Below are 56,133 nucleotides of genomic sequence, written 5' to 3'. Positions count from 1 at the left end.
CTCGAGCTCATCAACAACATCGCCAAGGCCCACGGCGGTTACTCGGTGTTCGCCGGCGTCGGCGAGCGCTCCCGTGAAGGTAACGACCTTTACCACGAAATGTCCGAGGCCGGCGTCATCAAGCAGGACAACCTCGGCGAGTCCAAGGTCGCCCTCGTTTACGGCCAGATGAACGAGCCCCCGGGTGCCCGTATGCGCGTCGCCCTCTCGGCGCTCGCCATGACCGAGTATTTCCGCGACGAGAAAAACCAGGACGTGTTGCTCTTCATCGACAACATTTTCCGTTTCTCGCAGGCCGGTTCCGAAGTGTCCGCCCTCCTTGGTCGCTCGCCCTCCGCGGTGGGTTACCAGCCCACGCTCTCCTCCGAGATGGGTCTCCTCCAAGAGCGCATCACCTCGACGAAGAAGGGTTCCATCACCTCCGTGCAGGCCGTTTACGTGCCAGCCGACGACTTGACCGACCCGGCCCCCGCCAACACCTTCGCTCACTTGGACTCCACCATCGTGTTGGAGCGTTCCATCGCCGAGCTCGGTATCTATCCGGCCGTCGATCCTCTCGCTTCCGTGTCAAAGGCCCTCGAGCCCTCGATCGTCGGCGAAGAGCACTACAAGGTCACCCGCGAGCTCCAGCGCGTCCTCCAGCGCTACAAGGATCTTCAAGACATCATCGCGATTCTCGGTCTCGACGAATTGTCCCCCGAGGACAAGCAGACCGTTTACCGCGCCCGTAAGATCCAGCGCTTCCTCTCGCAGCCGTTCGCGGTCGCCGAGGTGTTCACCGGCGCTCCCGGCAAATACGTCGCCGTCAAGGACACCGTCCGCGGCTTCAAGATGATCCTCGATGGCGAACTCGACCACGTCCCCGAGGGCGACTTCTACATGAAGGGCGGCATCGATGAAGTCATCGCCGCTTCCGCGAAGAAGTAATCCGTATCTTTCGCTTTCCTCTTAATCTTTCTCTTTCGTCAGTCGAAAGGGGGGAGAAAGAGGAAAGCGAAAGAGGAAAGAGAAAGACCCAGCCCATGTCCCTCACCCTCGAAATCGTCACTCCCGAAGCCCGGGTTTATTCCGATACCATCGAAACCGTGGTCATCCCGACCGTGGACGGTGAAATCGGCATCCTTCCCGGACACATTCCGTTGCTCACGCAAGTAGCCGACGGCGAGCTGTGCGTGACGAAGGACGGCAAGCAGCACTACATCGCGGTCGGCTCGGGCTTCGCCCAGGTCGAAGGCGACAAGGTCTCGATCCTCGCTGAACGCGCCATCAACGAAGAGAAGATCGATGAAGCCGCCGTCGAAGACGCCCTCAAGCGTGCCGAGGCCCAGCTCAAAGAGTCGGCCCACCTCGATCCGGCCGAACAGGAAACGCTTCACAGCCTCGTGCGTTTCGCCGGCGTCCAGCTCGCCCTCAAACGCCGCCAGCGCTGAGTTGCCCAACAACCCTGCTCTTCAAACGCGTCCCTTACCGGACGCGTTTTTTTATGTCCAAAAAAAGACGCTTCACAGCGGAAGCGTCTTTTAAAATGCCGTCATCGGGCACGCTTTTAAAAGCGGTCTTATTTCTTCGTCACCTTCTCCAACGAAGCGATCCACTTGGTCGGGCCACCCTTCTCATAGCCGAGCTCACCCACTTGTTTACCCGTGGCATCAAGCACGACGATGGTAGGGTAGCCTTGGACTTCGTATTTCTTGGCGAGCTTTTCATTCTGCGCCTTCTGCGCCGCAGGCAGCTCTTTCTCACGCGGAAAATCGAGCTTCAAGAGAACCAGGTTCTTGGAGGCATAATCCACAAACTCGGGCTGCGAGAAAACTTCCTTGTCCAGACGGATGCACCAACCGCACCAATCCGAACCGGTGAAATCGATGAGCAGCGGCTTTTTCTGGGCCGCCGCCTGTTTAACCGCGGCATCATAGTTAGTGAGCCATTTAGCATCGGCGGCATTCAAAGAACCAAGGGTGAGCGCTGCGAAGAATAACGATATAAGGATACGTTTCATAGAAACCGGAAGCGAAGGGTTAAGGGAAGCGACGTCGGGATTTTACCCGGCGCCGCAGTAGGCTTTTACCAAAAGCAGTCTCGACGCCCTTTGCAAGAAAGCGGCACCTTAACCCATGCGCCGCCTCGCCCTGTTGTTCGCGTTGATCTGTGTGCTGACGAATGGCTGCGTTCACCGAAGCACGCCATCTTGGGAAACCCGGCTGCTGCCGCGCCACGAATTAGCCACCGGCACCAACGCCTTGGATCGCTGGCGTCCACTGCTGCCGCAGCTCTTCCCCAACGACCTCGCCCTGATCGAGTCACTCCAGATTCTGACATCGCCGATGGAAGATTCCGACGCCGCCAAAGATGCCGCCTTGATCACGTGGCTGGACTCGATCGCACCCGTGCTCAACCAGCTCGTTGTGCAGCCAAGCGAAGCGTTTCAGCTGCCTGCGATTTCCGGCCCCGAAACGCCCTTCCCGGATCACCAGCCTCTGCGTCAACTCGCGGCAGTGCGGCTCGCATCACTGAAAGCGTCGTGGCTCGCCGGAAACCATCCCGCCGCGATCAATGCCGCCGTGGAAAACCTTCGGCTGGCGCGCGCTTTTCTTAAAGCTCAAGAAGGTATCGTTCCCCTGATCCAGGCGGCTGGCGTATGGCAAATTTCCCTGGACGGCGTTTACTGGCTCACACGCCAGGATGATCTTTCGTCCGAAGCCGCGGCCCTTCTTCAGGCCGAATTAGAGGCTGATGCCTTGCTCGCACGCCAGGCGTTGATTCGCGCTTTTCGCGGTGAGTTCACGTTTTTCACCCAAGTCGTCATCGATCGCCTGCCCAAGACGCACGACGTCAATCTGCTCCTGAGCAGCATCGGTTCTCTTGGCATGGCCGCGCCGGAAGCACCGGAGGAAGGTCAACGCGCGCTCACCGTGCCTTCACGCGATCCTCTGGACCGTGGTGCGACCTTGCAGGCATCCGCCGACGATATCGGCGGCTGGATCAATGCGTTCGCCGCAGGCCGCCATCCGCGCGGATTCAGTGCACTGCATACCCACACCCGCTTACGCACGTATGCCAACGAGCTCGGGGCCTTCCTGATTTACGCCACCGAGGATGCACCACCCACCGAAGAACGTATCAAAGCTGCGGATACCATCGTCGCCACCATCGAAAATCCCGTCGGGAAACTTTTTCTGGTCATCACAACGTCCCAATGGGAGCCACTGTCCGCCCATGTGTTTCGCCGCGAAGCCCAACGCAGCGCACTCACCGGTTTGCTCGCGTGGCGCCGTCTGGGCCATCCTGCGACATGGGAGCAACTGATCGAAGCGCGGCTCATCCCCGCGGCACCCGCAGATCCGTTTTCCGACGGAGCACTGCGTTATGAGACCAGCCCGTTGCGCGCGCGCATCTGGAGCTTAGGTGAAAACGGCATCGATGACGGCGGCCAAGGCTCCGGCGAAAACGTCGGCCGCCCGCTCGACCTCACCTGGCCGGCGACATCAGCCAGATAGTCCGACACCACAGCACACGGCTCAATACCGCACGCTGCGGCCGAAGTAGCTGATCATCCAATATTCCTTCCAGACGCGGTAGCGGCCTTCGTGGCTGATTTTGCCGTGCTCTTCGCGTTCAGCCTGCGGGAACAGGAAACCGAGCTCCGTGTTCACCTGCTCCAATTCACGCTGCTGCGCATTTAAATCCGTCAACGGATCCGTGGTCCACGGCACGACGAGCTCGTTGCCCACGGCGAGACGGTTTCGGTGACGTTTCACCAGACCCGCCAACGAACGGCGCCACAGGTTGCGCCTCACCAACCAGTTTTCCGGATAAAACCCGCCAAAGGGCAGATGCAGATTATCCGTCACGTAACGATAGCCGCTCACCGTGTTGGTCGAGAGACTGTAGCACACGGACAACGCGCCATTGGCCTGCGGGATAAACGTGATCTGCAGACGCGTGCTGGCATCGGCATCCTGATAAATCGAGACACGCAGATAAACACTCGGGCCGACCTCGGCCTTGAGCGCCTGCACTTGCTTGAATCCATTGGCGCGAAGCCAGTCGCGGATCTTCAGCAATCGCGGATGCGTCGGCCATTCTTCGCCCGAGGTGTTGGCCGTGAACCGGGGAAACAACGGCAGCGGACTCACGCTGAGCGCGTGGATGGCGAGCCAGTTGTAAAGCGTCTCAATCAGAAACCAGAGCAGGAAAAACGCCGCGACCATCACGGGATAAGGCCGGTCGGCCCAACCCAGATCCAGGCAGATCGCCGCCCCGCCAAAAGCAAAGATGAACCACCGCAACCACCGGTTGAAAATCGCGATCACGGGTGAACCGCGGCTCTGGTTGAGCTGCCACAGCACCAGCGAAAGCACAATCGCTGCGAGGAGCGGATAGTCGGGGTTCATGGATGAGAAAGGCCGAGGTCGTTAAACCTCGGCCTTTAAATCAGGGCGAATCAGCGGATCAGCTCAGGCGCACCGGCATGATGACGCAGATGAAGCTTTCCAGCGTCTTGAACACGCCGGGGCTCACTTCGTCCTTTAGCTCGAAAAACACTTCGTCCTTGGTCAATGCCTTGAGCGGATCGATGACGAACGAGGGGTTGAACGCGACCTGAAGATCGGGGCCGCTGTAGGCGATCGCCATCGACTCGTGCGCCTCGCCGAAATCAGGGCTCTGTGCGGTGATTTCGAGCAGGTTGCTGGTGAGTTTGATCTTCACCGAGTTGGACTTCTCGGAGGTGACCAGCGCGGCGCGGTGCACGCACTGGAGGAACAACTCGCGCTCCAGCTTGATGCGCTGGTGGGTCTCCTTGGGGATGACCTGCTGGTAATTGGGATAGTTGCCTTCGACGACCTTCGAATAGAGGTAGATCGAATCAACGAGACCGCTGGAGTCTTTGTCGGTGTTGATCTGGAAGGACGCGCGGCGGTCATTAAACGCGATTTTAAGCTTCTCCCCCTTGTCCAGCATGCGGGTGAGCTCGGAAACGGTCTTGGCGGGCAGGATGATGCTTCCAGCGCTCTCGGCGGGAACCTCTAGCTCCTTCGAAATGAGCGCGAGGCGGCGGCCGTCCGTGGCGACGAGGTTCAACTTGCCGTCACGGAAGTTGAAATAAACGCCGTTGAGGATGTAGCGCGTCTCATCGGAAGACTGGGCGTAGGACACGCTCTTGAGCATCGAGGTGAGCTCGGCCTGCTCGAGGGTGAAGCTCTTGTCGTCTCCGAATTCGGGGAGCGGGGGGAACTCTTCCTTGCCGATGCCAACGATTTTAAAGGTGGAGCCGCCCGAGGTGAGTTTGACCTGATGATTGGGCGTGGAGTCGAAGGTGACGTCGACGTTGGGCAATTCGCGGACGATGGTCGCGAGACGCTTCACGGGAAGCGTGACCGAGCCGCCTTCCTTCACCTCGGCCTTGATCTTGCAGCGGATGCCGAGGTCGAGGTTCGTCGTGGTGAGAGAGATGTAGTCCTTCTCTGCTTCGATCAGCACATTGCTCAGGATCGGCATCGTAGCCTTGGAGCCAACGACGTTGAGAACCTGGGCGAGGCCGTTGCTGAAGTGATCGCGGTTGATCTTGAATTTCATGTAAAGCGGAAGGGAGAGGAGACGGGAAAGGCGGAAATTAACAAAGGATAAAAGAAACCTAACTCAATATATATGTTATCACTCTTATTATGCTCTGCGAGTAACTGCCACAACTCGGTCTCGCTGCTCGTAAAACCGGTCGATTGGTGACGTGAAAAACCGAGTTCGTGGAAACCAATAAACCAGGGGTTATGCGCAACGGGAAAGTTATTGGTGGGTTATTGGTGGGTTGCTCGCGAAACGGTTCACAACTCCTCAAACGAGGGGCGCGCGCTTGATCGGACCGTGGCGGCGCCAGTGACGCGCGAGGCCGTAGAAAATGTAGCCCAAGCACACGATGATCATGCCGTATTCCTTAAAACGCACGACCGCCGCACCGACTGCGACGTAGAGGACCAGTGTCGTGAGCTTCGTCTTGGTGCGCAGATCGATCTGCTTGCCGCTCGGATAACGCACCGTGCTGACCATCAGCATCGCCACTAAAAGCAACAGCGGAGGAAGGCCCAAGGTAATCCACTGCAATGACTTATCGTTTGATAGTAGGTTGAGCAGGAAAAGCATCAACGCGGCCACCGTGCCGGCGGCCGCGGGGACCGGAAGGCCGATGAAGTCTTTATTGGCGGATTTCGAACCCGGTTTTTGGAGCAACGGGTGGGTGATGACGTTGAAGCGGGCGAGACGGATGGCCGCACACAGCAGGTAGATAAAGCCGATCAAACCACCGACACTCAAAAGCGTCTGGTCGCCACCCGCCGGACGGATGATGAGGAAAAACACCATCAGCGCCGGAGCCAGGCCGAACGAAACGACATCGGCCAAGGAATCGAATTCCGCTCCAAACAGCGATTCCTTGCCGCCCATGCGGGCGAGACGGCCATCAAGTGCGTCAAAGGCCATGGCACCAAAGATATACCAAATCGCATCTTTGTAGTGCGCAATCGCTTCAGGCGGGATTACGCCGACCGCTTCGGCGCCGCGGGCGATGAAACTGGCTTCGATACAGCGCAAGCAGGCCGCTAAACCGCAGAACAGGTTACCCGCGGTCATCAGGTTCGGCAGGAAGTAAATCCGGCTGGCCTGTTCGATCGAGTAGGGGTCCGCTTCGTTATCCGTGGGAGGGGGCGTGTCGTTGGCCATTTCGGGAGAAATTATTTTTTGGTGAGCGACTCCAGGTATTTCCAAAACTTGGAATCCTGTTCAGCCAGCTGGCTCTCGGAGACAGGCAGTTTATTGCGCAACAAAAAGTCTTCCAACGAGTTCTTGTGCAAAATGTAGAGGACGTGAATGGCCTCGGTGCCGCGCGTTTCGAAATAGAACCGATGATCGCCGGCGCGCAGACGGTAGAGGGTGTGGCCGGCGCGCGTGAAGGTGCCGAGCGGCTCGCGCGGGTGTTCGAGATCGGCCGGCTTCAACGAGCTGATCGGCTCAATGGCTTCAAGTTGCTGGAGTTTATCCAGCTTGTTGAGTTCCAGCATGCTCTGCTCGGAAAAAGTGACCTGATACATGATAAGAAGACGGGGATCGCGAAGGGCTTGGGTTGCGGGAGCGGCTGTAACCGGGCATCTGATCAGGCGTCACGCCAGATACAGACACGAGAACAGGCCACCCCGATCAATTCCATGAAAGCAGCATTTCTATTCCCGTCCCTCCTCGCAGCAACGCAATTTCTTGTATCCGCAAACGCTGCCGAACCCGATTCTGCCGCCGCCCGTGATGCCGAGATCATCAAGCGTTACGACACCAACAAAGACGGCAAACTCGATGAAGCCGAGGTCGCCGCCGTGAAGGAAACGATGTTGATGGAAAGCCAGGAAAACAAAGAGGCCCGCCGCGAACGTCTTCAAGAGCGCCAAAAATCCTGGCTCGAGGAGTTCGACACCAACAAGGACGGCAAACTCGACGAAGCCGAAAAAGCCGCGATGGACACCACGATGCGCGCCCGCACCGAAAAACGTCCGCAGCTGCTCAAGCGCCTCGATACCGATGGCGATGGCAAGCTGAGCGATGCCGAGTGGATCGCCGGCCGCGAAAAAATCCGGACCCGGATTGAGGAAGCCAAGGGCAAAGACAAGAAATAGTTGGCGCCCCTTCGTCGCACCGCGCACATCTGTCGCGATGCGTCGGAGTGCGGCCGCCCTGTTCGTCGTTTGTTTTTTCGTGTGCCTGGTGGCGCGCGTGTCCTTGCGCGCTGAAACCACGCCGCGGGAACTCGACATTCCCGTGCTGGTGGCGGGCTACGGCGCCGCGTTTTTTGAGGAAACCGCCCGCGAGTTCGAATCCCTGCGGCCGGATCTGAAGGTCCGTATCCACGGCAATCCGCGCATCAACGATCAGGTCCGCATTCGCGTCATGGCGGGCGATGATCCGGACGCCACTGATGCCGTCCTGCTTTATCCAAACCTCATCAAGGCCGGGCGCATTCTCGATCTCGCGCCCTACCTCGACGGCCCCAATTGGGAAGGCGATGCGCGCTGGCGCGACACCTTTCTGCCCGGCGTGCTGGAGCGGTGGACCAGTCCAGCCGCCGTGACGAATTCCGGCGAAACGACTGCCGCGCCCCCTGTGGCCGCGCCGGTTTACGGGCTGCCCTTTGCCCACGCGGTATGGACGATTTTCTACGACAAAAAACGCTTCCGTGAAAACGGTTGGGAAGTCCCGCGCACATGGGACGAATTTTTTATCCTGTGCGAAAAAATGGAGCGCGCGGATGTCTCCCCTCTTTCGCTGCCGGGCGTGTTCATGCGTTACGGTGACGCCTTTCTCCGCGCCGCGCATTACAACCTCGTCGGCCCCGATGGCTGGCGCAGCTACAACCAGCTCGAAGCGGGTGCTCGCACCGATCCGCGCTTCATCCGCGCCGCCGGCATTCTGCAACGCCTCGCCACGCGCCATCTCGTCAAGGGCTGGGAAGGCATGACGCATACCGCGGCCCAACTCGCCTTCATCGACGGTCGCGCAGCGATGACCATTTCGGCTTCGTGGTTTGCGAGTGAGATGCGCGGAAAACTTCCCGCTGGCTTCGAACTGGGCGCGATGAACCTGCCGGTGTTTGCGGAAGGTATTGCTCCAGTGGATACCATCCAGACGCAGAGCGCCTATTATTTTTTGTTCACCTGCGGGGACAAAGAACAGGAACGCGCGACGGTGGATTTCTTCCGTTTCCTGACATCGCGTGAACGCGCGAAACGGTTTGCACAGCTGGTGGATTCACCCGTCGCGCTCCGCGCCGTGGGACCGGATGATTATTCGCCGCTCATGCGTGACACCGCGGCGTTAATCGCCAAGGCAACCGGCTCCTTTGATGCGGCGCCGCCGACTTCGGCGACGAATCTCGCGGTCATCAATCAAGCGCTGACGGATGCCCGCTACCGATTGATGACGGGACGTATCACGCCGGAGGAATTCGGTGCCCGTCTCGAGTCGGCCGCGACCGCGGCGCGCGCCCGCGAAATCAATCCGGATAACGTGGAAACGCGCCACGGTTTCGCCGCCGCTGCTCTGTTGCTTGTTCTCGCTGCGCTCGTTGCCTGGCTGGTATGGATAAAGTGCGCCAAGGGCCGCCGGTCTGCTCCCGCGCAGGCCTCGTCGTCGGAGCATCTTGGCCGGTTGCGCGGATCGCTGGCGATGGGCTTTGTCGGACCGTCACTGCTGCTGTTTGGAGCGTTCGTCGTCCTGCCGGGACTGGCGTCGTTCATCTGGGCGTTCACGCGCTGGGATGGTCTGGGTGAACGCACCTGGGCGGGGCTGTTCAACTTCCGGTGGCTGCTGCTGGAGAGCGATGTATTCTGGTTCGCACTACGGAATAATCTTTTCCTGATGATCGCGCCCGCGCTCGTGGTGGTGCCGGCCGCGTTGTTTTTCGCCGCGTTGATCCATCGCGGCGTGTGGGGCGGGGCAGTGTTTCGCGTCGTGTTTTTGTTTCCCAACATGCTCGGCGGTATTGCGGCGACGTTGTTGTGGATGAGTGCCTACGATCCGCACGGCGGCTTGGTGAATACCGCGCTGGTGAAACTGGGCTTTGAGAGCTTCGAAGGATTTGCGTGGCTCTCGCAGGCGCACCTCTACGCCGCGTTGCTGCCGATCTATCTGTGGATGGCGTGCGGGTTTAACCTGGTTCTGTATCTCGCGGCGATGCAGGGAATCTCGCCCGATCTCTATGAGGCGGCGGACCTTGAAGGCGCATCGCCGGCGCGGCAATTTTTCACGATCACGCTGCCTCTTATATGGGAAGTGCTGGTGATCTCCGCGGTGTTTTTGGTGATCGGCGGACTCAACGCGTTTGAGATGATCTGGCTGCTCACTTCGCAGGATCCGGCGAGCGGTTCGCACACGCTGAGCACGCTGATGGTATCGACGATGTTTCAAGAATTCCAAGTGGGCCGCGCCACGGCTATCGCCGTGATGATGTTTGTCCTCGTGCTGGTCGGTAGCGCCGCCGTCATGCGCGCGCTCAGGCGCGACACCGTGGAAATGTGAACGCATGAAAATTTCACGCTTCATCATTTTCGCTCTGCTGGCGGGCTACCTCGTGTGGGTGGTTTATCCGATGGCTTGGGTGGCGTATTCATCGCTCAAGACCGATGAGGCAATTTTCCGCGAGGCGTTCGCGCTGCCGCCGCTCGATGCGTTGCAGACGGACAACTACACGCGGGCCTGGAACGAGGCGCGATTTGGAGATTATTTTATCAACTCGGTGTTGGTCACGCTCACCTCGGTTGCGCTGATCGTGATGTTGGGAGCGATGGCGGCGTATGCACTGGCGCGGTTTTATCACCCGCTGGGCAAGGGCGTCTTCTGGCTGTTTCTCGCAGGCCTGATGGTTCCGGTGCAGCTCTCCATCGTGCCGTTGTTTTTCGAGCTGCGTGCGCTCGGACTGCTCAACTCGCGCACGGGATTGATCCTGGTTTACACGGCCAACGGCCTGCCGTTCGCGATCTTCATTCTCGCGGGATTTTTCAAGTCGCTCCCGCGCTCGCTCTACGAAGCGGCGGTGGTGGATGGTTGCTCGGAGGCATCGGCCTTTTGGCGCGTGATGTTGCCGCTGGCGAAGCCGGGGCTGGTGACGGTCGCGATCTTCCAGTTCATCGGTATCTGGAAGGAGTATTTTTTCGCCTTCATGTTCACGAGCGGAGACGCGGGTGCCTCGGTGCGCACGCTGCCGCTGGGACTGGCCAATCTCTCCATCACCTCCCAATACCGCAGCGATTACGGGATGTTGTTTGCCGGTTTGGTGATCGTGACGGTGCCGATATTGATCGTATTCATAGCGCTGCAAAAACACCTCGTGAAAGGGGTGACCGCAGGCGCGTTGAAAGGTTGAACGTTACTCCGCCCACCGGACTTTGACGCACTCAGGCAATCGTGGGCGGGAACGTATCTCCGTCGGGCGCGGCCGCCTCGAATGCCCGGATCAGTTCGCGGGCGGCGTTCTCGTGTTCCGCGGGCACTTGAATGGGAATTCCGCCCATCGCCAGAATCAGGTGCGGCATGGTCTGCGCGCTGTATTCATTGGGAATGAGGGAAGGGATTCCGCTGTCCTCGAGCACCGACTTCAATAACTGGGCGTGCATGGGGTTGTTGCAGGTGGCCACGGTGATCATGTGTGTAGTTTGCGATGCATTCGCGCGTATGGCCAGCACCGACCCGTTTAATTGCGTGTGTGTTCGTGCTGGATTGCGCGCGGGGTCATGGTTAGGCACATACTTCCAAGCCGCCCATGTCGTCGCACGAAACGCCTAGCACGCCCGTAGATGATCCGACCAGCCCGGGGGAAGTCACGCTTCCCAACTGGTTGAGCCACGGGCCCGACGCCGCAAGCCAGCTGAAGCTTTTCTTCGAGCACGCGCCGATCGGATTGAGCTGGCGCGAGGTCGACGAAAACGGCCGCCCGGGGAAAAACATCGTTAACAAGCGCTTTTGCGAACTCATCGGCCTCACACCCGAACAGGCGAGCAACATCGATAACGTCCACAAGATCACGCATCCCGATGACTGGGCGCGCCAGAAGGCGCTGACCGCCGAAATCTACGCGGGCAAGCGCAACGGTTTTGTATTGGAAAAACGCTACGAGCGTCCCGATGGCCGCGAGGTGATGTGCGAACTCACCGTGGTGGTCTTGCGCAACGCCGAGGGCCGGGTCACGCACCACTTCGCCATGCTGGAGGATGTTTCGGCGCGTCACGCTGCCGAACAGGACCTCCGCCGCAGCGAATCCCGCTGGCGCACCTACCTGAAGATCGCCAGCGAGATCCTCTTCGCGATCACGCCTGAGGGGACCTATAAATTTGTATCCGATGCCTGGACACCGAAGCTCGGCCATGAGGTCGCTGAAATCATCGGACATGACTACACGGAGTTCATTCATCCGGAAGAGCTCTCGTTGTTCCGGGACTTTATCGCCGAAACCCTCGAACTCGGGGTCAGCCCGCGCGGCATCGAGTATCGCGTGCGACACAAGGACGGCCATTGGGTCTGGCACGCGACTACCGGTTCGGCCTACACGGATCGCGACGGCCGTCGCGCCTTCTTCGGCGTGGGCCGCGACGTCAGCATCCGCCGCAAAGCGCAGGAGGAGCTCAAGCTCGCGCTCGCCCGTCGCGAAGAGCTGGAGCAGATCGTCAACCGTTCGCCGTCGATCGTCGTGCTCTGGCTCGCCGAGGAAAACTGGCCGGTGGAATACGTTTCGCAGAGCATCCGCCAGTTCGGCTACCAGCCGGAGGATTTCACCAGCCGCCGCCTGAGCTTCCGCGGCATCACGCATCCCGATGATCGCGAACGCGTGGGCGCGGAAGTCGAGGCGCATGCCGCCACCAACCATCACGAATACAGCCAGGAATACCGCATCGTGTGCGCCGATGGATCCGTGCGTTGGGTCGATGACCACACGGTCGTCCGCTTCGATCCGGAGGGCAACGTGACGCACCACGAAGGCCTCATCACCGATATCACGCCGCGCAAAGATGCCGAGGATCGCGAGCGCGCTCTCCGCGAACGCGACCTGCGTCTCGCTGGCGAAGTGCAGCACCAGCTTCGACCGCACGTTTTTCCCGACATCGGTGAAGTGGAGATCGAGGCCCTGTCGCAGGCGTCGCTGCACATCGGCGGAGATTATTACGACGTGCTGCCGGTCGACGGGCGCCGGTGGGGCTTTGTCATCGCGGACGTGGCGGGCAAGGGCCCGGCCGCCGCGCTGATGATGGCCGCCTGTCGTGCGACGCTGCGGCTGTGCGCCGCCGGCGAGCCCAGTGCCGCCACCGTGGTGCGCCGCGTCAATCGTGCGCTGCACGGCGACATGCCTCCCGGCATGTTCATTTCACTTTTTTACGGTATCTTGGATTTGGATACAAACCGGCTCACTTACGTGCGGGCGGGACATGAGCCGGCGTTGCTCCTGAAGGCCGGTGGCGAGCTCGAGCTTTTGTCTGCCGGCGGCCTGGCGCTCGGTTTTGACGAAGGTCCGGTGTTTGACTCCCTGCTCGAGGAAGCCGTGCTGGATCTGGGACCGGGCGATTTGCTCGCGCTCTATACGGACGGCATCACGGAGGCCGCGAATGCGTCGGGCGACGAGTTTGGTCGCGACCGCCTCGTGACCACGTTGGTCGGCCAGGAAGAGACCCCGTTGCCGCGCGTGGTGGAGAAACTGAACCGTTATCTCCGCCAGTTCTCGGCCCTCGCTTCGCGTAACGACGACCGCACGTTGCTGCTGGTTCGCCCGCGTTAAGTTTGCCCGCGAAGATTTCGCCGTCGCACTCGGCGCACAATCCCTGTCGTCTGGTGCCATGCATTATGACGTTGTGATTGCCGGTGGCGGCTTCGCCGGTGCCTATTGCGCAAAGACGCTTGGGAAGCTGCTGGGCAAGGGCGGGGAAAAACGCGTGGCGCTCATCGCCGAGCGCAATGTCCTGGTGTTCCAGCCGATGCTGGCCGAAGTCGCCGGCTCATCGCTCAGTCCGTCCGCGGTGGTGAATCCGCTTCGTCTGCTCTGCCGGCATGTCGATGTGCTGCAAGGCGGCATCCACCGCATCGATTGGGCGACGAAGACCCTCACGCTCGATGGCGGCCGATTCACGCGCAATCACGCGGTCACGTTCGATCATCTCGTGCTGACGCTCGGCAGCGTGACGGATCTTTCACGCGTGCCCGGCATGGCCGATCACGGCCGGCCGATGAAATCGGTGGCGGATGCGCTGCGACTGCGATCCACGCTCATCAACCGCCTTGAAGAGGCCAACCTCGTCGAGGATGCCGCCATGCGCGCGCGCTTGCTCACGTTTGTTGTAGTGGGTGGCGGATACACCGGCGTTGAAACGGCGGGACAAGTGCAGGATTTTTTGCGCGGCTCGCAGAAGTATTACGCCAACCTGCGGGACTCAAAGATTCGCGTCGTGCTCGTGCACGGGCATCCCAGCCTGTTGATCGAGATCGGGCAGAAACTCGGTGAGCATGCGCTGGTCGTGCTCAAGAAACGCGGTATCGAAGTGTTGCTTTCCACACGTGTGGCCGAGGCGACGGCGAGCAAAGTGATTTTCGCCGACGGTAGTTTTATCGAAGGACACACGATCATCTCGACGATCGGCAACGCTCCGAATCCGGTCGTGCTCGACCTGTGCCGTCAGCTTGGGATCGAAACGGAAAAAGGCCGTGTGCCGACAGAGCCCAGCATGCGCGTGGCCGGACATCCGAATTTATGGACGGCGGGCGATTGCGCCGCGGTGCCCTGGAATGACCGCGGTGAACTCAAGATCTCTCCGCCAACCGCGCAGCTGGCGTTGCGGCAGGGCGTGCAACTCGGGCGCAATGTCGCGCGCGCTCTGGCGGGGCAGGAGTTGAAGCCATTTACGTATCGTTACATGGGCCAGCTTGCCACGATCGGTGAACGCGAGGCGGTGGCCGAGGTGTTTGGTTTTCACTTCAGCGGATTTTTTGCGTGGTGGATGTGGCGCACGATTTACTTGGGAAAGCTGCCGGGCGTGCTGCGCAAATTGCGTGTGATGATCGACTGGACCTTCGAGCTGATTTTTCCGCGCGATCTCAGTCTGTTGCTGCCGCCACCGGATGAAATTTTGCGCCCCATTCATCTTGAAAAAGGCGAAGGGCTTTTTTCACGAGGCGATCCCTGCCGCGCGTTTTATTATGTGCGGCGCGGCACGGTGGAGTTGCACGAAGAAGGGGCCGCCCCGCGCACGTTGCACGCGGGCGCGATCATCGATCAGGCGGAACTCGACGGTAATAATCACTGGCGCGTGGGCGCTGTTGCCACGGAAAGTAGCGATGTGGTGGTGATCCGCGGGAGGGCCCACGAGTTATTGCAAACGGAGCTTCGCCTCACGGCGCGAGGCACGGCTTGATCTGCGCGCAGGTTGGCAAAATCTGCGCTGTCTGCCGCGGGTTATCCGTATAGACTCTCCGGCATATGGATTGGATCACCCAGCTCTTCGCCACCGAATCCGTTGCGCGCACCGTCATTCTGTTGGGCGTGGCGGGCGCCTTGGGCGCGGCCCTCGGAAAAATTAAACTCTACGGCATCAGCCTCGGTGTGGCTGGCGTGCTCTTTGCCGGTCTGCTGCTCGGGCATTTTAAACTCACGTTTAATCACGAGGTCTTGGATTTCGTGCGCGAGTTCGGACTGATCCTGTTCGTTTACACGCTGGGCCTGCAGATCGGTCCGGGTTTTTTTGCGTCACTGCGCGCACGCGGGATGATTCTCAACCTCTTCGCGGCGGGCATTGTTTTTCTCGGGGTCATCGTGGCTTCCACGTGGATCATTCTTGGACGCACGGATGCGGCGGTCGGCGTGGGTTTGCTGTCGGGCGCGACCACCAACACGCCGAGTCTGGCGGCGGCTTCGCAGGCGCTCAAACAGCTGGGAGCCGGTGATGATGCCGCGGTTGTGCAGGGGCTTGGCTATGCGATCGCTTATCCGTTCGGCATCATTGGCATCATCATCACGATGATCGCGGTGCGGACGGTTTTCCGCATTGATGTGCAGAAAGAAGTCGCCGCCGCCGAGGCCGCGAATCGTCCGTCAACTCCGCCGCCGACCACGCGCAATTTCGAAGTGCGCAATCCCAATCTCGTGGGTCGCACGCTGGGCTCGGTGCCCGGCCTCGCGGATTCGGGTGTGGTGGTGTCGCGAATCTCGCGGGATGGCGTGGTAAGGATCGCGAAGCCGGAGACGCCCTTACAGCTGGGCTATATCCTTCACGCGGTGGGCCCGGCGGAAGGATTGGATACGCTGCGCGTGGTGATCGGCACCGAGGCGGGCGTGGACTTGAAGGCGCTGCCGGGCTCGGTGACCAACCGCCGGTTGATTGTGACCAAGCCGGCGATGTTCGGGAGGCCCCTGGCCGAGTTGACGACGTTTGCGCAGCATCAGGTCGTGGTGACACGCGTGACGCGCCAGGGATTGGAGTTCACGCCTGTGCCGGGATTTCGCCTGCAGTTTGGTGACATCCTCATGGTGGTGGGCGAGGAGCCGCAGATCGTCGCGGTGGCCGCCGTGGTGGGCAACTCGCCGAAGGCCCTGGATACGCCGCAGCCGCTCACGTTTTTTCTCGGTATCGTTCTTGGTGTGATCGTGGGGTTTATTCCGCTGTTTATCCCCGGCCTGCCGGCGGCGGTGAAGCTCGGCCTCGCGGGCGGTCCGCTGGTGGTGGCGATCATCATGTCGCGACTCACCACGACGGGTCCGCTGATCTGGCATGTGCCGCACACGGCCAATCACATGATTCGCGAGATCGGCATTTCGCTTTTTCTGGCGGCGGTCGGCATCAAGTCCGGCGAGAAATTCGTGAGCGTGCTGCTCGGTGCCGAAGGCGTGCGCTGGCTGATCTACGGGGCGCTGATCACCATCGTGCCGTTGCTGGTGATCGGCTTTGTGGCGCGCGCGTGGAAAAAACTCAACTACGCCGAACTGTGCGGCCTGCTCGCCGGCTCGATGACGGATCCGCCCGCGCTGGCGTTTGCCCAGCAGACGACCGGCAGCGATGCGCCCGCCGTGGCGTATGCGACGGTGTATCCGCTGGTCATGTTGCTGCGGGTGTTCACGGGACAGCTCGTGGTGTTCCTGCTCTACAAGGCGGCGGCAGGGTGAACGGAAGCGGTCATGTAAACCAATAAAACAAAGACCCGGTGACTGTGGAGTCGCCGGGTCTTTGTTTTTTGGATACGAAGGCGGTTCACGCCTCACGGATAAAGCGCCTGTTCGCGCCAGCCCTTGCCGACGCGTTTATAAGCGGCGCGCTCATGAAGCCGGAACGGACGCTCTTGCCACAGTTCGATGACATCGGGGACGACGCGATAACCGTGCCAGTGCGGCGGGCGCGGCATGCGTCCGCGCGGGTGTTGGATCATGGTCGCGGCGACGGCGCGCTCGAGCTCCGCGTAGCCATCGAGCGGTTGCGATTGTTTCGAAGCCCAGGCGCCGATGCGACTCAGGTAAGGGCGCGAGTTGAAATACGCATCGGCCTCCTCGGTGGTGACGGCCTCAACCTTGCCGGTGACGCGCACCTGGCGTCCGGGCGGATTCCAGTAAAAACAAAGCGCGGCGTAGGGCAGGTGGCGCAAGTCATCGGCCTTGGGGCTGTCGGTGTTGGTGTAGAAAACGAAACCGTGTTCGTCGGCGTGTTTGAGCAAAACCATGCGCACGGACGGACGCCCATCGGCATCAACGGTGGAAAGCGCCATCGCGGACGGCTCGTGGACGCCATGGCGTTTGGCGTCGTCGAACCAGGATTGGAACGTATCCAGAGGGTTGGTCATAAGCCCGTATTTTAGGACTTAGTGCCCCGCCAAGCTGCGCATCCCTTGATCAACACCACGCAAAATCAGCTCATTTTGACATCCATAAACCAAGGAAGCGTGTTTTATAAGTCATTAATTTTAAGTAGAAAATACTGGTTTGTAACTTATTAAGTGACAAATATCCGGAGTGCTTAAAAGTGGCGTCCATGAAAATTGGAATGGGAGTGGATGTGCCGCCTACGCTGAGACCGATCGCGGGTTTGTTGGATATTTTGGCCGAGCTGGCCGTCGAGCAGGCGCAACGCTCCGCGCAGCGTCGCAAGGACGCCAAACGTCCGCGCAAGGGCGCGACGCTGCGGCCCGGAGCCGATACGCCGCTTTGGAATGCAGTGGTCGCGCAAATCCGTCCCCACCTGCGCACGCGCGGCACGAAGACCAATCTGGCGCGCCTGCTCGAAGTGCCGCGTCAGCGCGTGCAGGACTATTTCGTGTCGGGCACCCAGATGCCTGACGCGGAGCGCATGATCCACCTGTTGCTCTGGCTCGCCGCCCGCGAAACGCCCGAAGCCGTCACGCTCAGCCCGAAACCGCTGAACTGAGTTTGTAACTTATTAAGTTACAAACGGGCGGGGTGAGGGCGGATAAGTTGCGGGTCGCTTAAGGGCTGCGGGGCGTGTGGTGCCGGTGCTCGCTGGCGGATGTCCACTGCGGGCTGGCGTCGGACTAGCGGTGAGGGCAGGGTGATGTCCGTGCCCGCGGGCCCACGGCTTCGCGAGTGCGGCTTGAGCAATTCCATCACCGACTGCCTCCGTTGCGGGGTTTGTTGTCATTCAAATCTGGATACCTACGTGCGCGTCACCGGCGCCGACTGGGATCGGCTCGGCGTCGATGCGGAACGCGTCGCGGGGTTCGTTGGCAACCGGGCCTACATGCGCATGGAAGGCGGACATTGCGCGGCGCTTGATGTAAGAACCACGCCGGAGGGCGCGCGTGAGTTTTTCTGCACGGTTTATGAACGACGTCCGCAACTGTGCCGGGATCTGGCGCGAGGTTCGCCGCAATGCGAAGGGGAATTGCTGGCCAAGGCTGCGCGGGTGCAGGCAGGGGCGAAGCAGGGGATGGGGTGAGTTTGATGAACCGTGACTTGAGGGCGGATGGGCCGGCGTATTGAGCTTGTTGGGAAGGAGCGCGTTTGCACGCTGGGCGCATGGACGCCCCTTCCGCTTTTGCCGACGACGAGATGATCCGCTTTCTGGCCGCTCCGGTGCCGCGCACGGTTCCGGTCCAATTGCGCAAACGGGCCATGAGGGAAACCGCTGGGCGCGGCGTGTTGTTGGTAGCACTCATGTTGCTGGTCTTTGGCGTGGTGTTTTCGGCGGCGTTTTTTCCGCGTCGGTCCATTGACCAATGGCGACTGGATCACGGTCCGGCAGGTGAAGCGCGCGGGCGCATCGTGTCCGTGGCGAATACGAATCTCTCGATCAACGATGTGCAGGTGAAGGCGTATCGATTTGAGTTCACGGGGCCGGATGAACGACGGATCGAAGGAGAGTGCTTCTATACCGGCCGGCGCTGGAAGGAAGGCGCGGACGTGAGTGTGGTCTATTCGATGGAGGATCCAACGCTGGCCTGCGTGAAGGGCGCGCGATTGGGGCAAATGGGAATGGGCGGCTTTGCGGTGGTGTTGCTGCCTTTGGCCGCGGTGGGAGTCTTCGCGTGGTGGTTGCGGGCACGACGTCGTGTGGGCTGGCTGCTGACGCACGGGAGTCTCGGCGATTTTATCGTGGAGTCGGTTGAGCGGACGAATGTGACGGTTAACAAGCAGAGGCAGTTTAAGATCACGTTACGACGGGCCGATGACGGGATCGCCTCGGTCCACACGCTGCGCTGGCATCAGCCGAACCGCCTTGAGCTGATCAATCGCCGCAAGGAAAGCGGCCAGGCGATATTCGGATTGTTTGATCCCACGAAACCCAACCGGATCGTGCTGCCGGAACTGTGGATGAAGTCGTAAGTGCGAAGTCACGCCGACTCCGAGGATCAGCCGGCGAGTGCTTCGCGCACGAGGGCGGCGATGGCGGGCGGCAGGTCGAGGCCGAGAGCGGCTTGTTGCGCGGCGGAGCTGAGTTTGCGCCAGGTTTTCTGAAGGATATCGATGAACTTCTCGCGCGGGTATTCGGTGTGTTGCGCGGCGAAGTCACCGATTTCGTTTTCCAAAAACACGAGCACGGCGGCGTCTTCGAGAGCTTGCGTGCCGGGATTGGTTTTCAGTCCGGTCTTGGAAACCCAGGTGCGAACTTCGTCGGCTTCGATGTCGGAGATGCCCGCGGCGAGGAGCAGTTCGCGGGCGCGCTCGGCTTGTTTGACGTAAAGCGAGCGGCGCCAGGTGAGGTAGCCCACTTTGCCCTCCGGAAAGGTGGTGCGTGGGGTAAGCCAGCGTTCAAGATGCTGGCAGCGTGCGGCGAGGGCGAGGATGGGTGGGGCGTCGGCAACGAGCTTCAGAACCCATGCCTCGACGCGATCGGCGTAAACCAGCTCGGCCGCGCGTCCATCAGCCGTCCGCGTGGGATCGGCGGCGTGGGCGGAATCGATGAGTTCGCGAGCTCTGGTGTAGGCGGAAGCTGACATGGCTCAATCGTTCGCGTCCCAGACGGGCTTTGGCACGCTCAAACGTATCTCATAATAACCCTCAACATTGAATAAATCGAAGTCATAAGTAATTATTAGAAAGTGGGAAAACCAGTTTGTAACTTATTAAGTTACAAACTGGTTTGAGGAAGAATTCGGCGACGGGTGTGCGGAGGGATCAGGCCCAGCGGGCGGAGAAATCTTCGCGGTCCACGGGCCAGGTTTGCCAGTGGTGCGTGCCGGCGGCGGCTTCGACGAGGTTGTGGCAAACGACAGAGAGGTCGTCGCGGCACCAGAAATCGCGGGCGGCGTGCGCGTCGTGATCCACGGCGATGAGCGCGGCGCGGGAGAGCACGAGTCCGCTCATGGGAGGGATGCTGCAGCCGAGGGTGACGAGCACGCCTTGGAGTCGGGAGAGGACGCCTTTGCCGCCGACACTGTGTTCGCTGACCACCACGGCGGTGGGTTTGCCGAGCCAGACGGACGTGCCTTCAGCGGGCGTGGCGTTTTCTAGGAATTGTTGCAGCAGACTGCTCCAGGAATCCCAGTGCGTGCCGGTGCCGAAGAGAAAACCATCGGCTTCGGCAAGTGCGGGCAGGAGGGTCGCAAGGTCGGTGCCATCGCGTGCGAGCGTGAGTTGTTTCACGTCGGCCTGCGGTGCGAGCAATGCCCGGGCTGCGTCGAAAAATACGGCAGAGTTACCCGCGTCTCCGGCGAGCGATGCGTTGATCAAGAGAAGGCGGGGACGACGATCATTGGCGGGCATGAGGTCTGCTGGTTAAGGATTATGACAATGCTTCGAAACTGGGTGATCGGAGTGTTTTGCGCGACCGTGTGCGTGCAGGCGAGCCTCGGGGCGGAAGCGGACAACGCGGCCGTGTTAACGCAGGCGTTGCGCGCGCGAAGTGTGGTGACGTTTACCTACAAAGGTCAGGAGCGCACGGTGGAGCCGCATGCGCTGGGCAAGGCGACGGATGACAAGCCGGCGTTGCTCGCGTGGCAGACGTCGGGCGGGAGCAACACCGAGCCGCCGCCCGGCTGGCGCGTATTTCTGGTGGCGGAGATCGCGGGGCTGAAAATGACCGCGCAAAAATTCGAAAAACCGCGCGCTGATTACCGTGCGAAAGCGCGCGGCTTGATATCGATCGATATCGACGTGCTGGCGCCCCAGCCAACCCCGGTGCCGCCCTCGCCACCTGCGGCACCGGCGAAGTAAATCACGGGGTCGTCTGCAGTGACTTGATGAACGATTCGGCCTCGCGGATGGAGGCTTCCATGTCGGCGATGAGGCGGGAGATGTCGGCCTCGAGTTCGCGGTTGGTGGAGTCGAGCGAGGCGAGGGCGCGGGCGTTAAGGTTGTGCTTCAGGAAAAGGACCTGGTCGCGGAACGTCGCGAGAACGGGGTCCATGCGATCGGCGGCGCGGCGCATGAGACGGAGAACGTTGTCGTAGCTGCGGCGGGTGGTATCGAGCTGGCGCTGGCTTTCGCTGCGGAGGGAGGCGCTGGAGTATTGTTTGAGCTCCTGCTTCCACTCGCTGAAGAGGGCCTCGGCGACATCCTCGACCGCGTCGATGCGCTCATGGACTTCCTCGGCGCGCGCCTCGCTGCGCTTGAACTCGGCGCTCATGTCGTTGTATTTGCGCTGGAGGTCGCCGCCGTCGGTCTTGGTGACGGCGAGGAATTTTTCGAGGGCGTCGGCGAATTGCTCCTTGGCCTCGGTCTGCGCGTCCTGGGCTTTTTCAACGCGGTCAACGAGGAGGTCGCGTTTGGCGTAACCGAATTTCTCGAGGGTGTTGTAGTAGGTCGAGGAGCAGCCGGTCGCGAAAAGGGCAAAAACCAGCATGATCAAGCAAAGCGGAGAGTGCTTCATAGTGTTCAAGGGGTGGACCGCAGGATGGCGCGGCGGTGCCGTAGCTTACACGATAAACTAGGCGAGGATGCGTTTGAGGCTGTCTAGGTCCATGACGGTGGCGAGGGACTCTTCCTGGACGACGGCGGATGCTAACGCGGCTTTTTCGCGTTGGAGGAGGCGGATTTTTTCTTCGACGGTGTGCTCGGCGAGTAAGCGATATGCGATCACCGGCTTCGTCTGGCCGATGCGGTGGATGCGGTCGATGGCTTGCGCCTCGGCGGCCGGATTCCACCACGGGTCGTAGAGGATGGCGTAGCTCGCGGCGGTCAGGTTGAGGCCGAAGCCGGCGGCTTTGAGGGAGAGGAGGAAAACCGTTTTGGTCGGGTCGGTTTGGAACGTGTTGACCAAGTCGGAGCGGTTTTCGGTCGCGCCGGTGAGCATGAGGTGGCCGATGCCGGCGCCGACGAGGCGGTCGCGGATGATTTCCAACATGCCGACGAATTGGCTGAAAACGAGGACCTGGTGGCCTTCTTCGGCGAGTTCTTCGACGCGCTCGAGGAGGGCTTCGAGTTTGGCGCTGGGGAGTTCGGCGTGGACCGGATCGACGAGCGCGGGGTGGCAGCAGATCTGGCGCAGGCGCAGAAGGCTCGCGAGGACGTGGAAGCGGACGGCGTCGAGCGCCTTGGTCGTCTCGACTCCGAGGAGGTGCGAGCGGGCGCGCTTGAGTTCGGCGTCGTAGAGGCGGCGTTGTTCGCCTTCGAGTTCGACGATGATTTCGTCCTCGGTGCGCGAGGGGAGGTCGGGCGCGGCTTGGGCTTTGGTGCGGCGCAGGAGAAAGTGGCGCACGCGGCGGTGGAGGCGGGCGAGGGCTTGCGGGTCGGTTTCGTTATACTGGCGGCGGAAGGTGGCTTGGTCGCCGAGGAGGCCGGGTTGGGCAAAGGCGAAGAGGCTCCAGAGGTCGGCGAGGCGGTTTTCGATGGGCGTGCCGGTGAGGACGACGCGGTGTTTGGCGCGTAAGGAGCGGGCGGATACGGCGACCTGGCTGCCGGGGTTTTTGATGAACTGGCCTTCGTCGAGGACGACGACGTCCCAGGCTTGCGCGCGGAAGGCGGCGGCGTGGAGGCGGAGCTGGGTGTAGTTGGCGACGAGGAGTTGCGGGCCTTTGGTAACGGCGGCGGTCGCGGATTTTCCGTCGGTGTTGAAGGCGGCAATGCCGAGGTCGGGGGCGAAGCGGGCGGTTTCGGCGAGCCAGCCGTGGGTCACGCTCTTGGGGCAGACGATCAAGGCGCGGAAGGGTTGGACGTCGGCGTCCACTCGCTGGCGCTCGCGGCTACGGGCGGAAAGGTGCAGGAGCCAAGCGAGGGTTTGGACGGTTTTGCCGAGGCCCATGTCGTCGGCGAGGATGCCGCCGAAACCTTGGGCGGAGAGGTGGGAGAGAAATTGGTATCCTTCCAGTTGATACGGGCGGAGCGTGGCGCGGAGGTTGGCGGGGAGCGTCGCGGGCGGGAGGGCGGCGATGCGGGCGGCTCTGTCTTGGAGGACTTGGACGAGGAGGGCGTCGCGGTGGGCGAGGGCCTCGGCTTCGAGGGCGAGTTGGAGGACGTGGAGGCGGTGTTTGGCGGGGCGTCCGCCGGTGAAGACGTCTTCGGCGGTGAGGCCGAGGCGGTCGAGGGTCGCGGCGGTGGCGGGGTCGAGCGCGGTGTCGGCGGCGACGCGGCGCCAGCCGTGGCGGGGCAGGTGGACCCATTTGCCGCGGGCTTTGAGGAGGAGGGCGACTTCGTCGGCGGAGAGCGTGGAGTCGGCGACGCGGAGGCCGACGGTGAGGTCGAACCAGTCTTGGTCGGAGCCGCCGGGGGCGGCGGCGAAGGAGACGTCGATCTCGGCGTGGAGCGGTTCGCCGAGGAGCGAGGCAAGTTCGGGGGAGAGTTCGACGGTGAGATCGGGCGGGAGGGCGGCGTGCCACTCGAGGAATTCGTCGGGGAAGGAGTCGTTGACGGTGCGCGTCCAGGAATCGGCCCAGCCGTCCCAGTTGAGGCGGAAGCCGGCGGTGAAGGCGGCGCTGGCGGAGCGGGCGGCGGCGAGGTCGAACTCGATGACGGGTTCGCCGGCGATACGGGGCGGGGGCGTGCCGTTTTTGGCCCAGTGCCAGGAGACGGGGGCGCCGGCCCAGTGTTGTTCGCAAGGCGGGTTTTCGGAGCGGGCGATGAGCTGCGCGTGGAAGTCGCGCTCGGCGCCGTCGATGGCGGTGGAGAGCCAGCAGCGAAGGTGAGGGCGGAGCGTGATGGTGCGGACCTCGGCGGCGAGTCCGGCGGGGAGGCGGAGGCCGGCGGCGCGCAGGCGCGGGAGGAGGCGCGAGTCGGAGAGGGCGGCTACGGGGAGTTTGGCGGAGGGGGCGGGCGGGGGGCCGCGCCAGACGCGGTCGTCGAAGAGGTAGAGCGGATCGGGGCGGGGCGCGATGAGCTTGGCGGAGTCGGCGATGCGACCGTCGGGAGCGACGAGCCGGACGTCGAGTTGGTCGGGTTTGCCGGCGGAGGCGATGGCTTCGGGGACGAGCGGGGCGGACTCGATAACGAACGGATTGCCGTCGGGGAGGGTGAGCGCGGGGCGGGCGGCGGTGGTGCGGAGGAGTCCGTTGACGGCGGCGGGCGGGAGCGGCTGTTTCACGGACAAACCGTGGGGCGCGAGGCGGACCTCGGCGGCGAGCGCGGAGGCGAGGGCGGCTTCGGCGGGGACGAGCGATTCGAAATCAACGGGGCGCAGGCGGGCGAGATCGGTGAGCCATTTTTGCGACGGGGGCTTCCATCGTTTATCGGAGGCGTTGCGCGTTTCGATGTGCCACGTGCCGAGGATGGAAAGACGCACGCGGATGCCGGAGAGGCCGGCGAAATGCGAGGCGTCGGCAGCGGAGGCTTTGTCGGCGACGGGATCGGGCGTGAGGGCGCGGAGCCAGCCGGCGAGTTCGTTTTCGAGGGCGGCGGAGGCGGTGGACGCGGCGGTGACGGGGGCGGCCACGGTTTTGGGGACGATGGGCGCATCACCGGGATCGCGGCCATCGCGGGCGCCGGATTCGACGTTGTGAATCCAGGCGAGGCCGGCGGCGTGGCTGTGTTTGCAGCGGGCGGTGGTCGAGCACGAGCAACGAGACGACCAATCGCCGCGCGTCAGGAAGAACGTGAGCGTGTAGCGGTAGTCGTCGGTCAGCTCTGCTTTGACGAGGTGATCGGCTTCGGACCAGACGTTGGTGACGGCGCCCTTCTTGAAGAGTTCGCTGCCGCGCTGACGGGTGGCGGCGTCAAAAGACTCCAGCCACACGGCCATCGAGGCGAGCGCCTCGGGCGTGCGGACGCTGCGCACGTGAGGCGCTCGGGGACGGACGGCCATCAGTAAACCTGCTCTTCCAGGAGGGCAAAGAGCTCGGTTTCGGTGACGCGGCGCTGGGACATCGAGTCGCGTTCGCGGAGGGTGAACGTGTCGCCTTCCTTCTCGATGGTATCGAAGTCGATGGTGACGCAGTAAGGCGTGCCGACCTCGTCCTGGCGGCGGTAACGCTTACCGATGTTGCCGGTCTCGTCGTAGAAGCACGCGTATTTGCGTTTCAACTTCGCGTAGAGGGCCTGCGCGCGGGCGACGAGCTGCTCCTTGTTTTTGATCAAGGGGAGGACGGCGATCTTCAGCGGGGCGATGCGCGGGCTGAGGCGCAGGACGGTGCGGGTCTCGGTGTTGCCCTTTTCGTCGGTGACCTGCTCCTCGGCGTAGCACGAGGCGAGGACGGCGAGGAAGATGCGGTCGAGGCCGACGGCGGGCTCGATCACGTGCGGGACGAACTTTTTCTTGGTGGCTTCGTCGAAGATTTCCTGCGGCTTGCCGGAGGCGTTGGCGTGTTGTGTGAGGTCGTAGTTGCCGCGGGCGGCGATGCCCCAGAGTTCCTGCACGCCGAAGGGGAACTTGAACATGATGTCCGTCGTGCCCTTGGAGTAGAACGCGAGCTTCTCCTTGAGATGGTCGTATTCAGAAATATGTGACTCGGGCAGGCCGATGGAGAGGAGCCAGTCTTTGCACCAGTTGATCCAGTAGCGGTGCCATTTAGCCCAGTCGTCGTCTTCGTGGATGAAGAATTCCATCTCCATCTGCTCGAATTCGCGGGAGCGGAAGATAAAGTTGCGCGGCGTGATTTCGTTGCGGAAGGACTTGCCGGTTTGGGCGATGCCGAAGGGGAGTTTTACGCGCGTGGTGTCCACGACGTTTTTGAAATCGACGAACATGCCCTGCGCGGTCTCGGGGCGGAGGTAGGCGACGGACGAGGCGTCGGTCATGGCGCCGACGTTCGTCTGGAACATCATGTTGAAGGCGCGCGGCGGCGTGAGGTCGGGATTGCCGGTGGCGGGCGAGGGGATCTTGGTGACCTCGTCGGCGGTGGCCTCGGTGAAATCCTTAACCACGACGGGCGAGAGCGTGCCGGTGATGGCCTTCTTGCGTTTGAAGAGCTCGGCGGCGGCTTGCAGGTCCTCGGTGGTTTTCTCGGATTCGAGGGCGGAGACGTAGCCGTGGGTGGTGCCGTCGATGACGACGGGAGCGAAGAAGAGTTGGTCGGCGCGGTAGCGGTTCTTGGAGACTTTGCAGTCAACGAGCGGATCGGAGAAGCCGGCGACGTGACCGGAGGCTTCCCAGACCTTCGGGTGCATGATGATGGAGGTCTCGATGCCGACGATGTCGTCGCGGCGGCGGACCATGTCGTTCCACCAGCAGTCGCGGATGTTCTTTTTGAGTTCCACGCCCATGGGGCCGTAGTCGAAAAAGCCGTTGAGACCGCCGTAGATTTCGGAGGACTGGAAGACGAAGCCGCGGCGTTTCGCGAGGGAAACGACGGCTTCCATGAGGTTGGCGGGCTCGGCGGCGGCGGCGGGCGTGGACATAAGGGGCGGATATAGCGCAGGGGGACCGCCGGGGTCAATGGTGCGCTGCACGCTTTGGCAACGCTCTTCAGCCGTTGCTCATTTGCTCCAGCGTGCGGCCCTTGGTTTCGCGGACGAATTTCCAGGCATACCACGCAGAGAATGCCGCGAATACGGCGTAAATGCCGTAGGCGCCACCGAGACCAATGCCCGCGAGCAGCAAGGGAAAGGTAATCGTGACGGCGAAGTTGGCGGCCCATTGGACGAGGCCGGCCAGCGAGAGGGCGGCGCCGCGGAGCCGGTTGGGAAACATCTCGCCGAGGAGCACCCACATGACGGGGCCCCACGAGATGCCGAAGCAAACGATGTAGAGGTTGGCAGCGACGAGGGCGATCGTCCCATGGTTTGAATCGAGGACCAGCGAGCCGTCGGCGCCGGTGGCCGCACCGGAAAACACGGCAGCGAGCACGCCGAGAAACACAGCCATGCCGATGGAGCCGATGAGCAGGAGAGGCTTGCGGCCGATGCGGTCGATCAAGGCGATGGCGACGAGCGTGGCGGTGATGTTGATGATACCGCCGATGACGTTGATCTTGAGGGCGTCGGTGACGGAGAAACCGGCGGCGCGCCAGAGGACTTCGCCGTAGTAGAAAACGACGTTGATGCCTACGAGTTGTTGGAGCGCGGCGATGATGATGCCGACCCAGACGACGGGATGGAGGCGGCGGCTGACGCTGTCCCAGAGATCGCGGAAGGCCGGCTTTTTCCCGCTGTCGAGGGAGAGTGAGATCTCGGCGATATGGGCCTGGCCGTCGGCTCCCGGGGCGAGGCGCGCATGGGCGCGGATCGCGTCCGCGTGGCGACCGGCGGTGACGAGGTAGCGTGGGGATTCGGGGATGAGCAGCAGGCCGAGGAAAAACGCCACGGAAGGGATGAGCTCGACCCAGAACATCCATTGCCACGCTTGATAGCCGAACAGCCAGACCGTGCTGGTTCCGCCGGCGAGGCGGGCGATGATGAAGTTGCTCAGGAAGGCTGCGAAGAGGCCGAGGACGATGGCGAGTTGTTGCAACGTCGCGAGGCGTCCGCGGATGGCGGCGGGGGCGATCTCGGCGATGTAGGCGGGGCAGATGATGCTGGCGGCGCCGACGGCGAAACCACCGATGAGGCGGTAGATGACGAACTCGATCGAGCCGCCCGCGATGCCCGAGCCCCACGCGCTGATGGCAAACAGGAATGCGGCGCCGAAGAGCGCGGAGCGACGTCCAAAAGCATCGGAGGCGCGGCCGGCGAGGAAGGCACCCGCGGCGCAGCCGAGGAGCATGGAAGCGACGTTAAAGCCGGTCACGGCCGCGCTGGAGCCGAAGGCGGCGGAGAGGGCGCCGACGGCACCGTTGATGACGCCGCTGTCGAAGCCAAAAAGGAAACCGCCGATGGCGGCGACGCAGGCGGGGAGCAGGACGGGGCGAAGGGAAGTTTCGGATCGCATGGGGACCTCGTGCCAGGGGTGGGGTTTGGCTCTCCGACGAAGACGTCGCCGGTATGGCCCGACGATGCTTTGGGCGTGCGGGGTGTCAAACGACGAAGCCCGCGGATGCGCCGGCCGGCGCAGATGACTTACCAACCGGCGGCTTGAGGCGCGGCGACCTGGGCGAGGAGCAGGTTCTCCATTTCCTGCAACATGCGCTCGCGGATATCGAGGGCGTTGGCGCGCTCGGCGAGCTGGGTGGCGATGGCTTGCAGGTCGGTCGCGAAGGGCGGCGCGCTGAACGGCGTGGCGGTAAACGGGGTCGCGGTGGGCGTGGAGGGGATCGCGGTGCGCTTGGGGCGTGCGAGGTCGGAATCAGACTGAAGGGCGGCGAAATCGCGTTCGAGGCGGCGGGTGCCGGCGCGGAGTTTTTGTTCGCGGTCTTCGAGTGCGGCGCGTTCGAGGGTGAGGCGGGTTTCGGTGTGCGCGAGTTGCTCGGCGCGCTGGTTGAGCGCGTATTCGCGGCGGGCGACGCAGGCGGAGGGCGAGGCGGGTTTGTCAGCGGAGGTGAGCGTGCGCAGGAGCGCGGCGAGCGTGGAAATCTGGCGCGCGCAGGCGCGGTGCCCGGGCGTGGCCACCCGCAGGAGTTGCAACACCTGCCGGGCGGTGAGGGGTTCGTGAATGATGTCGCGCAAACCGGCGCGCATGGCGCCGAGCACGAGAGGAAGAAGCGGTATGTCGCAAACGAGCACGCCATGCTTGATGCCGGGCGAGCGGCGCAGGTGGGTGACCTCGGCGAGCGCGGCCTTTACGCAGGCGGGATTCATCCGGCGGACATCCATCACCAGCAAGTGCACGGGAGTCGTGGCGGTGCTGCCGCGGCCGGCATCGCTGTCCACGCCGAAGTGCAGCACGCGGGGTTCATCGGGCCGGCCGGCGGCGCCGTGATGAATGAGAACAAAATGAATCAAGGACGAAGGCATGCGCAGTCCGCTCAGGCGGAAACGAGGGTTTCGATATCGATGTCGGCATGAACCCGCGCGGCCTCGGCGAGCGCGGTGCGCAGTGGCGCATGAAGGGTGAACTGGTCGTCCACGAGGCTGAGCGAGTGGAGTCCGGCGGCTTGCATGAGCTCGGTGGGGATTTGCAGGAACACGCGATAGACGAGCAGTTGTCCGGCAACGCCACCGCCGGCCTTGGCGCCGATGGCATCAAGGATGGGGCGCAGTTTCAGGCCGGATGTATTCGTCGATCCAATACCTGGCGCAGAGGTTGTCGGACGGGATGACTCGATGCGCAGGCTGACGGCGGGCTGGGCGCGCGCGGGTGCCGGCGAAGTGATGCGAAACGACAGGATGGGCGAACGCGGAAGGGCTGGCGTGGGAATCTGAGCCGCGACCGCTGTCAAAAACGGAGGACGGGAGTGCGCGGCGGAGGGCGGCGCGATCACGGTGAGTGTGGGGGCCGCGGCGGTCTGGGCCGAAGCCGATTCGCGGAAAGGAGGAATGGAGCCCTCGAAGCCGGAGGGCGTCGCGGAGAACGGGGCGTGCGTGGCGGTGTAGTCACGCCAGCCGAGCACGTGCTTGCGGATGAGTTTGCGGCGCACGAGGCGGCGGAGCGAGGCGTTGACGGCCTCGATGTCGAGCTGGAGATGCTGGGCCAGCTCGGTGGCGTTGCGGGATTGCGCGAGCTGTGCGAAGACCGCCCACACCTCGGGGGCGAGCTCGATGCCATCGATGCGATCGGCGAAATCTTCGCAACGGATGTAACGGTCGGCGAGACGGGCGGAGGAGGCGGAGGGAGTTTTGACGGTGGACATGATCGGGGGCGGTTAACGCTGAAGGGCGATAAGGAGAAAGGCGTCGGCTCCCTGCCATTGAAACGGCAGTCGGAACGAAAGCGGGGGAGCGGTGAGTTCGTCGGGAAAATCGGCGGCGACCGCCGAGAGCGGCGGGGCGACGAGGAGGTGTTCGCCGAAATGTTCGCGGGCGTTGCTGGTGAGGGTGCTGGTGATCTCGCCGACCAGATCGAGTTGGGCGGCCTCGTCGTGCTGGTCCTCGCCCATGTGATGCAGCAACGAAAGAAGCAGGTCGGACGGCAGGCTGAGCGCGATCCAGCCGGTGAGACGGCCGCTCACGGGCATATAGCCGGTGCAGGCGAGGCGGGGAGGCATCACGAGTTCGAGGGACGGGGTGAGGAAGTCGGGCGAGGAACCGCCGACGGTTTGAAAATAACGACCGATGGTGCCGATGAAGACGGCGAGCTCGCGCTCGGTTTCGAAGGAAGTGCTCACGTTGAGGCGGAGGTTTGCTGGAGGGAGACGAGGACGCGTGAGCGGTGGTTGTTCCAGGAGACGGGAAGGATGTAGCAGGTGGTGTCGCGGGCGGTGTGGATGTTGAGCGGGCTGCCCTCCACGATGAACGGAGTGGAGATCATGAAACCGCCGCCGAGTTGTTCGCGGGCATTTCCGGAGATGGTGTTGGTGATCTCGCCGACCAGCTCGGCGCAGAGACGGTCGTCGGGCTCGCGCTCGCCGATCAAGGGCAGGAGTGCGTGCAGTTTTTCGCGCGGGGCGGTGTAGTAGATGTTGCCGCGATGCGAGCCGGTGATGCCGATGACGGCGGAGAAATCGTAGGCCACGGATTCGTTGCCGGCGCTAAGGTAGGGCGTGCCCAGAGTGGCTTCGCCGCCGGAGACAGTGGCGAAGTAGCGCGTGATGCTTTGGGCGAAAATCTTGAGAATGGTTTCTTCCATGGGAGTGGCGGAGAGAGTAGCGATTAATCGGTGAGGATGTCCTCGAGGGCGTTGTGCACGGACTCGGCCGTGATGGGTTTCAGCAGGAAGCCTGACGCGCCTCGCTTGATGGCTTCGACGGCGGTGGCTTTGTCGGCGAGGGCGGAGACGACGAGGATGGTCGCGCGGGGATTGCGTTTGAGAATGATGTCCACGGCGGTGAGTCCATCCATGTCCGGCATGGTGATGTCCATGGTAACGACATCAGGCTGGTAGCGTTCGAACATATCGACGGCCTGAACTCCGGTGGTGGCGGTGCGAACCTCGGTGAAGTGGGAACGCCCGAGGCTGCGCTCGATGGCGCGGCGCATGATGAGCGAGTCATCGACGATAAGAAGTTTCATGCGTGGGCGGAGGGGAAGTAGAGGTGGAATTCGCAGAACTCGCCGGGCGTGCAGTGAACCTCGATGGCACCCGCGGCCTCGTCGACGACCTTGGCCTTGATGATGTCCATGCCCATGCCGCGGCCGGCGTGCAGGCTGACCTCGGCGGCGGTTGAAAAACCGGGGGCGAAGATGCAGCGCGCGATGTCGGCGGGGGAATGATCCGCGCCCGGTGTGAGCAAGCCGGCGGCTTCGGCGCGAAGGCGAATGGCATCGAGATCCAACCCGCGTCCGTCGTCGCGGAAGGCGATGCCGTTGAGACCGTCGGCCGTGCGGGGGAGTCCGCGCACGGAGAGCGTGGCGGCGGGCGGTTTACCGAGGGAGCTGCGCACGGGCGACGGCTCGATGCTGTGCGCGAGGGAATTGCGGGTGAGCTGGATGAGCACGTCGCGCACGAGCGCGGGGCGGTCGGTGGCGACGGTGTGCAACGCGTAGTCGTCGATGGTGAGCGTGGTGACCTTGTCGAGATCGCGCGCGGCATCGGCCACGAGTTGCTGCAGGCCGGCGCTAATCTGCGAGGCGGGGCTGGTCGGATTTCCGGAATGACCGGCCGCGGCGGCGACCGGCTGGCGGAGCCCGACGAGTTTTCCACGCAGCTCGATCAGGTCGCCGAGATCGGCGCGGAGGCCGGCCTGCGCCACGACCACGGAGAGAAAATCATCACCGGTGAGCTGCGGACGGTTGAGGAGTTCGGAGAGCTTGGACTCGAAGAGATCGGCGGCTTTTTGGAACGTCGTGAGTTTGAGCAGCGCGGCGTTGCCCTTGAGATTGTGCACGCTGCGGAAAACGGTCTGCAGGCGTTCGCGAAGCGCGTCGCCCTGACCGCCGGTGGCGGCGAAGTGTTCGGCGCGCAACGTGTCGTTGATCACATCGAGCTCGAGTTCGACGAGGGCGACAAAGCTCTCCAGCTCGTCGGGCGCGACGTGGACGATGCCGAGGAGAATATCCAGCTGGCGGTCCTTGTGGCGTTCGGAGTCGCGCAGTTTTTTCTCCAGCTCCATCTGTGTGGTCACATCGCGCACGGCCACGAAGACACGGGTGACGACGCCGTTCTCCACGATGCGGCGGAAAGAGAATCCAAGGTAGCGGTTGATGAAACCGCCGGAGGGATTGGAGAAGTTGACCTCGATGTCGGTGAGCGGGTTGACCTTGAGCACGGCCTTTTCCTTGCGGTTGGCGTCAAAGAGCAGCGCGAAATAATCCTTGGTGGTGTTGAACATCTTCTCGGTGAGAAGGCGTTCGAGGATTTGCAACAGGCTGCGGCCGGCCAGTTTTTCCTGGCGCAGGATGGTGTTGAGCTCGTGCGAATGGTAGTCGCCGATGATGCCGGTCGAATCGATGAGCAGGAGTCCCTCTTGCACGGTTTCCATGATGCGGTCGGTCTCGGCCTTGGCGACCGAGAGAGCCTGCGACTGCGTCTCGAGCCGCGCCTGGCTGGCGCCGAGTTCGGAGGCGAGGCGCTGGGAGGCGTTGCGGGCGCTGCGGACGCGGTTGAAGAAAAACACGCCGGGCAGCGAGAGCAGTGCGATGATCGCGACGGCGATGAGAATGCTGCGCGGACCGGCGACGGCATCCACGCGGTTCTTGGCGAGCTCTTCGAGACGGCGGCTGAACGTGAGCGTCTTCTCGGCGAGAAGCGTCTGCTGTGCGGCGACGAAGGCGGAGGCGTCGGAGAGCGTGGACTCAGTGAAGGGAAGCGCCTCGGAGTTTTCCTTCTTCGGGCCGGCGGTGAGCACGATGCCGTCGGCGCGGCTTTTGATGCCGAACCAGATGACGTTCATCGCCTGAAGGGATTCGAGCGCCTTCTCGTCGGTCACGGCTTCGAGCATGAAACGCACGCCGTCGGGCGCGACGGTTTCGGAGCCCTCGTTGAACGCGTTGATGATCTGGTCGAGACGGTCGGCGGCGACCTGAAGCTCGTAGACGGAATCACCGGCGGGCTTTTTATCGCGGACACTTTTTTCGATGAGGAGAATGGATTTCGTTATCTGTTCACCGAAGGCGCCGATGCGGCCCGCCACGCCGAGGGTGCGCTGACCCGCGGCCAGTTCGGCATCCATCTGGACGGTGTTGCGTTGCAAGCCGATGATGGCGACGACGGCCAGTGCGGCGACCGGCAGATAGAAAAAGAAACTCCACGCCAAAATTGGGCGGCGAAAGATTTGGAGGAATGCGGATGGGAGCTTTTTCATGAAAAGGTGCAGGGTGCGCGGAGATTTTTTGTGTAAGCACGGCGAGGTGTATTGGTGATGAAACTACGGTCAATTTCGCCAGGTCACGGATCTGCAAAGCTCGCGTTACATTCCGGTCGCCGGTGATTTTATTCGAAGAACCGGTGATTGCTCCGCACACGCATTTACCTCGGGCGGCGGGGTTTATTTTATACGCGGGAACAAAACACAGGGTTCACGCCTCTTAAGGGATGTTGCCCGCTTGCATCTGCGGCGGGCCGACCCTGTTCGATTCGTTAACTCCATCCTTCGCTCCATGAAAAAACTGCTCCTCCCGCTCCTCGCTTGTTTTGCACTCGTTACCTCTGCATTCGCCGGCTCCGACAAGGTGGCCGATATCTCCCATGACGACCTGAAGGCCGCCATCGCCTCGGGCAAAGTCACGCTCATCGATGTGAACGGCACCGACACCTACAACTCAGGCCACATCCCCGGCGCGATCGATTTTGAGTCCAAGGAAGCCAAGCTCGCCACGCTCCTTCCCGCCGACAAATCCGCCCTCGTGGTCGCGTATTGCGGCAACGAGAAGTGCGGCGCCTATAAAGAAGGTGCCAAGGCAGCGGAGAAGCTCGGTTACACCAACGTGAAGCACTATTCGAAGGGCATCGCTGGCTGGAAAAAAGCCGGCGAAAAGACCGAGAAGGGGAGCTGATTTTAGCGAAAAAATTTGGCTGCAAGCTCAACCCGGCGACGAAAGTCCGCCGGGTTTTTTGTGTCCCTGTTGTGTCCATAGGCTGTCGGGAAGAAATATTCGCGACTTGCGCGGCGAACGCCGACGGATGCACTGGCAGGCATGAAGGTCATGTTTACGCCCAAGGAATTCACCCGGCTGCTCGAGCTTGTGCATCTGGGCATGCGCACGGTCGAAGGTCGCCAGGGCGACGTGGGGCCGCACGTGGAGCGTTATGTGGAGATCGAGCAAAAGCTTTACGAACTGGCCACGCCGCTGGGCTGCGCCGATTTGGTGGACGTGGGCAGCGACGGATTACTCGGCCCGTCCGAGCGGCTTCTCAATGATGAGCGCATGGCGAAGATCGCCGGCGATTACGACAACGACACATTTTGGCATGAGCTGGTGACCCGCATGGCTGATCGCGATCTCGCCACCGATCAGGCGCGCCAGTCGATGCTCGGCAATGGCGGTCCGGCGATCGATGCGGATGCCCGTCTGCGAAAGCTCGAAGACGCCTATTGGGACGAATTCGAGAAAAACGATCTGGCCAACGTCATCCTGCTGCGCGGCGGTCGGGGGTGATGAGGCCTTTGCGGGGACGCGACGGTCACTGCGGGATCAGCGAGGCTTGAAACCGGCCGTATTGGACGAGCTCGCCCTTGCCCCCGAAAATATAGGTGCCGCGAAATACGGTCGCGCTTAACGCTCCGCGAAACTGGGTCGCCGTGTCGGCGGACTGCTTGCACGTCACTTCGCACCACGCCCCTTTGCGCGAACCGGTAAGCGGCCAGCGACCCGCTTGCAGCGGGGCTTCTACGACCAGCCAGCCGGTGATTTTACCGTCGTCCGTTATGATGAGTTCCATCTTCACGGGTGCAGTCACGTCGTGCGTTGTGTTGGTTACCGTGCCGGCCAGCAGTCGTGTTTCCGTGACTGCCGCGACGTGCGTGACGCCGGCGAGCAAGAGAGTGCTCCAAGAGAGCAGAGCGGATAATCTCATGACACACCTCCGCTCTTTTTCGCGTCTTTGGGGCGTTGTTTTTCCACCTCGCGCTGCACCTTGCGCATGATGAAGCCCCAAGTGCCGCGCGAACCCGTGGCGGCTTTCGCGAGCAAGTCGTAGAGCGGGCTCGCATCGGGCCGGCCGACTTCACCGATCACCGAAAATGGCTGGAGCATCTTGCGATAGCCATCCGCGCCGGCGTGTTTTTCGAGGAGCTTCATGTTGCCAAGGATCACGCTCATTTCGTCACGCGCGAACAGCTCCAGCGAGAGGTTGAGCGGGCGGCCGGCGAGCGCCACGCCTTCGACCGAGGGCACCGAGCCACGTCCGCTGATGCGAGCCTGCGGTGAGTCGATCAGGAACTCCGCCAGCGTGATGTTACCTTGCTGATCGCGGCCACCGGAGACGCGCAGGGCGTCCACCGGCATCTCTGCAAATTTCCGCAACAGTCGTCCGAGAGCGCGCAGTTCTGGGGAGAAGCTCACCGCGCCGCCGAGCACCAGCAAGGTCGAGGCCGTGCCCGCCGCAGGATGCGTGATGCGCGCCACGCCATCGCGGCCCTCGATTTGAAACTCACCCTCGGCGTTGTCCAGCAACGCCCACAACGAAGTGCCGTCGGCTCGCACCTTGGCGTCGAAATTGATGCGGGCATCGAACGATCCGAATTCGTTCGGGAAGACCGTCTGCACCACGCGCGCGGTTTCAAACTGCGCGATGTGAAACTCGCCGCGAAGAAAATGATCCGCCTCGGCCTGCGGGTTGTAATCGATGGTCAGGCCGCCGCTCCATTTTCCGGCAAACATCGTCCCGGTGAGCCCGCTCAGGCGCAGTTGGTTTTCCGTGAGATCCAGCCGTCCGCGCACATCGTCGATGCGATACGGCGAGAATTGCACCGCGCCGAGTTCCAGGTCGAAACGTCCGCGTAACACACTCCAAAACGCGGTGCCCAGACGGGCGGATTTTTCCGAGGGTCCGGTTGCCGGGGGATTTTTTACGGAGTGGGAAACCGTCGTGACGGGCTTGGCCTCGCGGGCACCGGCGGCTCCTTGCAGCGTGTTCATCAGATCCAGCACGGCGGTCACATCGAGGAACCGGCTGCGCAAGGCGGAATCGAAACTCAACGTGCCGCGATCGAGGGCGAGTGTCATGCGAAACGCCGCGTTACTGGGTGCGGGAGCCGTCAGGTAGTTGATGCCCACGTCGAACCCGGCCTCGCGTTTGTTGCCATCCACTTTTCCCCGCGCACCAATTTCCAGCGCGGGGAGCAGGGTGCCGGCGCCGGTGTGGACGCCATCGATCCGCGCCCAGAAATCCAGCGGCTCGCCACCGAGCAGATCACCGTTCAGCCGCGCGACCAATTGTCCGTCGAGAGACCGGCCCAAGGTGCCAAGATCCACGCGGGTCTGCGCGTCGATGCTTTGAGGAAGCAACGTGCTGTCGTTGCCGATGAAACTGAAGGCGCCCTCAAATTCCGCCGCGCGTTTTCCGGCGACGTCGATGGAGCCGTCGGTTGCGTGGAGCGTTCCCTTGTAGGCGAGCTGGAACGCCGGGTGGAGTTGATGAAGAACCAGCACGTCCGCGCCCGGGAAAAACGACAGCCGGGCATCCTTGATTTTGAAGGTGCCATTTTCCGCCACGGTGAGGCCTTCGAGTTTCAACGGCTTGACGGGACGCAGCCGGAATTTCTGGGGCTCGGCGTGCAGCAACAGATCGGTGGCGCCGAGGGTGCCGCTCGCGTCCATCCCAGGCGGCAACCACGGTTTCGCCCACGACAACGGGAACGAGGTGGTTTGAATGCGAACGGGGGCCAGCGTGTTGAACACGGTTTCGCCGCTGGGTTTTTGCACAAAATAAACCGGCTGATCCGAAGTCACCGTGAGCAGCGGTCCGGTGGCGTTTCGCACGGTGAGATCGAGGTGGGTGATTTGGGAAACCGCACCGCTGGCCGTGCCCGCCTCGGCGCGCAGCCCGACGGTCAGCGCGCCGAAGGTATCTTTGCTGTGAGGCAGTGCGGGCAATGAGGCGTCGAGCGATAGCGCGGTGGTGTAGGTTTGGGTTTTGGGCTCCCACGCGAAACGACCGGAGCCGTCGAGACGGTTGCCATCCGTGGTCTCGATGTGCAGTGCCCGCACTTCGGCGGATTGCCGCGTGTCGCTGTAAGTGAAATCGGGCGCAAAGGTGGCGCTGCCGTCGAAAACGGGGTTTCCGCCAAGGGCGAAACGCAGATGCTCGAATGACCAAGGCAGCCGGGTCGCGAGGACAAAGCCCTCGCCGTCGGTTGCGTGCCGGAGAGTGGATTCACCCCGTGACCACGTGCCATCGACGGCGATCGAGGGTAGCCAACGGGAGGCCCAGGCGAGCGGCAGCGCATTGACGGTGAAGCGCAGCAGATCCTGCGACGGATCCGTTTTGAGCGCGGCAACCGAAGGCGTGCTGCCGACACGGATGGGTTGCTGTAACGCGAGCGAAACCATCGGCGCGGAGACCGGGTCTTGGCGTGCGGTGAATTCAAGTCCGGCGATTTGAAAGACGCCGGCGTCGAGCGTGGCATCCCAGCGGGCTGCGATCAGAAACGGCAGCGGGTTGTCCGGTCCGGCAAGCAACGTCGGGAGTGCGCCCGTCAGCGTGCCCGTGGTCTGCGTGCGCGGTGCGGACAGTGAATGAGTGACGTGAAACGCGGACTCGATCCGGTCGCCTTTTTCAGTCGATGCGGTGAAGTCATCCACGCGGAGCGAAACGGATTCTTTGGATAAGGTGAGGTGCGGGCTGAGCGTGAACGTAACCGGCAGGAGCGAGGGGAAGGTTTTGGATTCGATCGCGACCGGGCCGATGGTCAGCGGAGCGGAAGGCGTGGCGATGAGCGTGGCTTGGTCGTCTTTGAGGACGACGTTCCAGGCACCGCCGAGCGAGCCGCCCGCTTTTAATTGAGCATCGGTGCCGGTGAGCCACGCATTGGCCCATGACAAGGGCAGGCCGGAGAGTTCGACGTGCGCGCTGTGGGCCGCGTCGTCCTGGGCGAGTGAGAAGCGGAACGGCGTGGTTTCACTGCTGAGCGTGACGCGGGTTTTAGAGGCGACTGGCGGGCTTTTCTGCAGATCCAGATTTGAAATCACTCGGGCCTGCCAAGAACCCAGTTGCGCGAGACGTGGATCGAGGCGCGCAAAAAATGCGGGCGAACCGGTGAACTGTAAATCGAAGCCGGTGTATTTGTCCTTGGGGTTGAAGGCCGAGAGCAGGGTGAGCAGCGCCTCGTCACCGAAGCGGATATCCGCACGGTAGCGTTCACCGGACGGGGTGTTTTCCAAGAGCAGTGAAAGCGTGGCCGGCGGCGGAGTGAAGGCGCCGTAGCGGGGCAGGTGCAGATCGCCCTTGAGCTCGATGCTGGCGATGCCGCGAGTGTCGTTCTGAACGATGCGCACGGTGCCCTGGCTGCGAATGACATTCTCCGGACCCGCCGGCAGCAGCACGGATGCGGCGGTGAAATCGTAATGAAAAGTGCCCGGCGAACCGGGGGCGAGATTGCCGCCCGTGAGTTTGAGATCGCCGGTCATCACGGAGTGGCCGCCTTCGCGCAAACCGACACGCGCGTTGATGTCGGTCTGGGCAACGGTCCATGACAACGGGGCCTGCAACAACTCGAGCACGCCGGTGAAAGGATCCGCCGTCGCGCCGGTTTCGCGTGTGGCTAATTCAGCGGGGGTGATCTCGATGTTGAGCTGATTGATGGAGACTTGCTCCACGACGAATTCGCGCCGCAGCAACCGGCTTGGGCGAACGCGCACCGAGATAGGCGCCGATTTTGCGGTGAGGCCGGGCATGGCAAAGTCGATGCCGTGCGCTTCGAGTCCGCCGGGGCCGACGTCGATACGATCTGCTTCGAGCGACCAGCCCGGCTGCCGCGCGACGAGACGCTTGGCGAGCCACGTCTGAACCGCAGGCACGCGCAGCACGGCGAGGACGAGCGCGAGCAGCAACGCACCCGCCGCGCAGGTGATCAGCAGGCGGCGAAGAACGATGCGCATTCGAGGCATGGGAGAGAGCGGACTACTCGGCCAGCAGGCGTTCGCACAGTGACAGCAGGCGGGCGCGGAGGGGTTCTCCGCGGGTGGCGAAGGCGCGTTGCTGGCGTTCGTAGTCCAGGCGGCCCTCGGGGGTTTCGATCATCAGCGGCGCAAAGCCGAGGGCGCGCAGATCGTAGGGGCTCGCGCGCATGTCCATCTCACGGATGTCGCGGGCGAGAGCGAAGCAGTCGGCGATCAGGTCGCTGGGCGTGAACGGCGCGAGTTTAAAGGCCCACTTATAGAGATCCATGTTGGCATGGAGGCAGCCGCGTTGTTCGTGCTCGGTGACGCTGGTGCGTTCCGGTTGGAGTTTGTTGAGCGGACGCGCGGGGGCGGTGAAAAAACGAAACGCGTCGAAATGGGTGCAGCGCACGGGCTGGCTTTCGACGATGCGGGCGAGTTCATCGGGCGGGAAACGCAGCGGGTAGGCGTTGTGACGGATCTCTTCGGGCGTCTGCCGGTAAACCATCGCCCATTCGTGCAGGCCGAAGCAGGCGAAGGCCGGCGCGCGGGTGGTCATGGCGGCGAGCAGGTCGCGCATCCACGAAATGGATACGCGACGCTTGTCGGTCAGCGTCGATGAATCCACCTGCACGCCGTCGGGCGTCTCGCGGTATTCCGGCCAGCGTAGGAATTCGCGGGCGGCATCGCCGCCGAGCAGCACATCGGGGCCCGGATGCCACTGGCGCAGCCACGACGCGCGAAACGAATAATAACTGAAGAGAAAATCGTAAACCGGGTGTTTTTCGCCGCGCGAAGCGCGAGCGAGGTGAGGATCGGCCCAACTGGCGACGCGCGCCTCATGAGCCCGCTGGCGATCACGCCACTCGGTCTCGGGGAGGAGTTGACTGGACTGCGCCGATATCATGAAAAACAGGAAAATTGAGCCAATTTAACCATCTAAACTAAAATGATTAAGGCAGGTTTGTAACTTATTAAGTTACAAACCTGCCTTGCTGTTTTTTTGAGGGTTCTGCGCGTTTTTCGGATCAGGGGATGCGCAGTTTGGTGCCGAGGGAGAGGGCGTTCGGGTTGCTGATAACGCTGCGATTGGCCTCGAGGATGTCGTTCCAGCGGTTGGGGGTGCCGTAGTATTGTTTCGAGATGCGGGAGAGCGAATCGCCGGCGGTCACGGTGTGGATGCGGGGCGTGGCCGGGGTTTCGGCTGCGGTCGCGACTGCGGCGGGCGGCGGAGTCACCGGTGCAACGGTGGCCGCGGGCAGGTTGATCGAGATGGAGGGAACCGTGCCGGGGCGGGACGGGGTGTTGCCGGCGGGGAGGTTGCCGATGAGGGCGAGGCGGGTTTTGAGCTGCTGGTTCTCGACGGCGAAGGCGGCGGATTGGGCCTGCGTCTGGCGGAGCTGATCGCGGGTGGCGATGAGCTCGGTCGTGGCGTTGTCGATCGTCTTGCGGGAATCGGCGAGGCTCTGGCTACTCGAGGCGAAAGCAGAGGATTTTTCGGCTAGGGACTGGTTGGCGGCGGCGAGCTGGGTGCGGAGGCTTTCGGCTTCGGCGGAGACGGTGGCCGACGAAGCAGCTTGCGGGCGCAGCGTAGTCAGCTCGGCGGTGGCGGTCTCGAGTTTGGTGACGGTGGCGGCGCGTTCTTCGTCGATGCTGGCGAGGGCTTTTTGGAGGCGCTCGATCTCGGCTTGCTGGAGGGTGAAGGAGCGGAGGGCGGCGGCGAGTTTGGTGTCGGTGTCGGCCTTGGCTTTTTCGAGATCGGCGAGGCGGGTGTCGGCTTCGGGAGTCGGCGCGGGCTCGGCGGGGGAGGCAGGGATCGGGGCGATCACGACGGCGGGAGCGGGGGCGACGGGGATCACGGCCTTGGCGGCGGCGAGCTGGGCGGTGAGGCCGTCGCGCTCTTCGGTAAGGGTCTTGATCGTGGCGGCGAGGGTGTCGCGTTCAGTTTCAAGTGAAGCGATGCGCGGGTCGGGCTGCGCGGTGACGGAAGGAGCGGTAGCGGCGGGCGCGGCGGCTTTGGCAGTGGCGAGTTCGGCGGTGACGGTCTCCAGTTGTGCGGCGACGGCCAGGCGTTCGGCGCTGGCGCGATCGGCGGCGGCTTTCAGGCTGGCGGACTCGGATTCGGCGAGGGCTTGGGCGCGCTGGGCGGCGTTGGCGGTGTTGACGGCGAGGGCGAGTTTTTCGCGGAGGGCGGTCTGTTCGGCGGAGGCTTTGGCGGAGGAGGCGCGCAGCGAGGCGAGCTCGGTGGCCGCGGTGTTGGCGGAGGCCTGTAACTGGTCGCGTTCGGAGCGGAGGGACGCGAGTTCGGCGCTCACGCCGATGGGCATGACGGGGGCAGCGGGAGCGACCGGGGCGCGTGTCTCGGCGAGGCGCGTTTGGAGGGCGGAAATCTCTTTGTCTTTGCTGGCGAGGGCGGCTTCGGCGATGGCGACGCGTTTGTTGGCGTCGGCCAGCTTGGCGGTGAGACCGGCTTTAAGGAGTTCGTTTTCCTTCCAGGCGGCAGAGAGCTCGGCGCTGAGTTTTTTCTGATCTGGGTCGGCGTCGGCGGTGATGGCGGGGGCGACGGCAGGGGCGGGCGCGGGTTCCTCCATAGCGAGGGGCGAAGTCGCCGGGGCGATCGGGCTCGCGCTGAAGGCGGCGAGGCGGCGTTTGCCTTCGGCGAGTTGTTCGGGTGTGAGGATGCTGGTGAGATTGGCGAGGGCTTTGCCATTGGTGCCGTTGGTGGCGGCGAGGCTCAGCCAGGCGTAGGCTTGGGCGGGATCGTAAAGGCTTTCGCGGCGGTCGGCGTAGGCGAGGCCGAGGTTGTATTGGGCAATGGCATTGCCCCGGTCGGCCTTGGTGCGAAGTGAATCAAACTCCGCGGACGTGAGGGCGAACACGGGCGAGGCGAGGAGCGCGGAGCCGAGAAGACCGCGGGAAAGAACAAGACGGAAGGAGCGAGGATTTTTCATGCCGATGCGGGAAGTGCGCGCAGCATGGCGGGGGCCAAGGGCTTTGCAAAGCGGCATTTGTCTCGGTGGCTGGTGACGGACGGGTTACTGCAACCAAGTCGCTTGACCCGTCCGGCCGCTCTGGCATGAGGGATAACCTCTAGTGAATTGTTGCTACCAACGGTTCCGGAGCGTGTCTGTTCGTCGTCTCCACTCTTTCCATACCACATGAAAACCGCCCGTCTGTTTGTTCTGCTCACCGCGTTTGCGGCGATGCTTGGCTCCAGTTTCGCCCAATCGACAGTCACCACGGAACGCGAGGTCTCCGCGCCCGCCACTAAAACGGAAACCCGCACTTATGTGAAAGACGGCAAGACCGTCACCGAAAAGGTCGTCGTTACGACTGAGAAGGAGCGCGAGGCCTCCTCCAAGACCTACCGGGCCGCCATCTTCGTTTCCAATCGCGCGGGAGCTGCCTATGACGGCAAAGTTGAGGCGCTGGAAGACTACGTGACTTCCCGTGTGACCGATCTCGGCGTCAGCGTTATCAGCCGCGAAACCGCCTCCGATGCCGTCGCCAAAGTCGACCCGGGTGCGACCGCCAACGCCATCGACACCACGCTCGGGCAAAGCACCTCGGCCCTCCGTCTCGCGCAGACTCTCGGCGCTGATTACGTCCTTCAGGTCACGTTGACCGGCTACGAGGCCAACCGCCGCAACATCGATGCCTATGGCGTCAAGACCGCCAACGAAGACCGCACGCTCCGCATCACCTACAAGATTCTCGACGGCGTGACCGGCGGTAGTCTCGCGGCGGATACAGTCAAGGCCTCCAAGACCGTGCAGCAGGGCGCGGGCAACACCGCCACGCAGCTCGAGGGCATGGATGAACTTCTCGACGAGGCCTCGCTCAAGGTTGCCACCAGCCTCAAGGGCCGCCTCGGCCGCGTCACCGCGCCTTCCGCCGAGCAGGGCCTGGTCTCGGTCACGATCCAGACCGAAGCCGCCGACCTCACGATTCCCGACATCCGTATCGGCGTGGAAAACACCGTCACCATTTCCGAGAGCAAGCTGAAGGTCTCCGCCCTCGCCGCCACTGTCGAAGTCGACGGCATCGCGGTCGGCACCGCACCCGGCACGGTTACGGTGAAGCGCGGTCTCAGCAAACTCCGCATCACCCGCGCCGGCTTCAAGCCCTACGAGCGCACCGTTAATTTCGTCAACGGCCAGTCGCTCACCGTGGCCCTTGAGCTGAGCGAGGAAGGCTACAAGCGCTGGAAGGATTCCACGCAGTTCCTCAACGACCTCAAGAACGACGCCAAGCTCACCGATGGCGAGGTCAAGGTTCTCGAGGGCAAGGCCAAGATGCTCGAGCAAAGCGGCTTCAAGGTGAACACCACCGCGGCCCCCGCCATCACCATCAACGAGTATGACGACCACCGCGGTCCCCGTAAGGACAACAAGGACCGTTCACTCTTCTCGTTCTAATTTAATTTCAAATTTCCACGTCATGAAATTCTCCCGCATTCTCTCCATTCTCGCCCTCGGCGTCGCCCTAGTTGGCGGCCTCTCCGCGCAGGACGCGCCTTCGAAGAAAAAAATCGCGATCACCAAGATCGCCGCGACCGATTCCGTGAAGGCCCGCATGGCCACGCAGGGTGTCGGCCTGTCGCTCTCCAGCGTGATCGAGGCGCTCGACTCGCAGGTCTATGATCGCGTGCTCAACTCCAAGCGCTTCGAGGTGCTCGAGCGTTCCGATGCCGACGCCCTCGCGAAGGAGGCCGGCGCGTCCGGTGCCGCCTTCCAGTTCAACCAGGCCGACTACCTCCTCACCATCCGCATCGACGGTTTCAATGACCGCATGGAGACCCGCAAGCTCGCCTCCCTCGGCAAGACCGTGACCGCCCGCGTTATCGAGCTCTCCGCCGTCGCCAAGATCACGGAGGTCGCCACCCAGCGCGCCGTCGCCAGCACGAACTTCCAGGTCTCGCGCCGCCAGGCCGATTCGCTGTCGGGCAACACCACCGAGAAGGTGGGCGAGTCCAGCGATGTTCTCCTGATCGATATCACCCGCGAGATGGCCCAGAAGATCTCGGCCCGCGTGTCCGACGCCGTGTTCCCGGCCCGCGTGCTCGCCAAGCGCGACAAGCTCGTGACCATCAATCGCAATGACACCTCCGGCATCAAGGTCGGCCAGGTGTGGGAAGTGTTCATCCTCGGCGAAGACCTCGTCGATCCCGACACCGGCGACAAGAGCCGAGAGGAAGTGCCCGTCGGCACCGTCAAGATCTCGCGCGTCACGCCGCAGAACTCGCAGGCCGAAATCGTCGAGGACACCGGCATCGATAAACTCGCGCTGGTCCGCCTGAAGACCGACGTCGCCGATCCCGAGGCTGAATAATCCCGGCCGTTTTTCGCCAGCCGCCCGCCTTCGTCGCACCGAGGCGGGCGGCCTTTTTTAATCAACCGCTCCCGTTTTTCTCCGCTTCAACACGCAACTCATGTCCATGAAATCGACCGCACGCGCACGCCAGATTGCGCAGTTTACCGGAGCCGCCGCGCTCCTGCTCCTCGCCTCAGGCTGTCAGACCTACCAGCAACAGTCCGCCGATCTCGCCAGTTCCTTCCGTAATGCGAGCATCGCTTCGGCCGTCGCCAGCGCCGATAAGGAGGCCGCCTCCAAAGCCGGTGGCAAAGACGAGCTCCTCTGGCGCCTCGAGCAAGGCGCGACCTTGCGCATGGCCGTGCTCGCCGACGAGACCCAGCTCCCGCATCCGCCCGTCGCCGCTCCGAAGGATCCGGCCGAGCCGGTGCCCGTCGCGCCCACGCACACCGAGATCGCCGCTGGCTACGCGAAACGTTCCAACACCGCCTTCGATCAGGCGGAAGAGCGCGTGAATTATTGGGAGGAACAAGCCAAGTTGAAGGTCGGCTCCGAGGCGTTCTCGATCGTCACGAATCAGGCTAACATTCCCTATCGTGGCCGCGCTTACGACAAGGTCCTTATGAACGCCTACAAGGCGCTCAACTACCTCCAGATGGGCCAGCGCGACGCCGCCCGCGTGGAGTTGAATCGCTCCCTCCAGCGCCAGCGCGATGCCGTCGATATCAACCAGAAGCGTATCGCCGAAGCCCAGGCTGAGGCCGACAAAGCCCGCGAAGGCAAAGTTGAAGATGAGAAAGGCCAGACCGCTTCCTACGACGTCGATAAAGCCCAGGCCGATCCCAAGACCGGCCCCGCCCTTAATCAGGCTCTCGCCGAGTCCACCGCGCCGATCAAGGCCTACGGTGATTATGTGAACCCGTTCGCGGTTTTCCTCGACGGTCTGTTCTTCTCCATCGCCGGTGAAAACGGCGCCGATTGGGAGCGCGGTCGCAAGTCCTTCGAGCGCCTCGCCAGCCTCGTCCCCGAGAATCCCTACGTCATCGCCGACCGCGATCTCGGCGCCGCCGCCGCCGAGGGCAAGGCTCCGGAAAACCTCACCTACGTCATCTTCGAAACCGGCACCGGCCCCGAGCGCGACCAGATCCGCATCGACATCCCCACCTTCATCGTGACCAGCCGCCTCGCCTACGTCGGCGCGGCCTTCCCCAAGCTCAAGTTCAACGGTGACTATGCCTCCAGCCTGACCGTGACCGCCGGCGGTCAATCCGCCGCCACCGCCACGATTGCCAGCATGGACAGCGTCGTGGCCAACGACTTCAAAAACGAGTGGCCCACCATCCTGACCAAGACCCTCGTGTCGACCGCGACCAAGGCGATCATCCAGGCCACGGTGCAGAAGCAGTTGAGCGACCAGAGCGCGATGGCCGGTCTCATCGGCAGCGTTACCATGACTGTTCTCAACGCCTCGACCAACATCGCCGACACGCGCACTTGGATCACGCTCCCCAAGGAGTTCCAATACGCCCGCATCGCCACGCCGGCCGACCGCCAGCTCACCCTCACCACCGGCACCCAGACCAAAACAATTACTTTGGACCCCGGCGTGGTTAATGTGGTCTATGTGAAAAGCGTCTCCTCGACCGCCCCCCTTCTCGTTTCTCAAATCCTCCTCAAATGAAAACATCCCCCCGTCTCCTCGTCGGCAGCCTTCTGGTCGCCGGTGCGCTCGTCGCCCTCTCCGGTTGCGCCACCAATGTGAACAGCGTTGAACGCGCCCAGCCGGTGGCCACGCCCAACTACATTTCCGACAAACGCGTCGTCACCGACAACACCCTCGCCCGCACTGTGCGCGTCAACTCGGTGAATCAGGACACCGTCTCCGGCAACCTCCTCAAGGTGCAGGCCACGCTGGAGAACTTGAAGAACAACCCCCGCACCGTGCGCTACAAGTTCGAGTGGGTCAGCGATACCGGCATGTCCATCGGCTCGCCCAACGAGTCCTGGAAGACCATCACCATCCTCGGTCGCGAAACCACCACCATCTCCACCGTTGCGGTCAACCCCCGCGCGGTTGATTTCGTCCTGAAACTCAGTGAATAATTTCCACGTCCCTTTTTTCCACATGACCACACTCCGCTTCAAAACCGCTCTTCTCGCCGGCGTGCTCGCACCCGTCGCCTTCGTGTTCTCCGGCTGCCAATCGGCGCAGGTTCGCAACGTCGACGCCAGCGGCCCGCAGGCCCTCAACACCGCCGGGATCAACTCCCAGGACTGGTCCAATGCCGCCGACCAGCTGATCAACTCGCTGCTCACCTCCGGCGCCCTTGACCGCGCTCCGTCGCAGCCCGCCGTCCTCGCGATCGACCGCGTGCTCAACAACACCCAGCTGAACGTCGACACCGATCTCCTCATCAAGAAGATCCGCGTCGCCCTCACCCAGACCGGCAAGGTCGCCATCACGAACACGATGGGCCTCGGCGAGCGCGCCGTCGTTGCCTCCGAGGCCGCCGAGCTCGATGAAATGACCACTGGCAAGAAGGCCAAGGTCATCGCCCCGCACTTCACGCTCTACGCGAAGCTCATCCAGCAGGTCGACCGTCTCAACGGCGTCACCCAGAACACTTACACGTTCCAGATGTCGCTCATCAACGTGAAGACCGGCCTCACCGTCTGGGAAGAAGACCGCGAGATCGCCAAGCAGTCCAAGAAGTCCGCCGTCGGCTGGTAATCCGGCGCTCGACGCGAAAACAAAAAGCCGTCCCGCAGTTCGCGGGACGGCTTTTTTGTGACCGGAAAGAAGGTCGGACCTCCCGGCCAGACCATCATGAAATTCGCCAAATGGTTACGGTGACGGACCTGAAGGTCCGTCCTCCTCAAAGCAAATCCGATGGCTACAGTTTTATTTGAAGCGCTACAGATGCGTGATGAGAAGCTACCCACCGGCGTTCGCCGCTTACTTCTTTTTATCGCCAATCGGACGACCGTATTGGTCCACGAGAATCTCGTAGGGCACCTGAATGGTGCGGCCGTCGCTGGTGGTTTCGGTGCGCCACACGCGCACGACGCGCGGCTCGTTGGTGAACACGCCTTTCGCGGCACTGGAAGCGCCCTCGACCACACCGACGCCGGCGCCGACGACATTGCCGCCGACCGAGCCGACCACCGCGCCCACGCCCTGGCCGATGGCTGGACCGGGCTGACGCGGATTGGTGGCGGACTTGCCGTCCGTGGTGGAGCAACCCGACATGAAGCCGGTCATTCCAACGAGACTGCCAATGATCAAAGCGGAGCGCAGGGAAGTGTGCATAAGTTGATAAACGATGGGACTGACGCTGCGTAGCCAGAGTTCCCGTCGCAACCCGATTGTCGTAACGAGCCCTCTGACTGAAAGAAGGCCCCCCGCTTTGATCTGAGATCAGCCGATCCTATCGGGACGCTTCAGATCGTGATTTTATCACTAAATAAACAATTTATTAGTAACGAGAAATGCATATTTGTAACTTAATAAGTTACAAGTTGGCTTGGCCAAAAACGGCTCAAGGAAAGGTGGCGTCATTGGGTCTTTGACTTGGGTGGGCAGGAATAGGATTTATCCGCATGTCCGTGTATTTCCGAGAAGCCCGAGCCACTCTGCGCCTCGCACTGCCCATCATCGTGGGACAGGTGAGCCAGATGCTCATGGGCGTGACCGACAGCGTGATGATCGGCCGCCTCGGAGCCGTGCCATTGGCTGCGTCGGCTTTTGCGAGCGGCGTGTTTTCGGTATTTTTTGTGGTCGGCTTGGGGTTGTTGCTGCCGGTCGCGGTGCTGGTTTCGCGCGAGCACGGGGCGAGCGACGATCAGGCGGGCGCACGCTGGCTTCAGCACGGCGTGGCGTTGGGCGTGATCGCGGGACTCGTGGAATTCGCGCTGATGCTCGGGCTGATGGGGTGGTTTCACCGGCTCGGCCAGCCGCCCGAAGTGCTCGCGGCGGTCAACCCGTTCTACGTGCTGATCACCGCGTCGATCCTGCCGACTTTGGTGTTTCAGGTGTTCCGGCAATTTGCGGAGGCGTTGGGGCGTCCGTGGGTGCCGATGTTTATCATGCTCGGCGGCGTGGCGCTCAACGTCGTGCTGAACTGGGTGCTGATTTATGGCCACTGGGGGGCTCCCGCGCTGGGATTGGCGGGCGCGGGTTGGGCCACGCTGGCATCGCGAGTGATCGTGGTCGTCGCGATCATCTTGTGGCTGCGCCGGGCGACGGGCTTCCGTAGTGCGTGGCCGGATACCTGGTGGCGCGGACTGCAGGCGCGCCGGTTTCGCGAAATGCTGGTGATCGGAGTGCCGGCGGCGGTGATGCTGTTTTTCGAGGTCGGTGCGTTTATGATGGCGGCGCTGATGATGGGCTGGATCGGAGCGGAGGCATTGGCGGCGCATCAGATCGCGCTCAGTTGCGCCGCGTTCATGTTCATGTTCCCGCTGGGGATTTCGATGGCGGTGGGTATGCGGGTGGGCAAAGCGGTGGGCGAGGGGCGGCATGAGTTGCTGCGACCGATCGCCACCGGCGGGCTGGTCACGGCCATCGCGATCATGAGCGTTTCTGCCATCGGCTTTGCGGTGTTCGGACCGTGGTTGGCGGGAGGGTTTGTGAACGATCCCGGAGTGGTTGCCCTGGCGGCAAAACTTCTCGTGGTGGCGGCGATTTTCCAGCTCTTCGACGGCGCGCAAGTAATCGGCTCGGGGGCGTTGCGCGGACTGGCCGATGTGCGCGTGCCGGCGACGATTTCGTTCATCGCTTACTGGCTCCTGGCGATTCCCGGCGGGTATCTGCTAGGGTTGCACACGAGCTTGGGCGCGGTGGGCATCTGGGTTGGCCTAGCGGTGGGCCTAGCCATCGCCGCTGTGCTTTTAGCCGCCCGTTTCTTACGCCTGACGAAGTAGTTTCGGATTTTTGTAACTTAATAAGTTACAAAATGGCGGAGGGCTGAAGGCGAGGATTGTAACCTATTAAGTTACAAAGGGTCGAGGCGTTGGCGGACTTCGGGGAAGGTGAAGCCTTGGATATGAAGGAGTTTTTGGCGGGATTTATCGCCTTGGAAAACCGTCACGGCCCGGCGGGGGAGGGCGAGGGTGTCGGCGATGAATGCGCACAGCTCGTCATTGGCGCGGCCTTCGAGTGCCGGCGCGTGGACGCGGACTTTCAGCGTGTCGCCGAGCCAGCCGGCGAGTTCGTTGCGCGGGGCGTTGGGGAGGGCTTTGATCGCGAGCTTGCAGGACGCGGTCGTCATCGCAGGGCGCGCGATCAGTCGGCCAGTGCTTCGGCCAGCGTGGCGATGATGTCCTCGGCGGGTTCGGAACCGATGGAGAGGCGCAGCAGCTCCGGGTGCAGCCCCGAGGCGGCGAGTGTGGCGCGGCCGTCCTCGCTGGTGACGAGGTCGTAGTGGGCGAGGTAGATGAACGGGCAGATCAGCGTGTTCTTCATGCCGAAGCTCGGGCCTTTGGGCAGACGCAGGCGGTCGTAAAACTTCGCGACGGGCATATCGACGACGAACGAGATCATGCTGCCGATGGCGTCGGGAGAGCGGGCGATCTTGAGGTAGTTTTCGCGCGAGTCGGGATGGAGCGACCAGTAGAGTTCTTTGATGCGCGGGTGGGTGCGCAGGAACTCGACGACGGCGGGCGTGGTGCGGTTGATCTGCGCCATGAGGGCGGGCGCGTCGCCGATTTGCGAGGCGAGGCGGGCGATGTCGCGCGAGTAAACCGGTTCCAACGCGTGCGGCAGGCGGGTGCGGAACTCGGCTGCGAACGATCCCTGCGGGTTGACGACCACGGCACCGAGAATCACGTCGCCTTCGCCGGCGGTGTATTTGGTGAGGGAGTTGGCCACGAGGTCGGCGTGCGGGAGCACGTCGATGTTGAGTGGCGAGGCGACGGTCGGATCGATGATCAGGAGCACGCCGTATTCGCGGCACAGGGCGGCGATGGCGGCGAGGTCCGGCGTCTGGATCAGAGGATTCGTCGGAACCTCGGTAATGAGGCCGGCGATGCGGGAACCCTGCTCGATGAAGAGCTGTTTGAGCGCGGCCAGATCGAAGACGTTGGACTGGTAAAGGTAGTCCTCGGCGGGCGTGTCGGTGAACTTTTGAAGGATCGCGATGGTGTCGAGATACAGCCAGCCCAGCTGGAGCCAACGGGTGCGACCGAGCGGGCGTTGCAGATCGGCGGCCACGCGGAAGGACGCGGCCAAGGCGTTCATGCCACTCGTGGCGAGGAACACGTCTGAGGCGGAGGCGTGCTGGTAGAAGCGGGCGACGTGGCCTTTCACGTTGGCGGGGGCGTAGCCGTCGAAGCCTTTTTCGACCTGGGCCTGATCGGCGGTGAGCTCGCCGACGCGCAGCAGGTAATCCTCGGCTTCGCGGGAGGAGAGGAACATGCCGCTGTGCTGAAGAAAGGTCTTGGCGCGCGAGGAGAGCGTGGCGTCTTCCGGGAAGGTAACGCCGGTCAGTGCGGCCGTGGTCGGCAGAAGCGCGGCGGGTTCGCCGAGGTGGATACGAAGCTGCTCGGCGGCGCGGATGGACGAGGTGAGCCAGATGGCGTTGCCCGCGAGCCCGAGGGTGCGCAGGAGGTGGGCGCCGGCTTTTTTGGCGAACGGGTGCACGACGAAGCGAGGATAGCCGGAGGTCATGTGTTGGGTGACCTCGGGATCTTTTTCCTCATAGCCGATGACATCACGCATCGTGGGCAGGCTGGCGGAGACGCCGTGCAGACTGGCGGGAATACGTTGGCCGAGCGGGATGTGGGTGAACACGGACATGGAACGGCGAAAATGGCGCAATCTCTCGCCCGCTGGCAACCTCAGGGTTGAAACCTCGCCGCGGACCGTGGAGCGTTTGCGCTTCATGAAACTCGTCTCTTGGAACGTGAACGGCCTTCGCGCCGTCCTGCAAAAAGGCTTTCTCGACCACCTCGGCGTCAACGGCCCCGATGTCATCTGTCTGCAGGAGACCAAGTGCCACCCCGGCGATGTGCAGCATGTCGAGTGGCCGAAGGGCTACACGGCGTTCTGGAACGCCGCCGTGAAGAAGGGCTACAGCGGCACCGCGATTTTTACGCGCCATGCGCCGCTCAATGTTTTCTACGGCATCGGCATCGAGGAACACGACCAGGAGGGGCGCGTGATCACGGCGGAGTTCGCCGATTACTATCTCGTCAACGTCTACGTGCCCAACGCGCAGGCTGAGCTTGCGCGCCTGCCGTATCGGCTCCGCTGGGACCGCGATTTTCTCGCCTACCTGCGCAAGCTGGAGAAGGCCAAGCCTGTGATCGTCTGCGGTGACTTGAACGTCGCACACGAACCGATCGATCTCGCGCGTCCCAAGGAAAACGTGGGCAATCCCGGCTTCAGCGACGAGGAGCGCGACAGCTTCCGCGCGTTTCTCTCGGCCGGCTTCGTGGACACGTTCCGCCACTTTGAAAAAGGCCCGGGCCACTACTCGTGGTGGACTTATCGCGCCGGCGCGCGTCCGCGCAACATCGGTTGGCGTATCGATTATTTCCTTACATCTTCCGTTTTGACCCCGCGGCTCAAGCGCGCCTGGATCTCCCCTGAGATCATGGGCAGCGATCACTGTCCGGTGGGCTTGGAACTGAACGCATGAGCACTGTTAAAAAGAAGACCGTTAAAAAAACCGCCGTCGCGAAACCGTCCGCGCGCCGGCGCGCCCAGACCACGTCGCCGTGGGCACGCGTGCGCCGCTCAAAAATTCATGGCCTCGGGGTCATCGCATCCAAAGACATTCCATCAGGCACGCGGGTGATTGAATATGAAGGCGAGCGCATCACCAAAGCCGAATCCGAGCGTCGTGATGAAGCCCGCGCCGCTCGTGCGGCCAAGGGCGGCGATGGCTGTGTTTATATTTTCGAGATCAACAAGCGTTACGACCTCGACGGACACATGAAGTGGAACACCGCGCGGTTGCTCAACCACTCGTGCGTGCCCAATTGCGAGAGTGCTAATTTCCGCGGACACATCTGGCTAGTCGCGCGTCGCGACATCGTGAAGGGGGAGGAGCTCACGTTTGACTACGGGTTCGATGTGGAAAACTGGAGCGATCATCCGTGTCTTTGCGGCTCTGAAAAATGCGTCGGTTACATTGTCGCTAAGAGCCACCGCTGGCGTTTGCGGAAGCGCTTGGCCAAAGCTCGCCGCGCGAAGAAGACGGCGTAAGCTGGCCGTCATGTCCGTCTCCGCCGCGCAAGAACTGAAAGCCCTCTGCCTGCGCGAGCCAGCGCTCACGCTCGCCGTGGCGGAGAGCCTGACTGGCGGACGCGTGCAGGCCGCGATAACCGCTGTGTCGGGCGCATCGGGTTATTTTCTGGGCGGCGTCACGGCTTACACGCTCGACCAAAAAGTGCGCCAGCTGGGGGTGAAGCGCGCCGCGGCCGCCCGCGTGAATTGTGTTTCCGCCGAAGTCGCCGCGCAGATGGCGCGAGGCGTGGCGGTTCTCTTCGGCGCCGATCTGGCCATCGCGACCACGGGCTATGCCGAACCGGCGCGGGAGCAGGGCGTGGATGATCCTTTTGCCTATTGGGCGATCGCGCACCGTGTGACTGCGCGCCGTTGGAAAATTCTCACTGGGCGCGTCGTGTGTCCGGGCATGAAACGCACCGAGGCGCAAGCGGCCGTGACCGATGCGGTGCTCGCCGAACTCGTCGCGCACCTGCGTGGCACAAACTGATTTTATAACCATGGCTTTGTCTGAATTCTCCGGTTCCTTTGCGCGGCGGTTGGTGCGGTCACTCGTTAAGTTTTATTATCCGCGCATCGAGGTGTCCGGCGCGGATCGCATTCCGCAGGACGGTCCCGTGCTGCTGGCGGCCAACCACCCCAATTCGCTGATCGATCCCGTGATGCTGGGTATCGCCGCGCGGCGTCCGGTGCGGTTGATGGCCAAGGCACCACTCTTCGACATTCCGATTTTTGGGAAAGTTCTCCACGCGCTCGGCATGGTGCCCGCGTATCGCGGCACCGATGACCGCCTGCAGGTCGCGCGCAATCTCGAGTCACTCGCCGCCGCCGCGAAGCAGATGGCCGCGGGTCATGTCATGGGAATTTTTCCCGAAGGAAAAAGCCACGATGCCAACCAACTCGCGCTCGTGCGTTCGGGCGCTGCGCGGCTCGCGTTGCAAGCGCTCGCCGCGGGGGCGCAGGGATTAAAAATCGTGCCTGTCGGTTTGCACTACGAGCAAAAGGAACGGTTTCGCAGCGCCGTGTGGATCAAGGTCGGCGAGCCCGTGGATGCGGCCGAGTGGCTCGCGCAGCACAACGGCGACGAACACCTCGCGATGCGCACGCTTACGACCGAGCTTAACACCCGGTTGAAATCCGTCGTGCTCCATCTCGACGAAGCGGAGTGGCAGCCGTTGCTGGAAGACCTCGAGGCGTTGCTACCGGCCGCGGGTTACAAGCGCCGCGATGCGCTCAACGGCCTGCGTCGCCAGCAGGCCGCCGTGGATGCGATTAATTATTTTTACCGCACGGATCGTCCGCGGGCCGAGGCGGCGGCCGCCCGCGTGCGCGCGCATGGACAGGCGTTGCGGGCGGCGGGTGTGCCGGCTGACGACATGGAGCTTTCGTTGCAGGCGCGCATGCTCGTCGGCTCGTTTTCACTGACGATGCTCAAGCTCGTCACGGGTGCGCTGGTTGGATTCTTCGGACTGGTCACGCATCTCGCGCCCTACCTCTTCGTGCGTTTTGTGAGCGTGTGGGTTCCGGCTCCGGGGCAGATGACGCTGGCGCTCAACCGCCTGCTTCTGGGCCTGCCCGTTTATGGTGCGTGGTATGGCCTCATGGCGTGGTGGCTGAGCGGTTATTTTGTGCCTTGGGTCGTGGTGACCTGGCTCGTGCTCATGCCGGTGAGTGCGTTGGTGGCGCTGGATAATGCGCGCCGCTGGAAAACGCTTTTTCCGCGTTTGCGCGCCGAGACACGTTTGTTGCTGAAGCCGAAATTGCGTGCGGAGTTGCTGGCTTCGCAAAGCGTGGTGGTGAGGGAACTCGGCGGGCTGGCCAAGGAGTTTCACTCGGCGATGCCTGCACCCGCGACCATCGTGATGGCGACGAACCGTTATCGTCCGCCGTTGTGGCTCAACGTGACGGTGGCCGCGATCAGCCTCGCGGTAATGGTGTGGTTTTCGGCGTGGTTGCTGCGTGATCGTCCGACGGAGTTTTTGCGGGCGGATGCGCCGAACATTGCCGCGTTGCCCGTCACGCAACTGACCGAGCAGATGGCGTCCGATGAACGTTCACTCGTGGCGGTGATCGACGGGCTCGATGAACTTGAAAAAACGTTCCTCGCCTTCGAAGGCGATCTGAAGGCGGGCCGCCGCAGTTACTACAAACAGGCCGACGACGAAGAGATCCGCCGGCTGCTGCTCAAGTTTCTCAACTACCGCACGGTGCTGTTGCGCACGGTGTGGAAGTATCAGCGCAACGAAGACGTCAAACCGGAGGCGGTGCGCCTGCGGGCGTTGTTGCTGCACTACACGGCGGCGGCAGTGGCCTACGATTATTCGGCGCGTTTCGTTCAGGCATTCAAAGACCAGGACGAAGCGATCCGTAAACTCAACGAAGCGGAGCCACGCTGGGATTTGCCGGCGGGCACGTATGATTTGATCCGCGCCAATCTCGGCAACGTCGAGCATCGCCGCTGGCTCGAGTCTGGCTGGAAAAACTATCAGCGCACGTTGCCAGAATGGCAGGCAGCCGGCCTCACGGCGGGCGAACCGTATGAGAAATTCCATGCGTCGATCCTGCTCGCGGCGGAAAACACCGCTAAGCTGTCGGACGAGTTGTTCTCTTATAAAGTCGGCACCGCGCTGGCCGATGTGACTGGCACGGTGAAGGGCAGTTACTACCGCGCAAGCTCGGCCGTCTCGACGCTCATCGGCGACACGAAGATCCGTCAGCCGCGCCACGGGAAATCATTGATCACGCCGGAATTGATGGAGCGTCTGAGACCGCTGTTGCAGCCAGGAGATATCCTCATCGAGCGACGCAACTGGTATCTCTCCAATGCGTTTCTGCCCGGCTACTGGCCGCACTCGGCGCTCTATGTCGGCACGCCCGAGCAGATCAAGGCGGCGGGCATCGATCAGGACATGCGCATTCAGCGGCATCTCGAAAAATTCACCCAGCGCGATGCGAGCGGACATGGCTACGCGATCATTGAGGCGATCAGCGAAGGCGTGGTGTTCACCACGATCGAGCATTCGATCGGTGAGGCGGATTCGGTGGCGGTGCTGCGGCCCAATCTCACGCCGTTGCAGAAAAAAGAAGTGATCGCGCGCGCGTTTGACCACGTGGGCAAACCCTACGATTTCGACTTTGATTTCTTCAGTGCGGACAAACTGGTGTGCACCGAGGTCGTTTATCGTGCGCTTAACGGCATGATCGATTTCCCACTGGTGGACATCCTGGGTCGCAAGACTCTGCCGGCGGTGGAAATCATCAAGTTCTGGGCCTCGGGTGAAGGCGGTCCGATGCTGACGTTTGTGGCCTACCTCGATGGTGATGA

The 56,133-nt window shown here is 62.6% G+C and carries 51 protein-coding genes (2 of these 51 running past the window's edge); 25 read left to right on the top strand and 26 right to left on the bottom strand.

Annotated features, from left to right (window positions below; genetic code table 11):
- Together atpD and atpC are read left to right on the top strand one after the other, a co-directional pair.
- Positions 1-927, top strand: the 3' portion of a protein-coding gene (gene atpD, locus FPL22_RS10865) for a F0F1 ATP synthase subunit beta (RefSeq protein WP_144230380.1). The gene continues 495 nt to the left of window position 1, outside the view; 927 of the gene's 1,422 nt are visible here — the last part of the coding sequence; its start codon lies beyond the left edge, outside the window; the stop codon is at positions 925-927.
- Positions 928-1,022: 95 nt separating this feature from the next.
- The gene (gene atpC, locus FPL22_RS10860) at positions 1,023-1,430 is read left to right on the top strand and encodes an ATP synthase F1 subunit epsilon (protein WP_144230379.1); all 408 of its coding nucleotides are present in this window, start codon (positions 1,023-1,025) and stop codon (positions 1,428-1,430) included.
- 128 nt (positions 1,431-1,558) lie between these two features.
- On the opposite strand, the gene FPL22_RS10855 is transcribed toward atpC, so the two are convergent.
- Positions 1,559-1,999 carry a thioredoxin family protein gene (locus FPL22_RS10855; RefSeq protein WP_144230378.1) on the bottom strand — a complete coding sequence of 147 codons (441 nt, stop codon included), beginning with the start codon at positions 1,997-1,999 and terminating at the stop codon, positions 1,559-1,561.
- Positions 2,000-2,114: 115 nt separating this feature from the next.
- Between FPL22_RS10855 and FPL22_RS10850 the strand changes: the two genes are divergently transcribed.
- Entirely contained in the window at positions 2,115-3,497 is a 1,383-nt protein-coding gene (locus FPL22_RS10850; RefSeq protein ID WP_144230377.1) for a hypothetical protein, read from the top strand.
- Positions 3,498-3,518: 21 nt separating this feature from the next.
- Here the strand turns inward: FPL22_RS10850 and FPL22_RS10845 are convergent, their stop codons facing one another.
- The 4 genes from FPL22_RS10845 to FPL22_RS10830 form a co-directional block, all read right to left on the bottom strand.
- Positions 3,519-4,394: a hypothetical protein gene (locus tag FPL22_RS10845; protein WP_144230376.1), complete on the bottom strand. Its 876-nt coding sequence runs from the start codon at positions 4,392-4,394 to the stop codon at positions 3,519-3,521.
- A 58-nt stretch (positions 4,395-4,452) separates the two neighbouring features.
- Positions 4,453-5,577 (bottom strand): DNA polymerase III subunit beta, encoded by a 1,125-nt coding sequence (gene dnaN / locus FPL22_RS10840; protein ID WP_144230375.1) that lies wholly within the window; start codon positions 5,575-5,577, stop codon positions 4,453-4,455.
- A 255-nt stretch (positions 5,578-5,832) separates the two neighbouring features.
- Entirely contained in the window at positions 5,833-6,714 is an 882-nt protein-coding gene (locus tag FPL22_RS10835; protein ID WP_144230374.1) for a CDP-alcohol phosphatidyltransferase family protein, read from the bottom strand.
- Between the two features lie 11 nt (positions 6,715-6,725).
- Positions 6,726-7,082, bottom strand: a complete 357-nt coding sequence (locus tag FPL22_RS10830; protein ID WP_144230373.1) for a type II toxin-antitoxin system RelE family toxin — start codon at positions 7,080-7,082, stop codon at positions 6,726-6,728.
- 114 nt (positions 7,083-7,196) lie between these two features.
- Between FPL22_RS10830 and FPL22_RS10825 the strand changes: the two genes are divergently transcribed.
- From FPL22_RS10825 to FPL22_RS10815, 3 genes are all read left to right on the top strand, one after another.
- Complete coding sequence (locus tag FPL22_RS10825) at positions 7,197-7,655, top strand: EF-hand domain-containing protein (protein ID WP_144353947.1); 459 nt, start codon at positions 7,197-7,199, stop codon at positions 7,653-7,655.
- A gap of 88 nt (positions 7,656-7,743) precedes the next feature.
- Complete coding sequence (locus tag FPL22_RS10820; protein WP_238991392.1) at positions 7,744-10,053, top strand: extracellular solute-binding protein; 2,310 nt, start codon at positions 7,744-7,746, stop codon at positions 10,051-10,053.
- Positions 10,054-10,057: 4 nt separating this feature from the next.
- Entirely contained in the window at positions 10,058-10,897 is an 840-nt protein-coding gene (locus FPL22_RS10815) for a carbohydrate ABC transporter permease (protein ID WP_144230371.1), read from the top strand.
- Positions 10,898-10,928: 31 nt separating this feature from the next.
- Here FPL22_RS10815 and FPL22_RS10810 read toward each other — a convergent pair whose 3' ends face one another.
- Entirely contained in the window at positions 10,929-11,177 is a 249-nt protein-coding gene (locus FPL22_RS10810) for a putative signal transducing protein (protein ID WP_144230370.1), read from the bottom strand.
- Positions 11,178-11,293: 116 nt separating this feature from the next.
- Between FPL22_RS10810 and FPL22_RS10805 the strand changes: the two genes are divergently transcribed.
- From FPL22_RS10805 to FPL22_RS10795, 3 genes are all read left to right on the top strand, one after another.
- Positions 11,294-13,297 (top strand): SpoIIE family protein phosphatase, encoded by a 2,004-nt coding sequence (locus FPL22_RS10805; RefSeq protein ID WP_144230369.1) that lies wholly within the window; start codon positions 11,294-11,296, stop codon positions 13,295-13,297.
- 58 nt (positions 13,298-13,355) lie between these two features.
- Complete coding sequence (locus FPL22_RS10800; RefSeq protein WP_144230368.1) at positions 13,356-14,924, top strand: FAD-dependent oxidoreductase; 1,569 nt, start codon at positions 13,356-13,358, stop codon at positions 14,922-14,924.
- A gap of 65 nt (positions 14,925-14,989) precedes the next feature.
- Positions 14,990-16,669, top strand: coding sequence for a putative transporter (locus FPL22_RS10795; protein ID WP_144230367.1), 1,680 nt, complete (start codon positions 14,990-14,992; stop codon positions 16,667-16,669).
- A gap of 92 nt (positions 16,670-16,761) precedes the next feature.
- On the opposite strand, the gene pdxH is transcribed toward FPL22_RS10795, so the two are convergent.
- On the bottom strand, positions 16,762-17,337 hold the full coding sequence (pdxH, locus tag FPL22_RS10790; RefSeq protein WP_144230366.1) for a pyridoxamine 5'-phosphate oxidase: 576 nt from the start codon (positions 17,335-17,337) through the stop codon (positions 16,762-16,764).
- Positions 17,338-17,525: 188 nt separating this feature from the next.
- Here pdxH and FPL22_RS10785 point away from each other — a divergent pair, with 188 nt between their 5' ends.
- From FPL22_RS10785 to FPL22_RS10775, 3 genes are all read left to right on the top strand, one after another.
- A complete protein-coding gene (locus FPL22_RS10785; protein ID WP_144230365.1) occupies positions 17,526-17,918 on the top strand; it encodes a hypothetical protein in 393 nt (130 codons plus the stop codon).
- A 183-nt stretch (positions 17,919-18,101) separates the two neighbouring features.
- Positions 18,102-18,446 (top strand): YkgJ family cysteine cluster protein, encoded by a 345-nt coding sequence (locus tag FPL22_RS10780; protein ID WP_238991391.1) that lies wholly within the window; start codon positions 18,102-18,104, stop codon positions 18,444-18,446.
- An 80-nt stretch (positions 18,447-18,526) separates the two neighbouring features.
- Positions 18,527-19,333 carry a DUF3592 domain-containing protein gene (locus tag FPL22_RS10775; protein ID WP_144230363.1) on the top strand — a complete coding sequence of 269 codons (807 nt, stop codon included), beginning with the start codon at positions 18,527-18,529 and terminating at the stop codon, positions 19,331-19,333.
- Positions 19,334-19,359: 26 nt separating this feature from the next.
- On the opposite strand, the gene FPL22_RS10770 is transcribed toward FPL22_RS10775, so the two are convergent.
- Together FPL22_RS10770 and FPL22_RS10765 are read right to left on the bottom strand one after the other, a co-directional pair.
- Complete coding sequence (locus FPL22_RS10770; protein WP_144230362.1) at positions 19,360-19,947, bottom strand: DUF4202 domain-containing protein; 588 nt, start codon at positions 19,945-19,947, stop codon at positions 19,360-19,362.
- A gap of 178 nt (positions 19,948-20,125) precedes the next feature.
- Positions 20,126-20,713 carry a flavodoxin family protein gene (locus FPL22_RS10765; RefSeq protein WP_144230361.1) on the bottom strand — a complete coding sequence of 196 codons (588 nt, stop codon included), beginning with the start codon at positions 20,711-20,713 and terminating at the stop codon, positions 20,126-20,128.
- A gap of 21 nt (positions 20,714-20,734) precedes the next feature.
- On the opposite strand from FPL22_RS10765, the gene FPL22_RS10760 reads away from it, so the two are divergent.
- Positions 20,735-21,163 carry a WYL domain-containing protein gene (locus FPL22_RS10760; RefSeq protein WP_144230360.1) on the top strand — a complete coding sequence of 143 codons (429 nt, stop codon included), beginning with the start codon at positions 20,735-20,737 and terminating at the stop codon, positions 21,161-21,163.
- Position 21,164: 1 nt separating this feature from the next.
- On the opposite strand, the gene FPL22_RS10755 is transcribed toward FPL22_RS10760, so the two are convergent.
- The 10 genes from FPL22_RS10755 to FPL22_RS10710 all read right to left on the bottom strand — a co-directional run bounded on the left by FPL22_RS10755 (position 21,165) and on the right by FPL22_RS10710 (position 33,528).
- Positions 21,165-21,818 (bottom strand): DUF2959 domain-containing protein, encoded by a 654-nt coding sequence (locus FPL22_RS10755; protein WP_144230359.1) that lies wholly within the window; start codon positions 21,816-21,818, stop codon positions 21,165-21,167.
- A gap of 57 nt (positions 21,819-21,875) precedes the next feature.
- On the bottom strand, positions 21,876-25,181 hold the full coding sequence (locus FPL22_RS10750; protein ID WP_144230358.1) for a DEAD/DEAH box helicase: 3,306 nt from the start codon (positions 25,179-25,181) through the stop codon (positions 21,876-21,878).
- Positions 25,181-26,713: a glycine--tRNA ligase gene (locus FPL22_RS10745; RefSeq protein ID WP_144230357.1), complete on the bottom strand. Its 1,533-nt coding sequence runs from the start codon at positions 26,711-26,713 to the stop codon at positions 25,181-25,183. The genes FPL22_RS10750 and FPL22_RS10745 overlap by 1 nt, the downstream gene beginning before the upstream one ends.
- 67 nt (positions 26,714-26,780) lie before the next feature.
- Positions 26,781-28,181, bottom strand: coding sequence for a sugar porter family MFS transporter (locus FPL22_RS10740; protein WP_144230356.1), 1,401 nt, complete (start codon positions 28,179-28,181; stop codon positions 26,781-26,783).
- A 128-nt stretch (positions 28,182-28,309) separates the two neighbouring features.
- Positions 28,310-29,143, bottom strand: coding sequence for a hypothetical protein (locus tag FPL22_RS10735; RefSeq protein ID WP_144230355.1), 834 nt, complete (start codon positions 29,141-29,143; stop codon positions 28,310-28,312).
- Between the two features lie 11 nt (positions 29,144-29,154).
- Positions 29,155-29,979 (bottom strand): hypothetical protein, encoded by an 825-nt coding sequence (locus FPL22_RS10730; protein WP_144230354.1) that lies wholly within the window; start codon positions 29,977-29,979, stop codon positions 29,155-29,157.
- Between the two features lie 12 nt (positions 29,980-29,991).
- Positions 29,992-30,453, bottom strand: coding sequence for a chemotaxis protein CheX (locus tag FPL22_RS10725; protein WP_144230353.1), 462 nt, complete (start codon positions 30,451-30,453; stop codon positions 29,992-29,994).
- Positions 30,450-30,914, bottom strand: coding sequence for a chemotaxis protein CheX (locus FPL22_RS10720; RefSeq protein WP_144230352.1), 465 nt, complete (start codon positions 30,912-30,914; stop codon positions 30,450-30,452). Before FPL22_RS10720 ends, FPL22_RS10725 begins: the two co-directional genes overlap by 4 nt.
- Positions 30,915-30,937: 23 nt before the next feature.
- Entirely contained in the window at positions 30,938-31,297 is a 360-nt protein-coding gene (locus FPL22_RS10715) for a response regulator (RefSeq protein WP_144230351.1), read from the bottom strand.
- A complete protein-coding gene (locus tag FPL22_RS10710; protein WP_144230350.1) occupies positions 31,294-33,528 on the bottom strand; it encodes an ATP-binding protein in 2,235 nt (744 codons plus the stop codon). The genes FPL22_RS10715 and FPL22_RS10710 overlap by 4 nt, the downstream gene beginning before the upstream one ends.
- Positions 33,529-33,823: 295 nt before the next feature.
- Here FPL22_RS10710 and FPL22_RS10705 point away from each other — a divergent pair, with 295 nt between their 5' ends.
- Both FPL22_RS10705 and FPL22_RS10700 read left to right on the top strand, forming a co-directional pair.
- Positions 33,824-34,219 (top strand): rhodanese-like domain-containing protein, encoded by a 396-nt coding sequence (locus FPL22_RS10705; RefSeq protein ID WP_144230349.1) that lies wholly within the window; start codon positions 33,824-33,826, stop codon positions 34,217-34,219.
- Positions 34,220-34,360: 141 nt separating this feature from the next.
- Complete coding sequence (locus FPL22_RS10700; protein ID WP_144230348.1) at positions 34,361-34,822, top strand: hypothetical protein; 462 nt, start codon at positions 34,361-34,363, stop codon at positions 34,820-34,822.
- 25 nt (positions 34,823-34,847) lie between these two features.
- Here FPL22_RS10700 and FPL22_RS10695 read toward each other — a convergent pair whose 3' ends face one another.
- The 4 genes from FPL22_RS10695 to FPL22_RS18110 form a co-directional block, all read right to left on the bottom strand.
- Positions 34,848-35,240, bottom strand: coding sequence for a hypothetical protein (locus FPL22_RS10695; RefSeq protein ID WP_144230347.1), 393 nt, complete (start codon positions 35,238-35,240; stop codon positions 34,848-34,850).
- Entirely contained in the window at positions 35,237-39,265 is a 4,029-nt protein-coding gene (locus FPL22_RS10690; protein WP_144230346.1) for an AsmA family protein, read from the bottom strand. Before FPL22_RS10690 ends, FPL22_RS10695 begins: the two co-directional genes overlap by 4 nt.
- A 22-nt stretch (positions 39,266-39,287) precedes the next feature.
- Complete coding sequence (locus tag FPL22_RS10685; RefSeq protein WP_144230345.1) at positions 39,288-40,172, bottom strand: 3-methyladenine DNA glycosylase; 885 nt, start codon at positions 40,170-40,172, stop codon at positions 39,288-39,290.
- A 121-nt stretch (positions 40,173-40,293) separates the two neighbouring features.
- On the bottom strand, positions 40,294-42,216 hold the full coding sequence (locus tag FPL22_RS18110; protein WP_144230344.1) for a LysM peptidoglycan-binding domain-containing protein: 1,923 nt from the start codon (positions 42,214-42,216) through the stop codon (positions 40,294-40,296).
- Positions 42,217-42,423: 207 nt separating this feature from the next.
- Here FPL22_RS18110 and FPL22_RS10675 point away from each other — a divergent pair, with 207 nt between their 5' ends.
- From FPL22_RS10675 to lpoB, 5 genes are all read left to right on the top strand, one after another.
- Positions 42,424-43,683, top strand: coding sequence for a PEGA domain-containing protein (locus FPL22_RS10675; protein WP_144230343.1), 1,260 nt, complete (start codon positions 42,424-42,426; stop codon positions 43,681-43,683).
- 22 nt (positions 43,684-43,705) lie between these two features.
- Positions 43,706-44,596, top strand: coding sequence for a hypothetical protein (locus FPL22_RS10670; RefSeq protein ID WP_144230342.1), 891 nt, complete (start codon positions 43,706-43,708; stop codon positions 44,594-44,596).
- Positions 44,597-44,702: 106 nt separating this feature from the next.
- Complete coding sequence (locus FPL22_RS10665; protein WP_144230341.1) at positions 44,703-46,259, top strand: COG3014 family protein; 1,557 nt, start codon at positions 44,703-44,705, stop codon at positions 46,257-46,259.
- Entirely contained in the window at positions 46,256-46,681 is a 426-nt protein-coding gene (locus tag FPL22_RS10660) for a YcfL family putative periplasmic lipoprotein (RefSeq protein ID WP_144230340.1), read from the top strand. The genes FPL22_RS10665 and FPL22_RS10660 overlap by 4 nt, the downstream gene beginning before the upstream one ends.
- A gap of 22 nt (positions 46,682-46,703) precedes the next feature.
- Positions 46,704-47,309 (top strand): penicillin-binding protein activator LpoB, encoded by a 606-nt coding sequence (gene lpoB / locus FPL22_RS10655; protein ID WP_144230339.1) that lies wholly within the window; start codon positions 46,704-46,706, stop codon positions 47,307-47,309.
- A gap of 225 nt (positions 47,310-47,534) precedes the next feature.
- Here the strand turns inward: lpoB and FPL22_RS10650 are convergent, their stop codons facing one another.
- The gene (locus tag FPL22_RS10650) at positions 47,535-47,888 is read right to left on the bottom strand and encodes a flagellar motor protein MotB (protein ID WP_144230338.1); all 354 of its coding nucleotides are present in this window, start codon (positions 47,886-47,888) and stop codon (positions 47,535-47,537) included.
- A gap of 290 nt (positions 47,889-48,178) precedes the next feature.
- On the opposite strand from FPL22_RS10650, the gene FPL22_RS10645 reads away from it, so the two are divergent.
- Complete coding sequence (locus FPL22_RS10645; RefSeq protein WP_144230337.1) at positions 48,179-49,501, top strand: MATE family efflux transporter; 1,323 nt, start codon at positions 48,179-48,181, stop codon at positions 49,499-49,501.
- Between the two features lie 71 nt (positions 49,502-49,572).
- Here the strand turns inward: FPL22_RS10645 and FPL22_RS10640 are convergent, their stop codons facing one another.
- Both FPL22_RS10640 and FPL22_RS10635 read right to left on the bottom strand, forming a co-directional pair.
- Positions 49,573-49,848, bottom strand: coding sequence for a DUF167 domain-containing protein (locus tag FPL22_RS10640; protein ID WP_238991390.1), 276 nt, complete (start codon positions 49,846-49,848; stop codon positions 49,573-49,575).
- 14 nt (positions 49,849-49,862) lie between these two features.
- Positions 49,863-51,374: a PLP-dependent transferase gene (locus tag FPL22_RS10635; protein ID WP_144230336.1), complete on the bottom strand. Its 1,512-nt coding sequence runs from the start codon at positions 51,372-51,374 to the stop codon at positions 49,863-49,865.
- An 85-nt stretch (positions 51,375-51,459) separates the two neighbouring features.
- Between FPL22_RS10635 and FPL22_RS10630 the strand changes: the two genes are divergently transcribed.
- The 4 genes in view from FPL22_RS10630 to FPL22_RS10615 are tightly spaced (at most 10 nt apart) and all read left to right on the top strand, a layout consistent with a single transcriptional unit that may run on beyond the window.
- The gene (locus FPL22_RS10630) at positions 51,460-52,218 is read left to right on the top strand and encodes an exodeoxyribonuclease III (RefSeq protein WP_144230335.1); all 759 of its coding nucleotides are present in this window, start codon (positions 51,460-51,462) and stop codon (positions 52,216-52,218) included.
- The gene (locus FPL22_RS10625) at positions 52,215-52,787 is read left to right on the top strand and encodes an SET domain-containing protein (protein ID WP_144230334.1); all 573 of its coding nucleotides are present in this window, start codon (positions 52,215-52,217) and stop codon (positions 52,785-52,787) included. Before FPL22_RS10630 ends, FPL22_RS10625 begins: the two co-directional genes overlap by 4 nt.
- 10 nt (positions 52,788-52,797) lie before the next feature.
- Positions 52,798-53,298 carry a CinA family protein gene (locus FPL22_RS10620; protein WP_144230333.1) on the top strand — a complete coding sequence of 167 codons (501 nt, stop codon included), beginning with the start codon at positions 52,798-52,800 and terminating at the stop codon, positions 53,296-53,298.
- 10 nt (positions 53,299-53,308) lie between these two features.
- On the top strand, positions 53,309-56,133 hold the 5' portion of the coding sequence (locus FPL22_RS10615; RefSeq protein ID WP_162525271.1) for a 1-acyl-sn-glycerol-3-phosphate acyltransferase. Its footprint extends 82 nt past the window's final position; the window shows 2,825 of its 2,907 coding nt (coding positions 1-2,825); the start codon lies at positions 53,309-53,311; its stop codon lies beyond the right edge, outside the window.

It is taken from the genome of Rariglobus hedericola, from assembly GCF_007559335.1.
GTDB lineage: Bacteria > Verrucomicrobiota > Verrucomicrobiia > Opitutales > Opitutaceae > Rariglobus > Rariglobus hedericola.
Note: the sequence above shows the minus strand (reverse complement) of the source record. Positions and strands in the feature narration are given on the sequence as shown.

What these genes read in the sequence shown, in the direction of transcription:
- atpC (WP_144230379.1), top strand. Translation starts at nt 1,023, where the DNA reads ATGTCCCTCACCCTCGAAATCGTCACTCCCGAAGCCCGGGTTTATTCC.
- FPL22_RS10855 (WP_144230378.1), bottom strand. Translation starts at nt 1,999, where the DNA reads ATGAAACGTATCCTTATATCGTTATTCTTCGCAGCGCTCACCCTTGGT.
- FPL22_RS10850 (WP_144230377.1), top strand. Translation starts at nt 2,115, where the DNA reads ATGCGCCGCCTCGCCCTGTTGTTCGCGTTGATCTGTGTGCTGACGAAT.
- FPL22_RS10845 (WP_144230376.1), bottom strand. Translation starts at nt 4,394, where the DNA reads ATGAACCCCGACTATCCGCTCCTCGCAGCGATTGTGCTTTCGCTGGTG.
- dnaN (WP_144230375.1), bottom strand. Translation starts at nt 5,577, where the DNA reads ATGAAATTCAAGATCAACCGCGATCACTTCAGCAACGGCCTCGCCCAG.
- FPL22_RS10835 (WP_144230374.1), bottom strand. Translation starts at nt 6,714, where the DNA reads ATGGCCAACGACACGCCCCCTCCCACGGATAACGAAGCGGACCCCTAC.
- FPL22_RS10830 (WP_144230373.1), bottom strand. Translation starts at nt 7,082, where the DNA reads ATGTATCAGGTCACTTTTTCCGAGCAGAGCATGCTGGAACTCAACAAG.
- FPL22_RS10825 (WP_144353947.1), top strand. Translation starts at nt 7,197, where the DNA reads ATGAAAGCAGCATTTCTATTCCCGTCCCTCCTCGCAGCAACGCAATTT.
- FPL22_RS10815 (WP_144230371.1), top strand. Translation starts at nt 10,058, where the DNA reads ATGAAAATTTCACGCTTCATCATTTTCGCTCTGCTGGCGGGCTACCTC.
- FPL22_RS10810 (WP_144230370.1), bottom strand. Translation starts at nt 11,177, where the DNA reads ATGATCACCGTGGCCACCTGCAACAACCCCATGCACGCCCAGTTATTG.
- FPL22_RS10805 (WP_144230369.1), top strand. Translation starts at nt 11,294, where the DNA reads ATGTCGTCGCACGAAACGCCTAGCACGCCCGTAGATGATCCGACCAGC.
- FPL22_RS10800 (WP_144230368.1), top strand. Translation starts at nt 13,356, where the DNA reads ATGCATTATGACGTTGTGATTGCCGGTGGCGGCTTCGCCGGTGCCTAT.
- FPL22_RS10795 (WP_144230367.1), top strand. Translation starts at nt 14,990, where the DNA reads ATGGATTGGATCACCCAGCTCTTCGCCACCGAATCCGTTGCGCGCACC.
- pdxH (WP_144230366.1), bottom strand. Translation starts at nt 17,337, where the DNA reads ATGACCAACCCTCTGGATACGTTCCAATCCTGGTTCGACGACGCCAAA.
- FPL22_RS10785 (WP_144230365.1), top strand. Translation starts at nt 17,526, where the DNA reads ATGAAAATTGGAATGGGAGTGGATGTGCCGCCTACGCTGAGACCGATC.
- FPL22_RS10775 (WP_144230363.1), top strand. Translation starts at nt 18,527, where the DNA reads ATGGACGCCCCTTCCGCTTTTGCCGACGACGAGATGATCCGCTTTCTG.
- FPL22_RS10770 (WP_144230362.1), bottom strand. Translation starts at nt 19,947, where the DNA reads ATGTCAGCTTCCGCCTACACCAGAGCTCGCGAACTCATCGATTCCGCC.
- FPL22_RS10765 (WP_144230361.1), bottom strand. Translation starts at nt 20,713, where the DNA reads ATGCCCGCCAATGATCGTCGTCCCCGCCTTCTCTTGATCAACGCATCG.
- FPL22_RS10760 (WP_144230360.1), top strand. Translation starts at nt 20,735, where the DNA reads ATGACAATGCTTCGAAACTGGGTGATCGGAGTGTTTTGCGCGACCGTG.
- FPL22_RS10755 (WP_144230359.1), bottom strand. Translation starts at nt 21,818, where the DNA reads ATGAAGCACTCTCCGCTTTGCTTGATCATGCTGGTTTTTGCCCTTTTC.
- FPL22_RS10750 (WP_144230358.1), bottom strand. Translation starts at nt 25,181, where the DNA reads ATGGCCGTCCGTCCCCGAGCGCCTCACGTGCGCAGCGTCCGCACGCCC.
- FPL22_RS10745 (WP_144230357.1), bottom strand. Translation starts at nt 26,713, where the DNA reads ATGTCCACGCCCGCCGCCGCCGCCGAGCCCGCCAACCTCATGGAAGCC.
- FPL22_RS10740 (WP_144230356.1), bottom strand. Translation starts at nt 28,181, where the DNA reads ATGCGATCCGAAACTTCCCTTCGCCCCGTCCTGCTCCCCGCCTGCGTC.
- FPL22_RS10735 (WP_144230355.1), bottom strand. Translation starts at nt 29,143, where the DNA reads ATGCCTTCGTCCTTGATTCATTTTGTTCTCATTCATCACGGCGCCGCC.
- FPL22_RS10730 (WP_144230354.1), bottom strand. Translation starts at nt 29,979, where the DNA reads ATGTCCACCGTCAAAACTCCCTCCGCCTCCTCCGCCCGTCTCGCCGAC.
- FPL22_RS10720 (WP_144230352.1), bottom strand. Translation starts at nt 30,914, where the DNA reads ATGGAAGAAACCATTCTCAAGATTTTCGCCCAAAGCATCACGCGCTAC.
- FPL22_RS10715 (WP_144230351.1), bottom strand. Translation starts at nt 31,297, where the DNA reads ATGAAACTTCTTATCGTCGATGACTCGCTCATCATGCGCCGCGCCATC.
- FPL22_RS10710 (WP_144230350.1), bottom strand. Translation starts at nt 33,528, where the DNA reads ATGAAAAAGCTCCCATCCGCATTCCTCCAAATCTTTCGCCGCCCAATT.
- FPL22_RS10705 (WP_144230349.1), top strand. Translation starts at nt 33,824, where the DNA reads ATGAAAAAACTGCTCCTCCCGCTCCTCGCTTGTTTTGCACTCGTTACC.
- FPL22_RS10700 (WP_144230348.1), top strand. Translation starts at nt 34,361, where the DNA reads ATGAAGGTCATGTTTACGCCCAAGGAATTCACCCGGCTGCTCGAGCTT.
- FPL22_RS10695 (WP_144230347.1), bottom strand. Translation starts at nt 35,240, where the DNA reads ATGAGATTATCCGCTCTGCTCTCTTGGAGCACTCTCTTGCTCGCCGGC.
- FPL22_RS10690 (WP_144230346.1), bottom strand. Translation starts at nt 39,265, where the DNA reads ATGCGCATCGTTCTTCGCCGCCTGCTGATCACCTGCGCGGCGGGTGCG.
- FPL22_RS10685 (WP_144230345.1), bottom strand. Translation starts at nt 40,172, where the DNA reads ATGATATCGGCGCAGTCCAGTCAACTCCTCCCCGAGACCGAGTGGCGT.
- FPL22_RS18110 (WP_144230344.1), bottom strand. Translation starts at nt 42,216, where the DNA reads ATGAAAAATCCTCGCTCCTTCCGTCTTGTTCTTTCCCGCGGTCTTCTC.
- FPL22_RS10675 (WP_144230343.1), top strand. Translation starts at nt 42,424, where the DNA reads ATGAAAACCGCCCGTCTGTTTGTTCTGCTCACCGCGTTTGCGGCGATG.
- FPL22_RS10670 (WP_144230342.1), top strand. Translation starts at nt 43,706, where the DNA reads ATGAAATTCTCCCGCATTCTCTCCATTCTCGCCCTCGGCGTCGCCCTA.
- FPL22_RS10665 (WP_144230341.1), top strand. Translation starts at nt 44,703, where the DNA reads ATGAAATCGACCGCACGCGCACGCCAGATTGCGCAGTTTACCGGAGCC.
- FPL22_RS10660 (WP_144230340.1), top strand. Translation starts at nt 46,256, where the DNA reads ATGAAAACATCCCCCCGTCTCCTCGTCGGCAGCCTTCTGGTCGCCGGT.
- lpoB (WP_144230339.1), top strand. Translation starts at nt 46,704, where the DNA reads ATGACCACACTCCGCTTCAAAACCGCTCTTCTCGCCGGCGTGCTCGCA.
- FPL22_RS10650 (WP_144230338.1), bottom strand. Translation starts at nt 47,888, where the DNA reads ATGCACACTTCCCTGCGCTCCGCTTTGATCATTGGCAGTCTCGTTGGA.
- FPL22_RS10645 (WP_144230337.1), top strand. Translation starts at nt 48,179, where the DNA reads ATGTCCGTGTATTTCCGAGAAGCCCGAGCCACTCTGCGCCTCGCACTG.
- FPL22_RS10640 (WP_238991390.1), bottom strand. Translation starts at nt 49,848, where the DNA reads ATGACGACCGCGTCCTGCAAGCTCGCGATCAAAGCCCTCCCCAACGCC.
- FPL22_RS10635 (WP_144230336.1), bottom strand. Translation starts at nt 51,374, where the DNA reads ATGTCCGTGTTCACCCACATCCCGCTCGGCCAACGTATTCCCGCCAGT.
- FPL22_RS10630 (WP_144230335.1), top strand. Translation starts at nt 51,460, where the DNA reads ATGAAACTCGTCTCTTGGAACGTGAACGGCCTTCGCGCCGTCCTGCAA.
- FPL22_RS10625 (WP_144230334.1), top strand. Translation starts at nt 52,215, where the DNA reads ATGAGCACTGTTAAAAAGAAGACCGTTAAAAAAACCGCCGTCGCGAAA.
- FPL22_RS10620 (WP_144230333.1), top strand. Translation starts at nt 52,798, where the DNA reads ATGTCCGTCTCCGCCGCGCAAGAACTGAAAGCCCTCTGCCTGCGCGAG.